Annotated in this window: 52 protein-coding genes (2 of these 52 only partly in view); 21 read left to right on the plus strand and 31 right to left on the minus strand. The window is 56.9% G+C overall.

Features of this window, described 5'->3' with window-relative positions:
* A protein-coding gene (locus tag OTG14_RS11175) for a pyridoxal phosphate-dependent decarboxylase family protein (RefSeq protein WP_024908138.1) crosses the window boundary here: on the plus strand, window positions 1-1,403 show its 3' portion. It extends 64 nt beyond the left edge of the window; 1,403 of the gene's 1,467 nt are visible here — the last part of the coding sequence; its start codon lies beyond the left edge, outside the window; the stop codon is at window positions 1,401-1,403.
* A 36-nt stretch (window positions 1,404-1,439) separates the two neighbouring features.
* Here OTG14_RS11175 and OTG14_RS11180 read toward each other — a convergent pair whose 3' ends face one another.
* Window positions 1,440-1,955, minus strand: a complete 516-nt coding sequence (locus OTG14_RS11180) for a protein disulfide oxidoreductase (protein WP_032645288.1) — start codon at window positions 1,953-1,955, stop codon at window positions 1,440-1,442.
* Window positions 1,956-2,172: 217 nt separating this feature from the next.
* Between OTG14_RS11180 and OTG14_RS11185 the strand changes: the two genes are divergently transcribed.
* Window positions 2,173-2,493, plus strand: a complete 321-nt coding sequence (locus OTG14_RS11185; RefSeq protein ID WP_024908140.1) for an RcnB family protein — start codon at window positions 2,173-2,175, stop codon at window positions 2,491-2,493.
* Window positions 2,468-2,923: a GNAT family N-acetyltransferase gene (locus OTG14_RS11190; RefSeq protein WP_024908141.1), complete on the plus strand. Its 456-nt coding sequence runs from the start codon at window positions 2,468-2,470 to the stop codon at window positions 2,921-2,923. Before OTG14_RS11185 ends, OTG14_RS11190 begins: the two co-directional genes overlap by 26 nt.
* A gap of 92 nt (window positions 2,924-3,015) precedes the next feature.
* Here OTG14_RS11190 and apbC read toward each other — a convergent pair whose 3' ends face one another.
* The gene (gene apbC, locus OTG14_RS11195) at window positions 3,016-4,125 is read right to left on the minus strand and encodes an iron-sulfur cluster carrier protein ApbC (RefSeq protein WP_267215066.1); all 1,110 of its coding nucleotides are present in this window, start codon (window positions 4,123-4,125) and stop codon (window positions 3,016-3,018) included.
* Window positions 4,126-4,262: 137 nt separating this feature from the next.
* Between apbC and metG the strand changes: the two genes are divergently transcribed.
* Entirely contained in the window at window positions 4,263-6,296 is a 2,034-nt protein-coding gene (gene metG, locus OTG14_RS11200) for a methionine--tRNA ligase (protein ID WP_267215067.1), read from the plus strand.
* Window positions 6,297-6,402: 106 nt separating this feature from the next.
* On the opposite strand, the gene OTG14_RS11205 is transcribed toward metG, so the two are convergent.
* From OTG14_RS11205 to OTG14_RS11215, 3 genes are read right to left on the minus strand one after another with little or no spacing between them, the layout of a single operon-like run.
* A complete protein-coding gene (locus OTG14_RS11205; protein ID WP_008500891.1) occupies window positions 6,403-6,873 on the minus strand; it encodes a YehS family protein in 471 nt (156 codons plus the stop codon).
* A 46-nt stretch (window positions 6,874-6,919) separates the two neighbouring features.
* Complete coding sequence (gene btsR, locus OTG14_RS11210; protein ID WP_024908144.1) at window positions 6,920-7,639, minus strand: two-component system response regulator BtsR; 720 nt, start codon at window positions 7,637-7,639, stop codon at window positions 6,920-6,922.
* A complete protein-coding gene (locus OTG14_RS11215; RefSeq protein ID WP_048992500.1) occupies window positions 7,633-9,318 on the minus strand; it encodes a sensor histidine kinase in 1,686 nt (561 codons plus the stop codon). Before OTG14_RS11215 ends, btsR begins: the two co-directional genes overlap by 7 nt.
* A gap of 217 nt (window positions 9,319-9,535) precedes the next feature.
* On the opposite strand from OTG14_RS11215, the gene mlrA reads away from it, so the two are divergent.
* A complete protein-coding gene (gene mlrA, locus OTG14_RS11220) occupies window positions 9,536-10,276 on the plus strand; it encodes an HTH-type transcriptional regulator MlrA (protein ID WP_024908146.1) in 741 nt (246 codons plus the stop codon).
* A gap of 69 nt (window positions 10,277-10,345) precedes the next feature.
* Window positions 10,346-10,459, plus strand: coding sequence for a protein YohO (locus OTG14_RS11225; protein ID WP_008500895.1), 114 nt, complete (start codon window positions 10,346-10,348; stop codon window positions 10,457-10,459).
* Here the strand turns inward: OTG14_RS11225 and OTG14_RS11230 are convergent.
* From OTG14_RS11230 to bglX, 5 genes are all read right to left on the minus strand, one after another.
* Entirely contained in the window at window positions 10,434-11,171 is a 738-nt protein-coding gene (locus OTG14_RS11230) for an ABC transporter permease (protein WP_267215068.1), read from the minus strand. The two genes, OTG14_RS11225 and OTG14_RS11230, sit on opposite strands and share 26 nt — an antisense overlap.
* Window positions 11,155-12,105 carry an ABC transporter ATP-binding protein gene (locus OTG14_RS11235; protein ID WP_048992504.1) on the minus strand — a complete coding sequence of 317 codons (951 nt, stop codon included), beginning with the start codon at window positions 12,103-12,105 and terminating at the stop codon, window positions 11,155-11,157. Before OTG14_RS11235 ends, OTG14_RS11230 begins: the two co-directional genes overlap by 17 nt.
* Window positions 12,098-13,255: an ABC transporter permease gene (locus OTG14_RS11240; RefSeq protein ID WP_267215069.1), complete on the minus strand. Its 1,158-nt coding sequence runs from the start codon at window positions 13,253-13,255 to the stop codon at window positions 12,098-12,100. The genes OTG14_RS11235 and OTG14_RS11240 overlap by 8 nt, the downstream gene beginning before the upstream one ends.
* Window positions 13,256-13,267: 12 nt before the next feature.
* Entirely contained in the window at window positions 13,268-14,185 is a 918-nt protein-coding gene (gene osmF / locus OTG14_RS11245; protein WP_267215070.1) for a glycine betaine ABC transporter substrate-binding protein OsmF, read from the minus strand.
* 148 nt (window positions 14,186-14,333) lie between these two features.
* On the minus strand, window positions 14,334-16,631 hold the full coding sequence (gene bglX / locus OTG14_RS11250) for a beta-glucosidase BglX (protein ID WP_267215071.1): 2,298 nt from the start codon (window positions 16,629-16,631) through the stop codon (window positions 14,334-14,336).
* A gap of 189 nt (window positions 16,632-16,820) precedes the next feature.
* Between bglX and dld the strand changes: the two genes are divergently transcribed.
* Entirely contained in the window at window positions 16,821-18,569 is a 1,749-nt protein-coding gene (gene dld, locus OTG14_RS11255) for a D-lactate dehydrogenase (protein WP_267215072.1), read from the plus strand.
* Between the two features lie 112 nt (window positions 18,570-18,681).
* Entirely contained in the window at window positions 18,682-19,236 is a 555-nt protein-coding gene (locus tag OTG14_RS11260) for a GNAT family N-acetyltransferase (RefSeq protein ID WP_024908153.1), read from the plus strand.
* Between the two features lie 94 nt (window positions 19,237-19,330).
* On the opposite strand, the gene pbpG is transcribed toward OTG14_RS11260, so the two are convergent.
* Both pbpG and OTG14_RS11270 read right to left on the minus strand, forming a co-directional pair.
* Window positions 19,331-20,254, minus strand: a complete 924-nt coding sequence (gene pbpG / locus OTG14_RS11265; RefSeq protein WP_024908154.1) for a D-alanyl-D-alanine endopeptidase — start codon at window positions 20,252-20,254, stop codon at window positions 19,331-19,333.
* 167 nt (window positions 20,255-20,421) lie between these two features.
* Window positions 20,422-21,009, minus strand: a complete 588-nt coding sequence (locus tag OTG14_RS11270) for a Yip1 family protein (RefSeq protein WP_023312454.1) — start codon at window positions 21,007-21,009, stop codon at window positions 20,422-20,424.
* Window positions 21,010-21,166: 157 nt separating this feature from the next.
* Here OTG14_RS11270 and OTG14_RS11275 point away from each other — a divergent pair, with 157 nt between their 5' ends.
* Window positions 21,167-21,739: a DedA family protein gene (locus tag OTG14_RS11275; protein WP_032646544.1), complete on the plus strand. Its 573-nt coding sequence runs from the start codon at window positions 21,167-21,169 to the stop codon at window positions 21,737-21,739.
* Between the two features lie 82 nt (window positions 21,740-21,821).
* On the opposite strand, the gene OTG14_RS11280 is transcribed toward OTG14_RS11275, so the two are convergent.
* The 4 genes from OTG14_RS11280 to OTG14_RS11295 form a co-directional block, all read right to left on the minus strand.
* Window positions 21,822-22,586, minus strand: a complete 765-nt coding sequence (locus tag OTG14_RS11280; RefSeq protein WP_024908156.1) for an SDR family oxidoreductase — start codon at window positions 22,584-22,586, stop codon at window positions 21,822-21,824.
* Between the two features lie 50 nt (window positions 22,587-22,636).
* Entirely contained in the window at window positions 22,637-24,055 is a 1,419-nt protein-coding gene (gene mdtQ / locus OTG14_RS11285; RefSeq protein ID WP_267215073.1) for a multidrug resistance outer membrane protein MdtQ, read from the minus strand.
* Window positions 24,056-24,183: 128 nt separating this feature from the next.
* Window positions 24,184-25,116 carry a tRNA dihydrouridine(16) synthase DusC gene (dusC, locus tag OTG14_RS11290; RefSeq protein WP_267215074.1) on the minus strand — a complete coding sequence of 311 codons (933 nt, stop codon included), beginning with the start codon at window positions 25,114-25,116 and terminating at the stop codon, window positions 24,184-24,186.
* 41 nt (window positions 25,117-25,157) lie between these two features.
* Entirely contained in the window at window positions 25,158-25,955 is a 798-nt protein-coding gene (locus tag OTG14_RS11295; RefSeq protein WP_148769715.1) for an AraC family transcriptional regulator, read from the minus strand.
* Between the two features lie 59 nt (window positions 25,956-26,014).
* Here OTG14_RS11295 and OTG14_RS11300 point away from each other — a divergent pair, with 59 nt between their 5' ends.
* The 6 genes from OTG14_RS11300 (at window position 26,015) to OTG14_RS11325 (ending at window position 31,367) form a co-directional block, all read left to right on the plus strand.
* Window positions 26,015-26,719: a type 1 glutamine amidotransferase gene (locus OTG14_RS11300; RefSeq protein WP_267215075.1), complete on the plus strand. Its 705-nt coding sequence runs from the start codon at window positions 26,015-26,017 to the stop codon at window positions 26,717-26,719.
* A 190-nt stretch (window positions 26,720-26,909) separates the two neighbouring features.
* On the plus strand, window positions 26,910-27,305 hold the full coding sequence (locus tag OTG14_RS11305; RefSeq protein ID WP_014884558.1) for a CidA/LrgA family protein: 396 nt from the start codon (window positions 26,910-26,912) through the stop codon (window positions 27,303-27,305).
* Window positions 27,302-27,997 carry a CidB/LrgB family autolysis modulator gene (locus tag OTG14_RS11310; RefSeq protein WP_024908161.1) on the plus strand — a complete coding sequence of 232 codons (696 nt, stop codon included), beginning with the start codon at window positions 27,302-27,304 and terminating at the stop codon, window positions 27,995-27,997. Before OTG14_RS11305 ends, OTG14_RS11310 begins: the two co-directional genes overlap by 4 nt.
* Window positions 27,998-28,126: 129 nt before the next feature.
* The gene (cdd, locus tag OTG14_RS11315) at window positions 28,127-29,011 is read left to right on the plus strand and encodes a cytidine deaminase (RefSeq protein WP_267215076.1); all 885 of its coding nucleotides are present in this window, start codon (window positions 28,127-28,129) and stop codon (window positions 29,009-29,011) included.
* A gap of 126 nt (window positions 29,012-29,137) precedes the next feature.
* Window positions 29,138-29,854 carry an outer membrane permeability protein SanA gene (gene sanA / locus OTG14_RS11320; protein ID WP_008500918.1) on the plus strand — a complete coding sequence of 239 codons (717 nt, stop codon included), beginning with the start codon at window positions 29,138-29,140 and terminating at the stop codon, window positions 29,852-29,854.
* A gap of 124 nt (window positions 29,855-29,978) precedes the next feature.
* The gene (locus OTG14_RS11325; protein WP_267215213.1) at window positions 29,979-31,367 is read left to right on the plus strand and encodes a glutamine synthetase family protein; all 1,389 of its coding nucleotides are present in this window, start codon (window positions 29,979-29,981) and stop codon (window positions 31,365-31,367) included.
* Between the two features lie 50 nt (window positions 31,368-31,417).
* On the opposite strand, the gene mglC is transcribed toward OTG14_RS11325, so the two are convergent.
* The 7 genes from mglC to OTG14_RS11360 form a co-directional block, all read right to left on the minus strand.
* A complete protein-coding gene (mglC, locus tag OTG14_RS11330; RefSeq protein ID WP_008500921.1) occupies window positions 31,418-32,428 on the minus strand; it encodes a galactose/methyl galactoside ABC transporter permease MglC in 1,011 nt (336 codons plus the stop codon).
* A 15-nt stretch (window positions 32,429-32,443) separates the two neighbouring features.
* A complete protein-coding gene (gene mglA, locus OTG14_RS11335; protein WP_032646557.1) occupies window positions 32,444-33,964 on the minus strand; it encodes a galactose/methyl galactoside ABC transporter ATP-binding protein MglA in 1,521 nt (506 codons plus the stop codon).
* 79 nt (window positions 33,965-34,043) lie between these two features.
* On the minus strand, window positions 34,044-35,042 hold the full coding sequence (gene mglB / locus OTG14_RS11340) for a galactose/glucose ABC transporter substrate-binding protein MglB (protein WP_024908164.1): 999 nt from the start codon (window positions 35,040-35,042) through the stop codon (window positions 34,044-34,046).
* A gap of 294 nt (window positions 35,043-35,336) precedes the next feature.
* The gene (gene galS, locus OTG14_RS11345; protein ID WP_032646558.1) at window positions 35,337-36,359 is read right to left on the minus strand and encodes an HTH-type transcriptional regulator GalS; all 1,023 of its coding nucleotides are present in this window, start codon (window positions 36,357-36,359) and stop codon (window positions 35,337-35,339) included.
* Window positions 36,360-36,514: 155 nt separating this feature from the next.
* The gene (yeiB, locus tag OTG14_RS11350; protein ID WP_267215077.1) at window positions 36,515-37,672 is read right to left on the minus strand and encodes a DUF418 domain-containing protein YeiB; all 1,158 of its coding nucleotides are present in this window, start codon (window positions 37,670-37,672) and stop codon (window positions 36,515-36,517) included.
* A 19-nt stretch (window positions 37,673-37,691) separates the two neighbouring features.
* Entirely contained in the window at window positions 37,692-38,360 is a 669-nt protein-coding gene (gene folE / locus OTG14_RS11355; protein ID WP_008500927.1) for a GTP cyclohydrolase I FolE, read from the minus strand.
* Window positions 38,361-38,462: 102 nt separating this feature from the next.
* Window positions 38,463-39,611 carry a YbfB/YjiJ family MFS transporter gene (locus tag OTG14_RS11360; protein ID WP_267215078.1) on the minus strand — a complete coding sequence of 383 codons (1,149 nt, stop codon included), beginning with the start codon at window positions 39,609-39,611 and terminating at the stop codon, window positions 38,463-38,465.
* A gap of 138 nt (window positions 39,612-39,749) precedes the next feature.
* Between OTG14_RS11360 and fghA the strand changes: the two genes are divergently transcribed.
* The gene (fghA, locus tag OTG14_RS11365; protein ID WP_267215079.1) at window positions 39,750-40,577 is read left to right on the plus strand and encodes an S-formylglutathione hydrolase; all 828 of its coding nucleotides are present in this window, start codon (window positions 39,750-39,752) and stop codon (window positions 40,575-40,577) included.
* Between the two features lie 99 nt (window positions 40,578-40,676).
* On the opposite strand, the gene cirA is transcribed toward fghA, so the two are convergent.
* The 3 genes from cirA to yieE all read right to left on the minus strand — a co-directional run bounded on the left by cirA (window position 40,677) and on the right by yieE (window position 45,376).
* The gene (cirA, locus tag OTG14_RS11370) at window positions 40,677-42,647 is read right to left on the minus strand and encodes a catecholate siderophore receptor CirA (RefSeq protein ID WP_208763090.1); all 1,971 of its coding nucleotides are present in this window, start codon (window positions 42,645-42,647) and stop codon (window positions 40,677-40,679) included.
* A gap of 224 nt (window positions 42,648-42,871) precedes the next feature.
* The gene (locus OTG14_RS11375; protein ID WP_024908170.1) at window positions 42,872-44,341 is read right to left on the minus strand and encodes an amino acid permease; all 1,470 of its coding nucleotides are present in this window, start codon (window positions 44,339-44,341) and stop codon (window positions 42,872-42,874) included.
* Window positions 44,342-44,509: 168 nt separating this feature from the next.
* Window positions 44,510-45,376 carry a DNA-binding transcriptional regulator YeiE gene (gene yieE / locus OTG14_RS11380; protein WP_024908171.1) on the minus strand — a complete coding sequence of 289 codons (867 nt, stop codon included), beginning with the start codon at window positions 45,374-45,376 and terminating at the stop codon, window positions 44,510-44,512.
* Window positions 45,377-45,473: 97 nt separating this feature from the next.
* Here yieE and OTG14_RS11385 point away from each other — a divergent pair, with 97 nt between their 5' ends.
* Window positions 45,474-46,520: a YeiH family protein gene (locus tag OTG14_RS11385; RefSeq protein ID WP_090419485.1), complete on the plus strand. Its 1,047-nt coding sequence runs from the start codon at window positions 45,474-45,476 to the stop codon at window positions 46,518-46,520.
* Window positions 46,521-46,584: 64 nt separating this feature from the next.
* Window positions 46,585-47,442, plus strand: a complete 858-nt coding sequence (gene nfo / locus OTG14_RS11390; protein WP_024908173.1) for a deoxyribonuclease IV — start codon at window positions 46,585-46,587, stop codon at window positions 47,440-47,442.
* 47 nt (window positions 47,443-47,489) lie between these two features.
* Here nfo and fruA read toward each other — a convergent pair whose 3' ends face one another.
* Genes fruA through fruB form a run of 3 tightly spaced genes read right to left on the minus strand, consistent with a single transcriptional unit; the run spans window position 47,490 to window position 51,260 of the window.
* On the minus strand, window positions 47,490-49,175 hold the full coding sequence (gene fruA, locus OTG14_RS11395; protein WP_024908174.1) for a PTS fructose transporter subunit IIBC: 1,686 nt from the start codon (window positions 49,173-49,175) through the stop codon (window positions 47,490-47,492).
* A 16-nt stretch (window positions 49,176-49,191) separates the two neighbouring features.
* Window positions 49,192-50,130 (minus strand): 1-phosphofructokinase, encoded by a 939-nt coding sequence (fruK, locus tag OTG14_RS11400; RefSeq protein ID WP_023312480.1) that lies wholly within the window; start codon window positions 50,128-50,130, stop codon window positions 49,192-49,194.
* Window positions 50,130-51,260 carry a fused PTS fructose transporter subunit IIA/HPr protein gene (gene fruB / locus OTG14_RS11405; RefSeq protein ID WP_032646567.1) on the minus strand — a complete coding sequence of 377 codons (1,131 nt, stop codon included), beginning with the start codon at window positions 51,258-51,260 and terminating at the stop codon, window positions 50,130-50,132. Before fruB ends, fruK begins: the two co-directional genes overlap by 1 nt.
* Before the next feature lie 361 nt (window positions 51,261-51,621).
* On the opposite strand from fruB, the gene setB reads away from it, so the two are divergent.
* The gene (gene setB / locus OTG14_RS11410; RefSeq protein WP_267215080.1) at window positions 51,622-52,803 is read left to right on the plus strand and encodes a sugar efflux transporter SetB; all 1,182 of its coding nucleotides are present in this window, start codon (window positions 51,622-51,624) and stop codon (window positions 52,801-52,803) included.
* On the opposite strand, the gene OTG14_RS11415 is transcribed toward setB, so the two are convergent.
* Window positions 52,800-53,054: a YkgJ family cysteine cluster protein gene (locus OTG14_RS11415; protein ID WP_032645293.1), complete on the minus strand. Its 255-nt coding sequence runs from the start codon at window positions 53,052-53,054 to the stop codon at window positions 52,800-52,802. The genes setB and OTG14_RS11415 overlap by 4 nt on opposite strands.
* Window positions 53,055-53,217: 163 nt before the next feature.
* Between OTG14_RS11415 and yeiP the strand changes: the two genes are divergently transcribed.
* Window positions 53,218-53,790: an elongation factor P-like protein YeiP gene (gene yeiP, locus OTG14_RS11420; RefSeq protein ID WP_008500940.1), complete on the plus strand. Its 573-nt coding sequence runs from the start codon at window positions 53,218-53,220 to the stop codon at window positions 53,788-53,790.
* A gap of 117 nt (window positions 53,791-53,907) precedes the next feature.
* Here yeiP and uxuA read toward each other — a convergent pair whose 3' ends face one another.
* On the minus strand, window positions 53,908-55,098 hold the full coding sequence (uxuA, locus tag OTG14_RS11425; RefSeq protein WP_267215081.1) for a mannonate dehydratase: 1,191 nt from the start codon (window positions 55,096-55,098) through the stop codon (window positions 53,908-53,910).
* Between the two features lie 205 nt (window positions 55,099-55,303).
* Here uxuA and OTG14_RS11430 point away from each other — a divergent pair, with 205 nt between their 5' ends.
* Window positions 55,304-56,653, plus strand: the 5' portion of a protein-coding gene (locus OTG14_RS11430) for a mannitol dehydrogenase family protein (protein ID WP_267215082.1). 117 nt of this gene lie beyond the right edge of the window; the window shows 1,350 of its 1,467 coding nt (coding positions 1-1,350); the start codon lies at window positions 55,304-55,306; the stop codon falls past the right edge of the window.

The raw sequence follows: 56,653 nt of genomic DNA on the forward strand, positions 1-56,653 counted from the left end.
TTGAACAAAGCACTCAGGCTGTGATGCAGTGGCTAAAACAGCCTGAGATGTACCAGGGCAAAACGGTCGCGGAACTGCGCGATCGTATTAAGCTGGATTTCAACCCGAAAGGGCTGGGCAACGAAGCGGCGATTGAACGCGCCGTGGAGTTCTTCCTGAAAGACAGCCTGTCCGTTCATCACCCGCAGTGTGTGGCGCACCTGCACTGCCCAAGCCTGGTCGTAAGTCAGGCGGCGGAAGTGCTGATCAACGCCACTAACCAGAGTATGGACTCCTGGGATCAAAGCCCGTCCGCAACCATCATTGAGATCAAACTGATCGAGTGGCTGCGTACCCGCGTGGGTTATCAGGCCGGCGACGCAGGTGTTTTCACCAGCGGCGGGACTCAGAGCAACCTGATGGGCCTGATGCTGGCTCGCGATGCGTTTTTCGCGCGTCAGGGTCATTCCGTTCAGCAGGACGGTCTGGTTGGCGATCTGCGCAAAATTCGCGTGCTGTGCTCCGAAAACGCGCACTTCTCCGTGCAGAAAAACATGGCGCTGATGGGCCTGGGCTACCAGTCCGTGGTGCAGGTGAAAACGGACGAATTCTCCCGCATGGATCTGACCGATCTGGCGGCGAAAATCGAACAGTGCAATGCGAACGGCGAGCAGATTCTGGCCATCGTCGCGACGGCAGGTACCACCGATGCCGGTGCTATCGACCCGCTGCGTGCGATTGCTGAGCTGGCCGCGAAGCAGAACATCTGGGTACACGTTGATGCGGCCTGGGGCGGCGCGCTGCTGATGTCAGAGCAGTATCGTCACTACCTGGACGGCATCGAGCTGGTGGATTCCGTCACCCTGGACTTCCACAAGCAGTTCTTCCAGACCATCAGCTGCGGCGCGTTCCTGCTGAAAGAAGCACGTCACTATGAGCTGATGCGCTATCAGGCGGCTTACCTGAACTCTGAGTTCGACGAAGAAGCCGGCGTGCCTAATCTGGTTTCCAAATCTCTGCAAACCACCCGTCGTTTTGACGCGCTGAAGCTGTGGATGAGCCTGGAAGCGCTGGGTCAGGAGCAATACGCGGCGATCATCGATCACGGCGTGACCCTGGCACAGCAGGTTGCGGCCTACGTGAAAGCGCAGCCTGCGCTGGAGCTGGTTATGCAGCCGCAGCTGGCAAGCGTTCTGTTCCGCTTCCGCGGACAGGTGCAGACGGATGAAGCGGGTATCGCCCTGCTGAACCAGAAAATTGGTGACGCGCTGCTGGAATCCGGCCGTGCAAACGTCGGTGTGACCGAGCATAACGGCGTGACCTGCCTGAAGCTGACGCTGCTGAACCCAACCGTGACGCTGGAAGATATTAAAATCCTGCTGTCTCTGGTTGAGCGCACCGCGCAGGAAGTTCTGGCTAAGTAATACAACACCCCTCTTCCGCCGGGAGAGGGGTTATTTTTATACGCCTGCCCACCACATCCTTAATTTTAATCCCCAGTAGCTCGTCCAGCCCGTCGTGGTACTGACCACGTTCCCCTTCGACACAACCACCAGCGTTGGCGTGACGCTCACCTGCCACTGCTGCGACAAAGCACCGTTTGCATCGTTAATCACCGGCATTTTTAGCTGTTTCTTATCAACCCAGCGCTCAAGCTTTGCGTTGTCACCAGAACGCATGGCGATACTCACCACGTTCCCGCCCTCTTCTGCCAGTTGATTAACCGCAGGCGTCGTGTAGCGGCAAATGCTGCACCAGGTTGCCCAGACGTAGATCAGCAGCGGACGATCCTGGCTGAGCGCCGCAATATCGTGAACGTTGCCGTCGATGCTCTGCATCGGCGTTGCACTAAAACTGGCGGGGAGCGTCGGTTTTCGGTACTGATCAACACCCCATACCACGGCCAGCGTCAGCAGAACGAGTATGATCCCTTCCCGCGCCCAGCGGCGCAGTCGACTGATTTTGCGGTTATCCATTGTGACCTCTCAATTTAACCGGAGGTCATCATAGCGGGCGAGTTTGCGTCATGCTGTAAAGAAGTGTCGTGCTCCTAGCGGAAAACGATCCCCGGGTTATGTTCAGTTTTGTTACATTTTTCCTGGAACAAGCCATAGTCTGATACATAAAATAGTCAGGTTGCCGTATTGTTGACGTGCAAAAGCAAAAAGTAAAAACAGGTTAACTGGAGAAAAAATGGCTAAGTGTAAATGGCTGCTTCTGGGTGTCGTGATGACCCTGGCAAGCGTGGCTAACGCAGCACCAGCAGCATCAGGCATCAGCGCTTACGAAGAACAAGAGTTCATCGCTGACTTCACGAAATTCAAGATTGGCGACACGGCACCGGCGCAGTATCAAACGCCGGAGTACACCATCAAACAGTACCAGCTGCGTAACCTGCCGGCGCCGGATGCCGGAACCCACTGGACCTACATGGGTGAGAACTACGTGCTGATTGGCGATGCTGATGGCAAGATATACAAAGCCTACAATGGAGATATTTTCTATCACCGCTAACGCAATCCTGATTCGCCCCTGGCAGGAAAGTGACCGCCCTTTCCTGCGCACGCTCTACCTCCACGCCCGGCGTGAAGCCTGGCCATGGCTGGAGAGTGCAGACTGGCAGCTGGAAGACTTTGACGCGGCAACCCGTGACGAAGTGATTTGGGTTGCCACGCAGAACGGTCATCGCCTGGGTTTTGCCTCCGTCTGGACGAACGATAATTTCCTGCACAACCTGTTTGTTGACCCGCAGTATCAAAGTCTCGGGGTCGGGAAGTTGCTCCTGGAGCAGGTTCAGAAGACGTTTACCAGTACGGGTTCGCTTAAGTGTCTGGTGAAGAATGCGCGGGCTATTGCGTTTTACCAGCGACACGGCTGGCACATTGAGGCGACGGGTAATTCTCCGGACGGAGAGTACTATCTGATGCATTATCGGCTTGGGTAAAGTCAGGTGGCGCTTCGCTTACCTGACCTACAAAACCGTATTTCGTAGGCCGGGTAAGGCGAAGCCGCCACCCGGCACTAAGCGAAGAGGTATTACACCGCGCGGAACGCGATTTCACCTGGGATGATTTCGCCCTGCCAGTACAGCTGCGCCGCAACGCGTCCCGCCAGCTGGCGATACATTTCTGCAAATTCGCTGTCCGGACGGCTGACCACCGTCGGCTTGCCGCTATCCAGATCTTCGCGCAGGGTAATGTGAAGCGGCATCTGTCCCAGCAGCTGGGTGTGATACTTCGCGGCCAGTTTTTCTGCGCCACCCGTGCCGAAAATAGGTTCGTGGTGGCCGCAGTTGCTGCAGATGTGCATGCTCATGTTCTCGACGATACCGAGCACCGGCACTTCCACCTTCTCGAACATCACGATGCCTTTTTTGGCGTCGATCAGCGCGATATCCTGCGGCGTGGTCACCACAACGGCTCCCGTCACCGGAATGTTCTGCGCCAGCGTCAGTTGAATGTCACCGGTGCCCGGCGGCATGTCCAGCACCAGATAATCCAGATCCGGCCACATCGTCTCCTGCAGCATCTGCAGCAGCGCCTTGCTGGCCATCGGGCCGCGCCAGACCATGGCGTTATCGTCAGTCACCAGGTAACCGATGGAGTTGGTCGCCAGACCGTGGGCCATGATTGGCGCCATGTGGGTGCCGTCCGGCGAGGTTGGGCGCTGGTTTTCCGCGCCCAGCATGTTCGGAATAGACGGACCGTAGATGTCGGCATCCAGAATACCGACCTTTGCCCCTTCCGCTGCCAGCGCGAGCGCCAGGTTAACGGCGGTAGAGGATTTCCCCACCCCGCCCTTGCCCGAGCTGACGGCAATGATGTTTTTCACGCCGTTCACGCCAGGCTGGTTTTTCACGCGCTTCAGCGTGGCGATGCTGTGGCTCAGCTTCCAGTCGATCGCCTTCGCGCCGGTCATGCGCAGCAGCTCAGAGCTGGTCTGCTCTTTCAGCGCATCAAAGGCGCTGGTCCAGACGAACGGCATCTGCAGTTCAATGTGCAGCGTGTCGTCCAGCCAGGCGACGTGGTGTAACGCTTTCAGCGTAGTGAGATTGTGCTTCAGGGTTGGATGCTGAAAGTTAGCCAGCGTCCCGGCGACCATTGCTCGTAAGGCTTCCGGTGATTTGGCCTGGGATTGAGAACTCATCCCGACTCCTTTGTTCTTGTGAATAAGACCTTAGATGAACAAGTTTACCTGAAAGGCCGTGGTTTGTGCTTACTTAATAATGCCCCTTTTGGTAATATCAAAAACCCTTTTCACAGTTAAAAGAAGTAATGCCTACTATGACTCAAGTCGCGAAGAAAATTCTGGTAACGTGCGCACTGCCGTACGCCAACGGCTCAATCCACCTCGGCCACATGCTGGAGCATATCCAGGCTGATGTCTGGGTCCGTTACCAGCGAATGCGCGGCCACGAGGTTAACTTCATCTGTGCGGACGATGCCCACGGCACGCCGATCATGCTGAAAGCGCAGCAGCTGGGGATTTCCCCGGAGCAGATGATTGCCGAAATGAGTCAGGAGCATCAGACTGATTTTGCTGGCTTTGACATCAGCTATGACAACTATCACTCCACGCACAGCGACGAAAACCGCGAGCTGTCGGAGCTGATCTACACCCGTCTGAAAGAGAACGGTTTTATTAAAAACCGCACCATCTCTCAGCTGTACGATCCGGAGAAAGGCATGTTCCTGCCGGACCGTTTCGTCAAAGGCACCTGTCCGAAATGTAAATCCCCGGACCAGTACGGCGATAACTGCGAAGTGTGCGGCGCGACCTACAGCCCGACCGAGCTTATCGAGCCGAAATCCGTGGTTTCCGGCGCCACGCCTGTGATGCGTGACTCCGAGCACTTCTTCTTCGACCTGCCGTCCTTCAGCGAAATGCTGCATGCGTGGACCCGCAGCGGCGCGCTGCAGGAGCAGGTGGCGAATAAAATGCAGGAGTGGTTCGAATCCGGCCTGCAGCAGTGGGATATCTCCCGCGATGCGCCTTACTTCGGCTTTGAAATCCCGAACGCGCCGGGCAAATACTTCTACGTCTGGCTGGACGCGCCAATCGGCTACATGGGCTCCTTCAAGAACCTGTGCGACAAGCGTGGCGACACCGTCAGCTTCGACGAATACTGGAAGAAAGATTCCACTGCCGAGCTGTACCACTTCATCGGTAAAGACATCGTTTACTTCCACAGCCTGTTCTGGCCGGCCATGCTGGAAGGCAGCAACTTCCGCAAGCCAACCAACCTGTTCGTACACGGCTACGTAACGGTGAACGGCGCGAAGATGTCCAAGTCCCGCGGGACGTTCATCAAGGCCAGCACCTGGCTGAACCACTTCGACGCGGACAGCCTGCGCTACTACTACACCGCGAAACTCTCTTCCCGCATCGACGATATCGACCTGAACCTGGAAGATTTCGTGCAACGCGTGAACGCGGACATCGTCAACAAGGTCGTCAACCTGGCGTCCCGTAACGCGGGCTTTATCGCGAAGCGTTTTGACGGCGTGCTTTCTGCCGAACTGGCCGATCCTGAGCTGTATAAAACCTTCACCGATGCCGCCGCTGCGGTTGGTGAAGCCTGGGAAAGCCGTGAATTCGGTAAAGCGATTCGTGAAATCATGGCGCTGGCCGATGTTGCCAACCGCTATGTGGACGAGCAGGCCCCGTGGGTTGTCGCGAAACAGGAAGGCCGCGACGCTGACCTGCAGGCGATCTGCACCATGGGTCTGAACATGTTCCGCGTGCTGATGACCTGGCTGAAGCCGGTTCTGCCGCAGCTGGCAGCCCGTGCTGAAGCGTTCCTGAACACCGAACTGACCTGGGATGCAATCCAGCAGCCGCTGCTCGGCCACAAGGTGAACACCTTCAAGGCGCTGTACAACCGCATCGAGATGAAGCAGGTTGAAGCTCTGGTGGAAGCGTCTAAAGAAGAGGTGAAGGCTGCTGCGGCACCGGTCACCGGCCCGCTGGCGGACGATCCGATTCAGGAAACCATTACCTTCGATGATTTCGCCAAAGTCGACCTGCGCGTGGCGCTGATTGAAAACGCGGAATTCGTGGACGGTTCTGACAAGCTGCTGCGCCTGACGCTGGATCTGGGCGGCGAGAAGCGCAACGTCTTCTCCGGCATCCGTTCTGCCTATCCGGACCCGCAGGTGCTGATCGGCCGTCAAACCGTGATGGTGGCGAACCTGGCGCCGCGCAAAATGCGCTTCGGCATCTCTGAGGGGATGGTGATGGCCGCAGGCCCTGGCGGGAAAGATATCTTCCTGTTAAGCCCTGACGAAGGCGCGAAGCCGGGTCAGCAGGTGAAATAACAAAAAAGCCGGAGATAATCTCCGGCTTTTTTATGGCATTTTGTTTTCTCCCTCTCCCTGTGGGAGAGGGTCGGGGTGAGGGCATCAGGCCACACCCATTCTGCAATCACGCCTTCGGGTGATGCACCCGGTGAGTTAACCCACGCAGGAAATTACGCAGAAACTGATCGCCGCACTCGCGGTAGTTTTTATGATCCGGCGCGCGCATCATGGCGGTCACTTCCGGCACGGATACGCGGAATTTTTGCTCAGTCATGATCGCCACGATATCGTCCGTTTTCAGCGAGAACGCGATGCGCAGTTTTTTCAGCACCGTGTTGTTGTTCACCCGACGCTCCAGCGCCAGCTCTGGCGCGGCCGGATCTTTGCCACGCTTATCGTAAATCAGGCCGTTCAGGAAACCCGACAGAATGATGTCAGGGCAGCGGACAAATCCCTCTTCGTCTTCTTTGGTCATCCACGTGTCAAAACTCGCAGACGTGGATTCCATGTCGGACAGCGCAAGAATGCGCACCATGTCGTTATTGTTCGCTTTCAGGGTGTAGCGCAGGCTACGAAGAATATCGTTACTTAGCATAGAGCCTTCGAATGTCGATGATGCAATGGCGCGCAGTGTACCAGCTTTATAGCCCAATCGCCTCTTTCAAACTCTTCAGGTAGCGACGGCTGACGGGCACCGTTTGCCCGGCACGCAGCACCAGCTCGGCCTGGCCGTTATCTTCCAGGCGGATCTCCTTAAGGTGCGCCATGTTCACCAGATACTGGCGGTGGCAACGAATCAGCGGCGTGCGGCTCTCCAGCGTGCGCAGGGTCAGCTCGGTAAACCCTTCATTCCCTTCCGCGCTGGTGACAAACACCCCGCTCAGGCGGCTGCTGACAAACGCCACATCATCCATCTGCAGAAGATAGATCCGGCTGTGCCCGGTGCAGGGGATGAACTTCAGCGGCTGCTGGTTTTCCGGCAGCAGCGTGACGTCCTGTACGGTGCGCTCCTGGCGTAAACGGGTGAGCGTTTTTTCCAGCCGCTTCTCTTCAATCGGCTTGAGCAGATAGTCAAACGCATGCTCCTCAAAGGCCTTAACGGCATATTCATCAAACGCCGTCAGAAACACGATGTAGGGACGATGTTCCGGGTCGAGCATGCCGACCATCTCCAGCCCGCTGATGCGGGGCATCTGAATATCGAGGAACAGCACGTCCGGGCGCAGTTTGTGCACCGCGCCGATGGCTTCAATGGCGTTCGCGCACTCCCCAACAATCTCAATATCAGGCTGCTCCTGCAGCAGAACGCGCAGGTTTTCCCGTGCCAGCGGCTCGTCATCCACAATCAGCACTCTTAACATGCGTTTTCCTCCAGCGGCAGTCGTACGGTAATACGGGTAAATCGGTCTGGCTCACAGGCGACGGTAATGCCACAGTCGTCGCCAAAATGGGCGCGCAGGCGTTTATCCACCAGGCTCATTCCCAAACCGCCGGAGGCGGAAGGCTGGTAAAGCCCGGCATTGTCTTCAATATCCAGCACCAGATGGTGGTTAAAACGGCTGGCGGCAATGGTTATCTCCCCCGTTCCCAGCAGCTGTGACGTGCCGTGCTTAATGGCGTTTTCCACAATCGGCTGCAGGGTAAAGGCCGGAAGATGCTGATACGCCAGCTCATCCGGCACGGAGAGCGACACCTGCAGACGCGACTGGAAACGCGCCTGCTCAATCTGCAGATAGGCATTCACGTGCTCAATCTCATCGGCGAGGGTCACGATCTCAGACGGCCGTTTCAGGTTCTTGCGGAAAAAGGTCGACAGAAACTGCACCAACTGCGCGGCCTGATCGCTGTCGCGGCGGATCACCGCTTTGAGCGTGTTGAGGGCGTTGAACAGGAAATGCGGATTGACCTGGGCATGCAGCAGCTTAATTTCGGACTGCGTCAGCAGCGCTTTCTGCCGCTCATACTGTCCGGCGAGGATTTGCGCGGACAGCAGCTGGGCGATCCCCTCCCCCAGCGTGCGGTTGATCGAGCTGAACAGACGGTTTTTCGCCTCATACAGCTTGATGGTGCCCATCACCCGCTGATTCTCGCCGCGCAGCGGAATCACCAGCGTGGAGCCCAGCTTGCACTGCGGATGCAGCGAACAGCGATAAGGCACCTCGTTACCGTCGGCGTACACCACCTCACCGGTTTCAATGGCGCGCAGCGTGTAGGCTGAGGAGATGGGTTTCCCCGGCAGATGGTGATCGTCCCCGGTGCCGGTAAAGGCCAGCAGCCGCTCGCGGTCGGTGATAGCCACCGCGCCGATATCCAGCTCCTTGTAGAGCACCTGCGCGACCTTCATGCTGTTCTCTTCGTTGAACCCCTGGCGCAGGATCCCTTCGGTCGAGGCGGCGACCTTCAGCGCCGTGGCGGAAAACGCCGAGGTGTACTTCTCAAACATGGCGCGCTTGTCGAGCAGAATGCGCATAAACAGCGCCGCACCCACGGTGTTGGTTACCATCATCGGGGCGGCAATACTGCCGACCAGGTGCAGCGCATCCTCAAACGGACGGGCAATGAGCAGAATGATCGCCATCTGCGCCATTTCGGCTACAAAGGTAATGGCACCGGCGGTGAGCGGGCTAAAGACTTTATCCGGGCGGCCGCGTTTGATCATGTAGCTGTGCACGAGCCCGCCGAGCAGACCTTCCACGATCGTGGAGATCATGCAGCTGAGCGCCGTCATCCCGCCCATGGAATAGCGATGCAGCCCCCCGGTTAAACCGACAAGGCCACCGACGACGGGACCGCCCAGCAGCCCGCCCATCACCGCGCCGATAGCGCGCGTATTGGCAATAGAGTCTTCGATATGGAGACCAAAATAAGTCCCCATGATGCAGAAAATAGAGAAGGTGACGTAGCAGAGCAGCTTATGCGGCAGACGTACGGTGACCTGCATCAGCGGGATAAACAGGCGCGTTTTGCTCATCAGCCAGGCAATGACAAGAAACACGCACATCTGCTGAAGCAACAGCAGCACCAGATTAAACTCGTACATACTCAAAACCGCACACGCTAAAAACGCGTAACATACACTGATGCGGGTTTACTTTCTTTGAAGCATTCCAAAAAAGCGCAAAATCGTGTCCGTTATCACACCTTTTTCTGAATATCGCGCATGCTTCGCATTGTTTGTTCAAAAATCAATCAATCTTTCCTGGTTCGCCAAAGTGAGTCTACAGTTAAGCTGGGGACGCGTAAGCCAGGGGGCGAATATGGCGCTTTACACAATAGGTGAAGTGGCACTCCTTTGTGATATCAATCCCGTTACCCTACGGGCGTGGCAGCGACGGTATGGATTACTCAAACCGCAGAGGACCGACGGTGGGCATCGCCTTTTCAATGAAGCCGATATCGACCGCATTCGCGAAATTAAAAGCTGGATCGACAACGGGGTGCAGGTCGGCAAGGTGAAGTCCCTGCTGAGCCACGACGACCCGGACACGCAGCACCTCTGGCGCGAACAGCAGGAAACCCTGCTGCGACTCCTGCAGGCGGGCAACCTTCAGCGCCTGCGCGCATGGATAAAAGAGCAAGGCCGCGATTACCCGGCACAGACGCTGATCAACCATCTTTTCATTCCGCTCCGTCGACGCCTGCAGTGCCAGCAGTCCACCCTGCAGGCGCTGCTCAGCATGCTCGACGGGGTGCTGATCAACTACATCGCCGTCTGCCTTGCCTCGGCAAAGAACAAAGCCGGAAAAGATGCGCTGGTGGTCGGCTGGAACGTGCACGATACCACCCGCCTGTGGCTGGAAGCGTGGATTGCCACCCAGAAGGGCTGGCGCGTGGATGTTCTGGCGCATTCGCTGGCGCAGCTTAAGCCTGAGTTTTTTGAGGGCCAGACCCTGCTGGTCTGGTGTGGTGAAGTACCGTCCGCCACGCAGCAACAGCTGCTGACGGAATGGCGTGAGAATGGTTACCCGGTTTATTCCCTTGGTCCGGATGAGCCATAACGGCATTTAATGGTTCATTAACAGCTGCGCTTCACCGTATAATTGTTCCGTTAACAACAGGAGCACATGATGAAGGCAACCAAACTGGCCATTATTACCCTTTTTGTCCTGATGGCCGTAAGCGGTATCGGCGGCGTGATGCTGGCAGGATACTCGTTTATTGTTCGCGGCGGTGTCGGCTGAGGTAGAGCGCCAGCCGCTCAAAAAGGCGATCGACGACGATTGCCGCCAGCGCGACCAGCACCGCTCCCTGCACTATATAAGCCGTATTAAACCCGCTCAGGCCGATAATAATCGGCGTTCCCAGCGTATTGGCACCAACCGTAGACGCAATGGTCGCCGTCCCGATGTTAATGATGACCGACGTGCGGATCCCGGCAATGATAACCGGTGCCGCAAGCGGCAGTTCAACCTTACGCAGCCGCTGGCCGCGACTCATCCCCACCCCTTCCGCCACGCTCAGCACGGACGCAGGTACCGCCGCGATGCCCGCCAGCGTGCCCTGCAGAACCGGCAATACGCCGTATAATATCAGCGCAATGATGGCAGGCTGTTGGCCAAAGCCCATCACCGGAACCGCTATCGCCAGCACCGCCACGGGCGGAAACGTCTGCCCGATGGCCGCAATCGTCTCCACCAGCGGACGAAACTCCCGGCCCGCAGGCCGCGTGACCGCGATGCCCGCCCCCACGCCCAGCACAACCGCAATGGCGCTTGAGAGCGCCACCAGCCAGAGATGCGCCAGGGCGAGATTAATGAAGCTCTCCTGCTGATAGACCGGCCGCGGCAGTCCGGGAAAGAGGCTGTTAAACAACGCCGCGCTGTGGGGCATCAGAAACAGTAAAGCGACAAAGAGCGCTACCAGCCAGAGGAGCGGATCACGCAGTGCCTTCACGCGTCACCTCCCCGGCCAGCAGATCGCGAAAATGTAAGGTTCCGCACGGCGCGCCCCGGGCATCCGAAACGGGCAATACCTCGCACTGGCGCGCGACAAACGCGGAGAGGGCATCCCGCAGGCTCATCTGCGCCTGCAGCGGTTCGCCGCTCACCGACACCGCATCCCGACGCATATAGTCGCTGACCGTTCGCAGGGAGAGCAGCCTGACGCCCAGTTCGCTGCGGCCAAAAAACTCGCGCACAAAGTCGTTCTTCGGCCAGGTTAATAGCTCAAGCGGCGAGCCCTGCTGCACCACTTCGCCATGATCCATCAGCACCAGATGGTCAGCCAGGCGCAGGGCTTCATCAATATCGTGCGTCACAAGTACGATCGTGCGTCCGAGAATGCGGTGAATGCGGGTCATCTCCGCCTGCAGCGCCCCGCGCGTAACCGGATCCAGCGCGCCAAAGGGTTCGTCCATCAGCAACACCTGCGGGTTGGCCGCCAGCGCGCGCGCCACGCCCACGCGCTGCTGCTGCCCGCCGGAAAGCTGGTGCGGATAGCGATCGCGCAGCGCGGGCTCTAACCCCAGCAGAGACATCAGCTCATCAACACGATCGGCGATTTTCCCCCGCGACCATTTTTCCAGCTGCAGCACGGTGGCGATGTTCTGCGCCACCGTCCAGTGCGGAAACAGGCCGATAGACTGAATGGCATAGCCCATCCGACGGCGCAGCTCCAGCACCGGCAGGCTGCGGATCTCTTCTCCGGCAAAGCGGATCAGCCCGCTGTCATGCTCCACCAGACGGTTGATCATCTTCAGGGTGGTGGATTTTCCCGAGCCTGAGGTGCCAATCAGCACGGAAAACGCCCCCTCGGCAAAGTTCAGGTTCAGGTGGCTCGCCGCCGGGCGACCGGCAAACGTTTTACTGACATCATGGAATTCAATCATTGGCTCTTCTCCTGAGCAGCGCGAGCCATAAGGCAAACAGCGCGTCGACAACAACCGCCAGCGCAATCGTCGGAACCACGCCCAATAACACCAGATCGAGCGCACTACTTAGCAGCCCCTGGAACACCAGGGCGCCAAAGCCGCCCGCGCCAATCAGCGCCGCAATCACCGCCATGCCGACGGTCTGTACCGCCACCACCCGCAGGCTGCGCAGCAGCAGGGGCAGCGCCAGCGGGAGCTGAATTTTCCAGAAACACTGCCGGGCGCTCATGCCCATCGCATGGGCGCTTTCCAGCACGTCAGGTGCGACCTGACCCAGGCCCGCGACCACGCCGCGCACCAGCGGCAACAGCGCATACAGCACCAGCGCGATAAGGGCGGGCGTTAACCCCGTTCCGGCTATGCCGAGCGTTCCCAGCACCGGAAATGACTTCACCAGCCCGGCCAGCGGCGCAATCAGCAGGCCAAACAGCGCAACGGAAGGAATGGTCTGGATCACGTTGAGCACGGCAAAGACCCCGCCCTGACGTGAAGGATGGCGGTAACACCACATGCCCAGGGGGATCCCGAGCAGCAGCGCCGGAAAGAGCGTCCCGAAGAGGATCGTCAGGTGTTGCGCCAGGGCATCATCAAACACCTCCTGACGGTTAGCGTACTCTTTTAACAGCGAGAGATTGTTCAGTTCCCCGCTGAACAGCAGGAACAAGGGAATGCACCATATCTGCGCGTTGAGCACCCAGCGCCAGACGGCGCTGGAGATGAGTCGACGAATGGCATCGCTGCTGACCAGCAGACAGAGCGCCAGCCACAGCCAGAGGCCGCTACCCACCGTGGTTCTCGTCAGCGGACTTTCTGCCGATGCCATGTGCGTCGCCGCCAGCCCGCCACTCCAGAACAGAATGATAAACAGCCCTTCAGCGAGGAGCAGCGTCAGCCACTGCGCCGTGCGCCCTTGCCAGAACGATAGCGCAACCCACGCGGCCAGCGCCGCCGCCAGCCACCCCGGCGTGAAAGACCAGACCTGCCAGAGCGCTTTGCCCTCCCCCGACATCAGACGGTTTGGGGCTACGTTGACAAACGGCAGCGCGACCGCCGCGATGGCCACGCAGGCCAGCAGCAGCAGGACGCGGTTATGACATTTTATTGGCACAGCCCTTTCCCGTTACTTCACAAGCCCTTGTTGTTTCAGGAAGTCGGCGGCCACTTTTTTGGCATCCAGCCCCTCGACGGCAATGCTGGCATTCAGCTGTTGCAGCGTTTTTTCATCCAGTTTTTCGAAGACCGGTTTGAGCCAGTCGGCAATCTCCGGATAGGCTTTCAGCACCGCCTCACGCACGACCGGGGTCGGGGCGTAAATCGGCTGTACGCCTTTAGGATCGGTCAGGGTTTGCAGGCCGAGCGCCGCCACCGGGCCGTCGGTGCCGTAGGCCATGGCCGCGTTAACGCCAGAGGTTTGCTGCGCCGCCGCTTTGATGGTCACCGCGGTATCCCCGCCCGCAAGAGAGAGCAGCTGCGCCTGGTCGAGCTTGAAGTCGTAGGCTTTTTCGAACGCCGGGAGCGCATCAGGACGCTCGATAAACTCCGCAGAGGCCGCGAGCTTGAAATCGCCCTTCTCTTTCAGGTAGCGGCTGAGATCCGCAAGCGAGGTGAGCTTGCCTTTCTCCGCCACGTCCTTGCGCACGGCGATAGTCCAGGTGTTGTTGGCGGGAGCCGGGGTCAGCCAGACCAGTTTGTTCTGTTCCGCGTCGAGCTTTTTGACTTTCTCATACCCGGCGTTAGCGTTTTTCCATGCCGGATCGTTTTCTTGTTTGAAGAAGAACGCGCCGTTGCCGGTGTATTCCGGGTAGATATCCAGCTCGCCGGAGGTGATCGCGCCGCGCACGACGGGCGTGGTGCCGAGCTGAACTTTATTGACGGTTTTCACGCCGTGGCTGTCCAGCACCTGCAAAATAATATTGCCGAGCAGCGCCCCTTCGGTATCGATCTTTGAGCCCACTTTTACCGGCTCCGCCGCCTGTAGCGGCAGACTTAGCGCCGCCAGCAGCAGCGCAGATCCCAACATCCCCTTTGCAATCGTCATTCTACTATCCTCATTTATTTTGCTGCCTTTTTCAGAGGCTTGAGAGAAAAGCGTAGCTTAAAACGGCAGAATTAACCGTCAAAATGCCTTTTTAGCATAAGGTAAGACGCCTCCCCCGCAGGACGGGGGGAGGCAAAGGAGGGACAGGTTACAGCAGTTCGAACTCGCCTTTATTCACGCGGGCGGAGTCCACGCCGATAAAGACGTTAAACTTGCCCGGTTCCGCGTCATATTTCATCTGCTGGTTCCAGAACTTCAGCGCATCCACGTCGATCGGGAAGCTGATAGTTTGGGTTTCGCCAGGCTTCAGGTTGACCTTCTCAAAGCCGCGCAGCTGCTTCACGGGACGGCTCATCGACGCGGTGACATCCTGAACGTACATCTGAATCACCGTTGCCCCTTCGCGCTTGCCGGTGTTGGTCACCTCAACGCTGGCGGTGACTTTGCCGTCACGCTTCATCGTAGGCGCTGACATTTTCACGTCAGAGACCTTGAAGGTGGTGTAGCTCAGGCCGTAACCAAACGGATACAGCGGGCCGTTAGCTTCGTCGAAGTAACGAGACGTGTACTTGTTCGGCTTGTCGGCGTTGTACGGGCGACCGGTGTTCAGGTGGCTGTAGTAGACCGGGATTTGCCCGACGGAGCGCGGGAAGGACATCGGCAGCTTGCCCGACGGGTTGTAATCGCCAAACAGAACGTCGGCGATGGCGTTACCGCCTTCGGTACCGGCGAACCAGGTTTCCAGAATGGCGTCAGCCTGCTGGTCTTCTTTCACCAGCGCCAGCGGACGACCGTTCATCAGCACCAGCACTAGCGGCTTGCCGGTGGCTTTCAGGGCGGCGATCAGATCGCGCTGGCTCTGCGGAATGGTGATATCGGTCCGGCTGGAGGCTTCGTGCGCCATACCCTGCGCTTCCCCCACGACCGCGACAACGACGTCAGACTGCTTCGCGGCGTTCACCGCCTCGTCAATCATCTCCTTCGGCGTGCGCGGATCGACCTTGACCGCTTCCTCGTACTGGTTGAGGAAAGTGACGATGTCTTTATCGTTGGTGACGTTCGCCCCTTTGGCGTAGACCACTTTGGCGTTATCACCGACGGCACTCTTGATACCGGTCAGCACGGTCACCGACTGGTCAGCCACGCCTGCGGCAGACCAGCTGCCCATCACGTCGCGCTTGCTGTCGGCCAGCGGGCCCACCACGGCAATGGTGCCAGATTTTTTCAGCGGCAGCGTGTCGAGGCGGTTTTTCAGCAGCACCAGGCTTTCGCGCGCCACGTCACGCGCTTCTTTGCGGTGCAGACGGCTTTCGGCGTTGGTATCTGCCGGGTCAGACTCTTTCGGGCCCAGGTGGCTGTACGGATCGTTAAACAGCCCCATGTCGTATTTGACGTTCAGCACGTGACGGGTGGCATCGTCCAGCTCCGCCATCGTTACCTTGCCGCTCTTCACCAGCCCCGGCAGGTATTTGCTGTAATACTCATCGCTCATGCTCATGTTGATGCCGGACTTGAGCGCCACGCGCACCGCGTCTTCCGGATCGGAGGCGGTACCGTGCTTGATCAGCTCTTTAATCGCGCCGTGGTCAGAAACGGTGATGCCTTTAAAGCCCCACTGGTCGCGCAGAACGTCTTTCAGCAGCCAGGAATCGGACGTCGCCGGCGTGCCGTTCAGGGAGTTCAGCGCCACCATCACCGCGCCGCTGCCCGCATCCAGCCCTGCCTTGTACGGCGGCATATAGTCGTTAAACAGGCGCTGCGGGCTCATGTCGACGGTGTTGTACTCTTTACCGCCTTCCACTGCGCCATAGGCTGCGAAGTGTTTGACGCTGGTCATCACCGAGTAGCGGTCCGCCGGGCTTTTGCCCTGCATCGCTTCCACCATGGTTTTGCCCATCGTGGAGGTTAAATACGTATCTTCACCAAAGCCTTCCGAGCCGCGGCCCCAGCGCGGATCGCGCGAGACGTCCACCATAGGTGCCCAGGTCATGTTCAGGCCGTCGTCCGCCGCTTCATAAGCCGACACGCGCCCGACGGTTTTCACCGCGTCGAGGTTAAAGGAAGACGCTAAGCCGAGGCTAATCGGGAAGACGGTACGCTGGCCGTGCACCACGTCATAGGCAAAGAACAGCGGAATTTTCAGGCGGCTGAGATCCATCACCTGGTCCTGCATCTTGCGGATATCCTGGCGGGTGACGGTATTAAAGATGGCCCCTACCTGCCCGTCTTTGATCATCGCCCGGATGGCCTCTTTCGGGTTATCCGGGCCGACGCTGATAAGGCGCAGCTGGCCGATTTTCTCATCGACCGTCATTTTCTTGAGCAATTCCGTGACAAACGCATCCCGTGCTTCAGGCGTGAGCGGGTGATTGCCAAACAAATCCTCTGCCAGCGCAGGTTGCAGCGCCAGGCTGACGGCGACACCTACAGAACATAGCCATTTCATGTCGTTTTACTCTCTCATCAATAACCGCCGGACGATCTCGGCCATACCGTGCGAAAAGCGCAGTGTGCCACAAACCCTCAGAACGTTGCAGGGTTATTCTCTGATTTTTCTCGTGAATACTCGACCGCTTAACAGTTAATCGCGCTATGCTTTACAGCGAGAAATTTGCCCCACCACAAGGAGTGGAAGATGTCTTCTGTTCGAACAAACGATAACACGGCTTTTATTAACGAACTGTCGCGCCTGGTTGGCTCCTCTCACCTGCTTACCGACCCGGCCAAAACCGCCCGCTACCGTAAGGGTTTCCGCTCCGGCCAGGGCGAGGCGCTGGCGGTTGTCTTCCCCGGCACGCTGCTGGAGCTGTGGCGCGTGCTGAGCGCCTGCGTCGCCGCCGACAAGATCATTTTAATGCAGGCCGCCAATACCGGCCTGACCGAAGGCTCCACGCCGAACGGCAACGATTACGATCGCGACATCGTGATTATCAGCACCCTGCGCCTCGACAAGCTGCACCTGCTGGACAAAGGCGAGCAGGTGCTCGCGTTCCCCGGCACCACGCTCTATTCCCTGGAAAAAGCGCTTAAGCCGCTGGGTCGTGAGCCGCACTCGGTGATTGGCTCCTCCTGTATTGGCGCCTCGGTGGTCGGTGGGATCTGCAACAACTCCGGCGGCTCGCTGGTGCAGCGCGGCCCGGCCTATACCGAGATGTCGCTGTTTGCCCGTATTGACGAAAATGGCAAGCTGACGCTGGTGAACCATTTGGGAATCGATCTCGGCGTGACGCCGGAGCAGATCCTCAGCAAGCTCGACGACGATCGCGTGAAGGATGAAGATGTGCAGCACGACGGCCGCCACGCGCACGATCACGACTACGTGACCCGCGTGCGGGATATCGACGCCGATACGCCAGCGCGCTACAACGCCGACCCGGACCGCCTGTTTGAATCCTCCGGCTGCGCCGGGAAGCTTGCCGTTTTTGCCGTGCGCCTGGATACCTTCCCGGCAGAGAAAAAGCAGCAGGTATTTTACATTGGTACCAATCAGCCTGAGGTTCTGACCGAGATCCGCCGTCATATTCTGGGTGAATTCACCCACCTGCCGGTGGCGGGCGAGTACATGCACCGGGACATTTACGACATCGCCGAGCGTTACGGCAAAGACACGTTCCTGATGATCGACAAGCTGGGCACCGACAAAATGCCGTTCTTCTTCACCATGAAGGGCCGCACCGACGCGATGCTGGAGAAAGTGTCGCTGTTCAAACCCCACTTCACCGACCGCTTTATGCAGAAGCTGGGCAACGTTTTCCCGGCGCATTTACCGGAGAGGATGAAAACCTGGCGCGATAAGTACGAGCATCACCTGCTGCTGAAAATGGCCGGAGACGGGATCGCCGAAGCGCAGGCCTGGCTGACCGAGTTCTTCAAAACCGCCGAAGGGGATTTCTTTGCCTGTACGCCTGAAGAGGGCAGCAAAGCGTTCCTGCACCGCTTTGCCGCCGCTGGTGCCGCCATCCGATATCAGTCGGTGCATTCCGAAGAGGTGGAAGATATTCTGGCGCTGGATATCGCTCTGCGGCGTAACGATACCGAGTGGTTTGAACACCTGCCGCCGGAAATCGACAGCAAGCTGGTGCATAAGCTCTATTACGGCCACTTTATGTGTTATGTCTTCCATCAGGATTACATCGTCAAAAAAGGGGTCGATGCACACGAACTGAAGGAGCAGATGCTCGCCCTTCTGCGTGAACGTGGCGCACAATATCCTGCGGAACATAACGTCGGACATCTTTATAAAGCCCCCGACGCACTTAAGCAGTTTTATCGCGAGAATGACCCTACAAACAGCATGAATCCCGGCATCGGTAAAACAACGCGGAAGAAATACTGGAAAGAAAGCGCGGACGCGGAGCAGCGCATAACGCAAGCGTCTGATTAATTCCTACAGCCAAATTTGAGAGATTGTTAAGCGCTCCTTAATCGTAATAGAGTAACTGTCTGACGCCGGAGAAACGTTTCTCCGGCTTTCTATAACGAGGAGCAGGCTCATCATGTCGGCTATTGATGTTTTATCCGAGACCGAACTGGAAGTGCGCGATGCCCTTCCCGATGATGTGCATGCCATCGCCGCGATCTATGCCTGGCATGTGCTTCACGGGCGCGCGTCATTTGAAGAAGTCCCCCCCACTATCGACGAAATGCGTCATCGAATGAAAAGCGTGGCTGAGAATGGTTTACCGTGGCTTATCGCGCTGTATCGCGGCATCGTGGTGGGCTACTGCTACGCCACGCCTTACCGTCCGCGACACGCCTACCGCTATACCCTGGAAGAGTCGATTTACGTGGATGCCAGCATCACCGGGCGCGGTTTTGGCACGGCGTTAATGTCTGCGCTAATTGAACGCTGCGAACAAGGTCCGTGGCGGCAGATGATTGCCGTGGTGGGAGATGGCAATAATAATGCCGGTTCGTTACGCCTGCATAAAAAGCACGGCTTCGTGATTGTCGGTCAGCTGCGCAGCGTAGGCTATAAGAAAGGCGACTGGCGGGATACGGTGATTATGCAGCGCCCGCTCAACGATGGTGACTGGACGCTGCCGGAATAAAAGCAAAACGGTAACCTGGGTTACCGTTTTTAGTGTTTTCTCCCTCTCCCTGTGGGAGAGGGTCGGGGCGAGGGCATCAGCGCGCAGAGGCGCATCAGTCGTTCTGCGCCGTCGCCATCTGCTCCGCTTTCTGCTTTTTATACGTCAATGCGGCGGCCGGAACGGGCTGCACTTTTCCTGTTTCAATCCAGGTACGCAGGCGGCTCGCATCCGCAAAGTGCGTGTATTTGCCGAAGGCATCCATCACCACCAGCGCCACCGGCTTACCGTTAAACACCGTGCGCATCACCAGACAGTGCCCTGCCGCATTGGTAAAACCGGTTTTTGTTAACTGAATATTCCAGTTATCACGGTAAACCAGATGGTTAGTATTGCGGAACGGCAGCGTATAGGCCGGGTTCGCAAAGGTCGCCATCTCTTCACGGGTGGTACTGAGCTGACCAATCAGCGGGTACTGTTTGCTGGCAATCAGCAGTTTCGTCAGATCGCGGGCCGTGGAGACGTTGCTGATCGACAGACCCGTCGGTTCAACATAATGCGTATTGTTCATCCCCAGCGATTTGGCTTTGGCGTTCATCGCGCGGATAAACGCGTCGTAGCCGCCCGGATAATGGTGCGCCAGGCTCGCCGCCGCGCGGTTTTCAGACGACATCAGCGCCAGCAGCAGCATATTTTTACGGCTGATTTCACTGTTCAGCCGCACGCGGGAGTAGATCCCTTTCATCTCCGGCGTGTGGCTGATATCCACTTTCAGCTTTTCGTCCAGCGGCAGATGGGCATCAAGCACCACCATCGCGGTCATTAATTTGGTAATCGAGGCGATCGGGCGCACCAGGTCCGGGTGGCTGGCGTAGATCACCTTATTGGTGTTGAGATCGACAATCATCGCGCTGCCTGAAGCAATTTGCGGTTGGGCAGCGGCAGCGGTCACCGCGGGCGTTTTGGCGACGGCCGGCACGGCAGCGGACGCACCCAGCAACAGCGCCAGGCTAAGTAAAGAGACTCGGAATTTCAGCATGGTGAGACTTCTGATAATTATTCACGCACGTCATGACGTACACCGCCTGTATCAACGGATAAACACAGGCTGGCTTCGGCATCATAGCCGTCAGCGGGCGTTGTCGCCAGAGGATAATCGTGAACAGATGCTGCATTGCTGGCATTTACGCCAGCAATGCAGTGAACTCAGAAGAGACGGTATCCATAACCCCAAAGGATCACCGTCAGCGCCAGTAGCGCCTCCAGCACCAGCACCCCGATAGCGAGTGTTGAACTGGAAAAACTCAGGCCTTCTTCTTTATTGATATTCAGGAAGGTTGGAACCCCCAGATACAGCAGATACCCGGTGTAAAAGAGGGCAATGGTACCGATCAGCGCGCACAGCCAGACCAGTGGATAGAGCGCAACAATACCGCTTAAGAACAGCGGGGTCGCGACATATCCGGCAAAGACCATACAGTGCGCCAGCGATGGACGTTGTGGGTAGTTACGCGCCATCCAGTGAATGACTCGCCCCATGACCGCCACACCCGCCAGCATCAGACCATAAAAGACGATGGCCAGATAGAGTCCGGTAAACCAGGAAAGCTGAACCACGGTGCCGTCACCGAAGTTCCAGCCGATTTGTGTCGTTCCGATAAAAGCGCATATTACCGGCACCGCAGCCATCAGCAGCACGTGGTGCGTGTAATGATGCGAGACCGTTTCGTTCTCACTTTTAATGACATGCATTTCACGATCGGGATGGGAGAAAAGTCCCCAGACATGGTTCATAGCGCCCCCTTGTTGTCGGCCCGTCAGCGATACCTTAAGTATAATGCAGGCTTTAGATTATTTTATGTACAGTGGGAAATTTCCGTTGATTTCCCCGCTGTTGATTCATGGGGTATATGATTAAACGAGGTACGCAGAGGGAGATAACAGTTACGTAATGGATATTAACGCACTCATTGAACAATATGGCTATGCCGCGCTGGTCATTGGTAGCGTGGCAGAAGGCGAAACCATCACCCTGTTAGGCGGCGTCGCCGCGCATCAGGGATTGCTGAAATTCCCGCTGGTCGTCGCCGCGGTTGCGCTGGGGGGGATGATTGGCGATCAGCTGCTCTACTTTCTCGGGCTGCGCTTCGGGCCAACGCTGCTTAAGCGTTTCACAAAGCATCAGAAGAAAATTCGCCGCGCTCAGCGGCTCATTCAACGCCACCCCTATCTGTTCGTCATTGGCACGCGCTTTATGTATGGCTTTCGCATTATCGGGCCGATACTCATTGGTGCCAGCCATCTGCCACCAAAAATTTTCCTGCCGCTCAATATTGTGGGTGCGATTGCCTGGGCGCTGATCTTTACGACGCTCGGTTATGTGGGGGGCGAAGTGATTGCGCCCTGGCTGCATAATCTCGACCAGCACCTCAAGCACTGGGCGTGGCTGATTCTGGTGGTCGTGGCGGTGATTGGGGTTCGACTGTGGCTGAAGCAACGGGAAAAGAGGCGGGATGAGGAGTGAGTGCGGCCTGATGCTCTCACCCTAACCCTCTCCCACAGGGAGAGGGAACTAAAAACACCCTCTCTCACAGGGAGAGGGGAACCTACCCCTCCGGCTTAAACTGCGGGTTCGCCAGCATAAAGCCCCCGTCGACGATAAACGATTGCCCCGTTGTATAGCTGGCGTCGCTGTCGCACAGCCACGCGACCAGGCTGGCAATCTCTTTGGTATGGCCCGGTCTTGCCAGCGGGATTTCCGGCATTGAACCGTCCTTCACTTCGCTGTCGTCCATGTCATTCATCGGCGTAGCAATGGCACCCGGTGCGACGGCGTTCACCAGAATATTGTGCTTAACCAGCTCCATCGCCATGGATTTGGTTAACCCGCCGAGCGCGTGTTTCGCCGCCGTATAGGCGCTGGCCTCAGGAAGCGGCGTGTGCTCATGCACCGAGGTGATGTTCACAATCCGCCCCCCTTTCCCCTGCTTCACCATCTGCCTTGCGGCAATTTGTGAACAGAGAAACGCGCCGTCCACGTCGACGGTGAAAATATTCCGCCAGTCGTCAAACGGCATCTCGAGGAACGGCGCTTTGGTCATCGCCCCTGCATTATTGACCAGCACGTCCAGCCGACCAAAACGCGCAATCAGCGTTTCAATAGCCTCAGCGCCTTCCGGCAGCGTGCTTAAATCAAGATGGATAGCCTCCGCGCGCTGCCCCTGCGCTTCAACTTCGCGGCAGGTTTCCAGCGCCCCTTTCTCATCCGAGTGCCAGGTGACGCCAATATCAAACCCGCGCTCAGCCAGCATCAGGGCCGTGGTTTTCCCAATCCCGGAATCCGATGCGGTAACAATCGCTACTCTGGTCATACTCACCTCCTGAAAAACTGCAAAGAGGTAAGTATAGATAATGGCCTTTTTTAGCCATGATGATAGCCACCGCCCAGCGCCGAGGTCAGCTGCAGGGTAGCGTCGACATATTGCCCCTTCAGCAGCACGCCTTCGAGGTGCTCTTTGAGGGCCGGTATTCTGGCTTCACTGACACGGGAGCCCGCAATAATCCCCGCGCTGAAACGCGCCTGTGCCAGCGCCACAACCCGTGCCGCATCTTTTTCAACCTGCTGCTGTTGGCCGTTCTTCGCCATCAGCGTTTCGACTTCGCTGGCGGTGCGTGCCACCTGATTGACGGCCTCCACCACCGCTTTGTTGTAGTTGGCTACCGAAAGGTTGTTCTGCGCCTGAGCGATATCCAGGCTGGCGTTCAGCCTGCCGCTGTCAAAAATTGGCAGCGTCAGCCCGGCGGTGACGCCCATCTGCTGCGCGGATGAACGGAACAGATCGCTCAGGTGGAGGGCATCCTGCTGTAAGAACGCCATCAGGTTCACGTCAGGATAGAACGCCGCTCTGGCGGCCTCTACCTCGCTCATGGAGGCTTCGATATACCAGTGCGCCTCCTGAAGATCCGGACGGCGTGCCAGCAGTTCATATCCGAGCGTCGACGGTAACGAGGCTTCCACCGTCGGCAAGGCGTGCCGCGTTAGCTTCACGGAGGAGGAGTTCGTCAGCGCGACCAGACGCGCCTCTATGGCTTTCATCTTCCCGTTGACCTCGGCCAGCTGCTCTTCGGTTTTGCTGGCGTTGATATCCGTTTCGACACCCTCCACGGAGGAGGTGATGCCGTGCTGGTACAGCTCGCGATCGGCACCGATAATATTGTCCTGCTCATGTTTGATCTGCGCGAGAACCTCCCCCACGGCGGCCTGCGTTTGCCATTCCCAGTAAAGCCGCGCCACGCTGCTGGCCAGCAGCTGACGGGTCTGCTCCAGCTCCGCTTTTTGCGCATTCACTTTGCCAATCCGGGCTTCGACCTGCGCGCGATTTTTACCCCACAGATCGAGATCCCAGCCTGCGGTCAGGCCAAAGGTGCCGTTGGTGTACCACGGCCCGGTGGTCCCTGCCGCCGGGTCGGTAATGGCAAAGGGTCCCATCAGCCCTTCGGCGGACATTTTCTGACGTTCCGCATCGGCGGAAAAATCAATTTGCGGGCCGTCGGCAGCCATAGTGGCTTTTGCCTGGGCTTCGGCAAGCGTAATCCGCTGACGGGCAATCTGCATATCCGGCGCATCGCTTAATGCTTTCGCAATAAGCCCGTTAAGCTGGGGATCGTTATACGCCTTCCACCACGCATTTTTCGGCCAGTCGGTATAATGCAATGAGGTATTCACAGACTTGGCGGCCGGTTGTGTATTTAGCGGAGAGACGGTGGAATGTTCAGGTGCGCAGGCTGCCAGAATTAATGCAAAGGGGACACTCAGAGATAAAATAAGAGAACGTTTCATTACGCCATATACTCAAAAAATAAAGGCGAAAAATACGCTTGATACTATTTATTTTTTTAGTAATGCGTGGCAATCCGTAAATTGTTATACATTTACATAATCAGAAAATTATTCACCAAATGAATAAATTACTTTGACTGAATAACCCGTGCAATATCAGAGGACGTCTGTAATGTACGAATCTCCTGAAATAACCCCAGCGCTTCATCGTACTCTTTACGTAAATAACTCAGCCACTGCTTAATTCGCGCGACGTGATACAAACCGGTGTCCCCCTGCTTTTCCAGACGACTGTATTTTTGCAGCAGCGTGACGACGTCTGCCCAGGGCATACGCGGTTCGTTATATTTCACCACCCGGCTGAGGTTCGGCACATTCAGTGCGCCGCGGCCAATCATGACCGCATCGCAGCCGGTGGCATGCAGACAGGCCTGCGCGCTCTCGTAGTCCCAGATTTCGCCGTTGGCGATCACCGGAATGGTGAGGCGTTTGCGGATCTCACCGATCGCCTGCCAGTTAATACGATCGGCTTTGTAGCCTTCTTCTTTGGTACGGCCATGCACCACCAGCTCGGTGGCCCCGGCCTGCTGCACCGCATCGGCGATTTCAAACTGCCGCGCGTCGCTGTCCCACCCCAGGCGCACCTTAACCGTCACCGGCAAATGCGACGGCACGGCCTCGCGCATGGCTTTCGCGCCGCGATAAATCAGCTCAGGATCCTTCAGCAAGGTCGCCCCGCCGCCGCTGCCGTTGACCAGCTTAGACGGGCAGCCGCAGTTGAGATCCACCCCGTAAGAGCCCAGCTCAACCGCACGGGCAGCGTTTTCCGCCAGCCATTCCGGATACTGGCCAAGCAGCTGAATACGCACCAGCGTGCCGGAAGAGGTCCGGCTCTGGTTGTGCAGCTCGGGACACAGTCGGAAGAAGGCTTTTACCGGCAACAGCATATCGACCACGCGCAGAAACTCCGTCACGCAGAGATCGTAATCGTTCACCTCGGTCAGAAGCTCGCGCACGAGGGAGTCGAGCACGCCTTCCATTGGGGCCAGTAAAACACGCATAGCAGTACCTGTGAAAAAAGACGCGCTATAGTAGCCGCTCTCTATATCGCTGGGAAGCGCTTCTGTTCAGGCAGAAAGTCACCCGGCGTTGCCCCAACAATGGCGCGAAACGCCGCCGCAAATGCCGCCGGGCCGGAAAAGCCCAGCATCCAGGCCACCTGCTTAACCGGGTATCCGTTGGCGAGCAGGTCCAGCGAGGCACAAATCCTGGCACGCTGTCGCCAGGCCCGGAAGCTAAAGCCGGTATCGTTGATAAACGCGCGTGAAAACGTGCGTTCAGACATCGCGGCCCGTTCCGCCAGCCTTTCCAGAGAAAGATCCCAGAGATTGTTGGCAATGATGTCACAGGCAATGCGATGTAAGCGCTCATCCACGGGCATCGGTAATTCGGCCGAGATTTGCTGAGCTTCACTGAGGATATCGAGCAGCAAAACGGCCATGCTGCGCTGACTGGCTGGCCGGTATTCCGCGCTGAACAGCCCGGCAATCAGCTCTTTGAACAACGCTGTGGCCATAATCACATGAACCTCGTCTTTCCGTTTAAAAGGCTCGCATTGCGCTATCAGCGCCGGGCTAAACCAGACCGCGCGCAGCTCCGTTGTGGATAACACGCTGTAGGTATGCTCCTGAAAGGGAGGGATCCACAGCGCGCGCTGTGGCGGTATGACCCAGCGTTTGCTGCCGGTTTCGACCAGCATGACCCCTTTGATGGCAAACAAAAGTTGTCCCTGCGAATGCTGGTGAGGCGGATCGACTTCGCCGCGCGTATAGCGAATCGCCCCTCTTGACCATCCGATAGCATCGTCGTGAATTGGCGTTTTATCGATAACGGTTGGCATTTCACATTCCCCCCTTCCTCTTATGATGCTGCTTGTACATGTAACCAGAGAGAGACGCAATGCACATCCATTTTATTATTCATGAACATTTCGAGGCGCCAGGCGCCTATGAAATCTGGGGGAAAAGTCGCGGCTGCAGTCTGAGCTACACCAGAGTGTATCAGGGCGATCCTGTACCCGAAACGCCAGGGCACACAGACTTGCTCATCATCATGGGAGGCCCGCAGTCACCCGCCACCACGCGTGAGGAATGCCCCTGGTTTGATGCGCAGGCGGAAAAGACGCTCATCAGCCGCGCGATAGAGGCGGGTAAAACGGTGATTGGCGTTTGTCTGGGCTCGCAGCTTATCGGCGAAGCGCTGGGCGCAGCGTTTTGTCATAGCCCGGAAAAAGAGATCGGCAAATTCCCCATCAGGCTCACAGATGCAGGCAAGGCGAACCCGCTGTTTGAGGACTTTGGCAGCGTGCTGAACGTCGGTCACTGGCATAACGACATGCCAGGGTTGACGCCGCAGGCTAAGGTTCTGGCTTACAGCGAGGGCTGTCCCCGCCAGATTGTGCAATACAGCGAACGGGTTTACGGTTTCCAGTGCCATATGGAGCTAACGCCGGAGCTGGTAGAGTTGCTGATTGAGCATTCGCAGTGTGACCTCCGCCGCGCGGGTGAATTCCGTTTTGTCGAAACGGCAGAAAAACTCCGCTCGCATGATTATTGCGAAATGAACCAGGTGCTGTTTTCTTTTCTCGATAAACTGACCGCCTGACGCTGATGCCTTCTCTGGCACGCCGTTTCGCCAGCGCAATCCCTTTCCTCTAAACTGTAGCCTGCACCGGTAAGGTGATACCGGACGTTCCATTCCGGAATGTCTGGTATGCTCAAAATTCATGATGTGATCCATGGCACATTTTTAGGTTTAATTGTATGATGAATGCGTTTCAGCAAGGACTATCACCATGAGCAAATCATTGAACATTATCTGGCAATATCTGCGCGCATTCGTCCTGATTTACGCCTGTCTGTATGCCGGGATTTTCATCGCGTCGCTGCTGCCCATCACCATCCCCGGCAGCATTATCGGCATGCTGATCCTCTTCGTTTTGCTGGCGCTGCAAATCCTGCCCGCAAAATGGGTCAACCCCGGCTGCTTCGTCCTCATTCGCTATATGGCGCTGCTTTTCGTACCTATCGGCGTCGGGGTCATGCAGTATTTTGATTTGCTCAAGGCCCAGTTCGGCCCGATCGTGGTCTCCTGCGCGGTCAGTACGCTGGTGGTTTTCCTGGTGGTGAGCTGGAGTTCACATCTGGTGCATGGCGAACGTAACGTGATTGGGGAGAAAACAAAAAAATGATGGCCAATATCTGGTGGTCCCTGCCGCTCACCCTGGCAGTGTTCTTCGCCGCGCGCAAGCTTGCCGCACGTTTCAAAATGCCGTTGCTGAACCCGCTGCTGGTGGCAATGGTGGTGATTATCCCGTTCCTGCTGCTCACCGGCATTCCTTACGAACGCTACTTTGCCGGCAGCAAAATCTTAAACGACCTGCTGCAGCCCGCCGTCGTGGCGCTCGCCTTTCCTTTATACGAGCAGCTGCACCAGATCCGCGCCCGCTGGAAATCCATCATTACCATCTGTTTTGTCGGCAGCCTGGTGGCGATGATTACCGGTACGTCGGTGGCGCTGTTGATGGGGGCCTCGCCGCAAATTGCCGCCTCTATTCTGCCAAAATCGGTGACCACGCCTATCGCGATGGCGGTTGGGGGCAGCCTCGGCGGTATTCCGGCCATCAGCGCGATGTGCGTCATTTTCGTCGGTATTCTCGGCGCGGTGTTTGGCCACACCCTGCTGAACGCGATGCGTATTCATACTAAAGCGGCACGGGGGCTGTCGATGGGCACCGCCTCGCACGCGCTGGGCACGGCCCGCTGCGCGGAGCTGGATTATCAGGAAGGAGCGTTTAGCTCCCTGGCGCTGGTGATCTGCGGGATTATTACCTCTCTGCTGGCCCCGTTCATTTTCCCGCTTATTCTGGCAGTGATGGGCTAAAATTTGCGATGCGTCGCGCAAATTTCATTTTGATTTCATAAGTTGCATACATAATGAGAAGTGGATCACATATAAAGCCCTGACGGCTCCGTAAACTACCGATCCATTAACCTTTATGAGGCAAACGCCATGCACCCACGTTTTCAAGCTGCTTTCGCCCAGCTTGCAGAGAATTTGCAGTCAGCCCTTGCTCCCGTTCTGGCAGATGCGCACTTCCCCGCCCTGCTGACCGCGGAGCAGGTCACGATGCTGAAACAGGCAACGGGACTGGACGAAGACGCGCTGGCTTTCGCACTGCTTCCTCTGGCTGCCGCCTGCGCGCGGGCCGATCTCTCCCACTTCAACGTCGGGGCCATTGCGCGCGGCGTCAGCGGCACCTGGTACTTCGGCGGCAACATGGAGTTCCTGGGCGCAACCATGCAGCAGACCGTTCACGCCGAGCAGAGCGCCATCAGCCACGCCTGGCTGCGCGGTGAAAAAGCCCTGAGCGCCATTACCGTTAACTACACTCCGTGCGGCCACTGCCGTCAGTTTATGAACGAGCTGAACAGCGGGCTGCAGCTGCGCATCAATCTGCCAGGCCGCGCGCCGCACACGCTGGGGGATTATCTGCCTGACGCGTTTGGCCCGAAAGATCTGGAGATCAAAACCCTGCTGATGGACGATCAGAACCACGGTTTCGCCCTGTCCGGCGATGACCTGAGCCAGGCGGCGATTACCGCCGCCAACAAGAGCCACACGCCGTACAGCAAGTCCCCGAGCGGCGTGGCGCTGCAGTGCCGCGATGGCCGAATTTTCACCGGCAGCTATGCGGAAAACGCCGCGTTTAACCCAACGCTGCCGCCGCTGCAGGGCGCACTTAACCTGCTGAGCCTGAACGGCTATGACTATCCGGACATTCAGCGCGCCATTCTGGCCGAGATTGCCGATGCGCCGCTGATCCAGTGGGATGCCACTGCCGCAACGCTCAAAGCATTAGGCTGTACGACAATTGACCGCGTACTGCTGGCGTGATCCTTCCGGCGGGCAGAAATGCCCGCCAGTTTGCTGAAAAACCCCTCAGTTGAGTCGCTGTTTCTTGCGCTAACCAGGCGGGTAAAGTAGCCTGAGTTAAATTTCATCCACGCACGAGCCATCTGCATGTTAAAGCGCGTTTTTTACAGCCTGTCTGTCCTGGTCGGCATACTGCTGTTGATCGTGCTCGGTCTCGACCGCTGGATGAGCTGGAAAACCGCCCCCTACATCTTTGACGACCTGCAGGACCTGCCCTATCGTCAGGTTGGCGTGGTGCTCGGCACCGCCAAGTATTACCGCACCGGCGTCATCAACCAGTATTACCGTTACCGCATTCAGGGCGCGCTGAACGCCTACAACAGCGGCAAGGTGAACTACCTGCTGCTGAGCGGGGATAACGCCCTGCAAAGCTACAATGAACCGGTGACGATGCGTAAGGACCTGATTGCCGCGGGCGTGGATCCTGCCGATATCGTGCTCGACTACGCCGGGTTCCGCACCCTGGACTCCATCGTGCGCACGCGCAAAGTCTTCGACACCAACGACTTCATCATCATCACCCAACGCTTCCACTGCGAACGCGCGCTGTTTATCGCGCTGCACATGGGCATTCAGGCACAGTGCTATGCGGTGCCGTCGCCAAAAGATATGCTGAGCGTGCGCGTCCGCGAGTTCGGTGCCCGCTTTGGTGCCCTGGCCGATCTGTATATCTTCAAACGCGAACCGCGCTTTTTAGGCCCGCTGGTGCCGATTCCGGCGATGCATGAAGTGCCGGAAGACGCGCAGGGTTACCCGGCCGTCACGCCCGAGCAGCTGCTCGATATGCAGAAAAAAGAGAAATAACAGCACCGCCTTTATACTTTCTTTACGCCGGGCCTGACGCTTTTTATCTCCCCTTTACGTCGGCTCTTTTAAGCTGAGTTCACTGCCGCTACGGCTTCATTGAAGAATGACTATGAACTCGATAATGAATGCGTTTTTCCTCAAAAGTCTCCGTCCGTATTTTAACCTTCCCGGTTTATCACTTCCTGGCGCACTCAATTCCGGTCTCTGGCTTGATGAAAAAATTGACGCCCTGCAGCACAACATTTCAGTGGAAGTAGCCGATTACCTGGAACGTTACCCGCAGACGAAACATGTAGACGTTTACCTGAACGATATCAACGGTACGATGCGTGGCAAGCGTCTGTCGGTGGAGAGCATGCTGAGTCTGGAAAAAGGCTGTTACTTTCCCCTTTCGGTCTACTCGATGGATCAGAAGGGAAAAATCGCCGCCCCGCTTTATGATGAACCGGACCGGCTGTGCGTTCCGGTCGCCGGCTCCCTGCGTCCCTGTCCACAAGATCCGCAGCACAACGCGCAGATCCTGCTGACGATGAAAGACAGCGACGATAGTCCCTGCCCGCTTGAGCCGCGCGTGATACTGCAGAACGTACTGGCCCGCTTCCACCGGCACGGCCTTTTCCCGGTGATTGCCCCGGAAATCGAGTTCTATCTGACGGGACATGACGATCGGGATCCGCAAAATCAGGGCTGTTTTCATATGGATACCTCGTCGGCGCATGCCGCGCTGTTTGACGAGCTGGAGCAGCTGGCGCACCTGCAGCACATCCCGCTGTCAGGGGTCGTAGCGGAGGCCGAGTCCGGTCAGTACGAATTAAACCTGAAGCACAGCCATCGCGTCGTTGAGGTCTGCGATAACGTGCTGGCGCTGCGTCGCCTGACCCGATACGTTGCCGAAAAGCACGGCCTGCAGGCCAACTTTATGGCCAAGCCCTTCAGCGAACTTTCCGGCAGCGGCTTGCACTTCCATTTCAGCCTCAACGACAGCCGCGGCGAAAACGTCTTTGCTTCCCCGGTTAACGCGCTGAACAGCATGGTGCGTTTGTGCATCGCGGGCCAGCTGGCGCTGATGCCCGCCTCTATCGCCATTCTTGCGCCGGGCGTCAACGCGTTTCGTCGCCTGCGTAAAAACCTGACGGAACCCGTATTTAACTCCTGGGGCTATAACACCCGCTCCGCCGCCTTGCGTATTCCCTGCTCGGATGACCACAACCGTCGTATCGAGTACCGGCTGGCCGGGGCTGACGCCAATCCGTATCTGGTGGCTGCTACTATCCTGACCGGCATGCTATACGGGCTGGAAAATATCGACGAGGAGGAGTTGCCCGAACCGCAGCACGATCAACCTGAACTGCCGCTGTTTCAGCAGGAGGCGATTGAGACTTTTGCCCGCTGTCAGTACCTCACCGACACCCTGGGCGACGCCTTTTCCGAACAGTGGATCGCCTGCAAGCTCTCTGAACTGGACTGGTTTGAACGCATTGTGACCCGAGAAGAGTCACAGCTGGCATAAGGCATAAAAAAAGCCCGCTCGGTGAGCGGGCCGGGTATCGCGAGAGACGGTTACTTCTTACGCGCGTACTTCAGTGAATCCAGCGCAACCGCGAAGATAATGATGGCGCCTTTGATGATGTACTGCCAGTACGGGTTCACGCCGATATAGGTCAACCCGTAGTTGATGACGGTGAAGATGATCACACCGGTCACCACGCCCAGTACGGTACCCACACCGCCGCTGAAGGAGACGCCGCCCACCACACAGGCTGCGATCGCATCCAGCTCGTACATGAAGCCAAGGTTGTTGGTTGCAGAGCCGATACGGCCCGCTTCCAGCATCCCGCCGAAGGCATAGAACACGCCGGACAGGGCATAGATAATGAGCAGGTTCAGGGCAACGTTTACGCCAGACACTTTCGCCGCTTCCGGGTTACCGCCGATGGCGAAGATGTTTTTGCCAAAGCGCGTTTTGTTCCACAGGATCCAGACGAAGGCGACCGCAATCAGCGCATAGAAGGTGATATACGACAGGCGGAAGCTGCCCAGCGCAATAAACCCTTGCGTAAAGGTCGAGAAGCCGCTGTCAAAGCCCGAGATGGGTGAAGCACCGACAAAGTCGTAATACAGGGAGTTGATACCGTAAACGATGATCATCGTACCCAGGGTGGTGATAAATGGCGTCACGTTCAGGTAGGCGATGATAATACCGTTGATCAGACCAATCACCGCACCGATGGCGCAGACAATCAGGATCACCACGAAAATCGGCATAGTGGCCATTTCCGGGAAGACCTTGTTGGCGTTTTCCATCGACTGCAGCAGGGTTGCCGCGATAACCGCCGCCAGACCCACCTGACGACCGGCAGAAAGGTCCGTCCCCTGGGTCACGATCAGGCCCGCCACGCCCAGCGCAATGATAATACGCACGGAGGACTGGGTCAGAATGTTACTCAGGTTCAGCAGGCTTAAGAACGTAGGGTCCTGGAAAATAATGATGGCCAGCAGTACTAAAAGAACAACGTAAATACCGCCTTCTTTCAGGTAAGTGAGAAAACTTTTTTTATTTAACGCACTCATGAGGAGCCCCTGATCTTAAAGGTGCAAAGACGCAAGACGCAAAATTTCGTTTTGCGTTGTCGTTTTGGTGTCAACAATACCGGCGACGAGACCATTGCTCATAACCAGAATACGGTCTGTGATCCCTAACAATTCCGGCATTTCGGAAGAAATAATAATGATCCCTTTATTCTTTTTCGCCAGCTCGGCAATCAGCTGATAAATTTCAAACTTCGCGCCGACGTCAATACCGCGGGTCGGTTCATCCAGCATTAGAATTTCTGGCTGGGTTAATAACCAGCGGCCGATAATAACTTTCTGCTGGTTACCGCCTGACAGCGAACCAATTTGGGTGCGGTGGCCTGGCGTTTTCACGCGCATGGAGTCAATCACCCATTGGGTATCGCTCTTCATGCGAGAGTTATCCAGCAGTCCGACTTTGTTTTTGTAATTGCGAATGTTAGAAATTAACGAGTTAAAGTTAATATCCAGATAGGCATAAATACCGGTCGAACGACGCTCTTCCGTCACCAGCGCAAAACCATTATTAATGGCTTCGTTGGCGTTGTGGTTATTGATTTTCTTACCGTGCAGCGTAATGGTGCCTTCGGCTTTCTCACGAATGCCAAACAGGGTTTCCACGATATCGGTACGCTTTGCCCCCACCAGCCCGGCAATCCCCAGGATCTCTCCCTTGTGCAGGTCGAAGGAGACATCGCGGATAGACGGCTGACGTAACGAGGTCAGGTTGCGCACTTCCAGAATCACTTCACCCGGCTTGTTTTCTTTGTCCGGGAAGCGCTGGTTCAGGGAGCGGCCGACCATCATGGCGATGATCTTGTCCATGTCCAGCCCTTCCAGCGGCTGCGTGGCAATCCACTGGCCGTCGCGCAGGATGGTGATCTCATCGCACAGCTGGAAGATCTCTTCCATTTTGTGAGAGATATACACAATGCCGCAGCCGCGTTCTTTCAGCTTGCGAATAATGGTAAAAAGGTGATTAACCTCTTTTTCCGTTAATGACGATGTCGGTTCGTCCATGATGACGATTTTCGCATCATAGGAGAACGCTTTGGCGATTTCGATCATCTGCATCTGGGAGACGGATAATGTTCCCACGCGGGCGCGCGGATCGATATCAATATCCAGCTCGTCGAAAATCGCTTTGGTGTCGCGATACATTTTGTCCTGATCGACAAAGACACCTTTGGTGGGATAACGCCCCAACCACATGTTATCCATGACTGAACGCTGCAGCACCAGGTTTAATTCCTGGTGAACCATCGAGATACCGTTTTCCAGTGCTTCTTTCGCTGAATGGAAATCGATCTCTTTCCCCTGAAAAAGAATGCTGCCAGAATCTTTTTGATAGATCCCAAAAAGACATTTTAATAATGTTGATTTACCCGCACCGTTCTCACCCATTAAGGCGTGAATAGAGTGAGGACGAACTTTTAAATTAACATTATCGAGTGCCTTAACGCCGGGAAATGACTTGTTGATACCGCTCATTTCCAACAGGTATTCACCGGATGACTGAGTAGTTGTGCTGACCATAATTATACCTTGTTGGCCTCGCATATCGCGTTATAAAAGGGCGCAACGAATTGCGCCCAGTGGAGACAGTACCGCTAACTTATTTACCGATAAACTCAGCCAGGTTGGACTGGTCTACGCCCACGTAAGGTACGCGAACGATTTTGTTTTCAATTTTCCAGTTGGTGCCGTCTGCCGCACCTTTGCCATCGGCCAGGTTTTTCGCCAGATCGAAGGTCGCTTTCGCCTGGTTGTTGGCATCGTTCAGAACGGTACCGGCCATCGCACCGGATTTAACCAGCGCCAGCGCTTCTGGCAGCGCATCCACACCGAATACCGGGATGGACGATTTGTTGTGCGCTTTCAGCGCTTCTACCGCACCCATTGCCATCGCATCGTTGTTGGCGATAACCACTTCGATTTTGTTCGCGTTAGGGCCGGACAGCCACGCGTCCATCTTATCTTTCGCCTGAGCGGTATCCCACATCGCGGTATCTAACGCCAACTGCTGGGTTTTCAGACCCTTGTCGTTCAGCTCTTTGATAACGTAAGTGGTACGCGCTTCAGCATCCGGGTGGCCTGGTTCGCCTTTCAGCAGCACGAACTGAATCTGACCGTCTTTGTTCAGGTCCCAGTTCGGGTTCGCCGCCCAGTGTTTGGCGATCAGATCGCCCTGAATAATACCGGACTCTTTGGAGTCGGTACCGACGTAATACGCTTTATCGTAGCTATCCAGCGCCTTACGGGAAGGTTCTTTGTTGAAGAAGACGATCGGCACGTTCTGGCCGCGCGCTTTTTCAATAACCGTGCCTGCTGCAGCCGGGTCAACCAGGTTGATGGCCAGGGCTTTCACGCCTTTCGCCAGCAGAACGTCGATCTGATCGTTCTGTTTGGACTGGTCGTTCTGGGAGTCGTTCATCAGCAGCTGAACGTCTGGCGCTGCTTTCGCATCTTTCTCAATCGCTTTACGCACAACAGACATGAAGTTGTCGTCGTATTTATAGATGGTCACACCAATACGGGTATCCGCAGCGTGCGCTGCTGCACCAAAAAGCATGCTTGCCATTACAGCAGACAGGGTCAACACCTTCTTATTCATGGTATCTCCGGTTTTTTTATGCAGGGTAGTTCTTGTGAATAACGATCGGCGGGCAGGTGTTAATAAAACGTTACTGACAGCCGAAGTTCACTTATAAAATTTCTATCTTCCGTGTTCGGTAACGCTCCAGAAATGCGTTTTATTCGTTGTTTGCGGCACGTTGGCTATAGTGAAAGTGAATAATCACCGTTACATAGCGTTTCAGCTCCTAAAACGCTGACATCATAGTCAGCGCCTTGTTAAGATACTGTGAATTTACTCACAGATTGAAAACGGTTACATCACCTCATGTAATCAGTTAGTGATCGGAACCACAGTTTGCCTGGCCGCGACGGAGTGGCGGCGCACTAAAGTCGGCATGAAACAGTGCGTTGCGCCCGGATCCAGCAGCCCTGCCGCCCCCTGTAACGCCAGCTCAGTCGCCAGTTTCGCCATAGAGGCAATGGGGTAGCGCACCGTTGTCAGCTGCGGGTCGGTGTAACGGGCAATCGGAATATCATCAAAGCCAATGAGTGATAAATGCTGTGGCACCGCAATGCCGTTGTCTTTCAGCGCCGTCAGGGCCCCTGCCGCCATGCTGTCGTTATAGGCAAACACCGCAGACAGCTGCAGGTTGCGGCCCAGCAGTTCCACCATCGCCGCTTCACCGCCCTGCATGTCCGGCGTACCGGTTCCCACCCAGCTTTCGGATGGCATCATGCCGTGCTCTTTCAGGGCGTTTTGCCATCCCTCGCGCCGCAGGTCGTCATCTTCAATCTGATGGCTGGAGGCCAGATAGCCAATCCGCTGATGCCCGTTGTTAATGAGCATTTTCGTGGCCATCATGGCGCCGCTGACGTTATCCAGCCCGACGCAGCGATGGGCATAGCCGGGGACGATACGGTTAATCAGCACCATGCCCGGGATCTGATCCATAAAGCCGGTTAGCTCTTCATCGCTCAAGGCTTTTGAGTGGACAATCAAGGCGTTACAGCGCTGGCGAATCAGCACTTCGATGGCATGGCGCTCTTTTTCCGCCTCATGATAGCTGTTGCCGATCAGGACGTATTTCTGATGCTGCTGGGCGACCACGTCGACCGCTTTCACCAGCGCGCCGAAAAAGGCATCTGATACATCCATCACCACCACGCCGATGGTGTCGCTGACCTGCGTCGCAAGCGCCTGCGCATTGGCATTTGGCCGGTACCCGAGCTGGGTCACGGCTTTCATTACGGTTTCACGGGTTTCAGGGCTGACCAGCGCGCTGTTGTTCAGCACGCGCGAGACGGTGGCCACAGAAACGCCCGCCTGACGGGCGACGTCACGAATGGTGATCATATTCACCATCCTTCAAAGGATTGCAGCAACTCACAGACACCCCCTGTGTTTAGCAAGGTGGCTATTTTGGCAGCGAGAGAAAGGGGACTACGTGAAGAAGCTCACACTCATGAAAACGCTTACATCCGTTTTGTTAATGATTGTGATCCAGATCGTTATCTGGATGTGTTTTTCAATGATACCCCTGAAGCATGTGCGGTTAACTGACGCCACACCCACTCCAGCGGTCCCTGGCGGAAATAACGTAGCCAGAGAACAGAAAACGCCAGGTTAACCACCCAGACCGGGATAACAAACGCCAGCAGCGTGAGGCGGTCGAATTTCATAAACAGGCCAAAGCGATAGAAAAGCGTGGTGCAGAGAAGCGTTTGCAGGAGGTAGTTGCTCAACGCCATACGGCCCACGCAGGCGATAGCGCTGACGATCCACAGGCGGGAAAGCGTTGGCCAGAAGCCATAGATCAGCGCCGCGTAGCCGATGGTCTGGAACGGTGCGCTCAGTTCGCGCGGCACCTGGAGCAGGAACGCGCACCAGCGGTAATCCCAGTGGATGTGCCACTGCGTAATGACCGCCGGGAGGTTAATCAGCACGCCCAGCAGCACCAGCCCCACACCCGTTCGCCGATAGTGACGCAGGCTGAATTCGCCTTTCAGCCAGCCGGTGCGCATCAGTGACGCGCCCATCAGCATCATGCCCGCCAGCTGCCAGCCGTATTGCGCCCCCAGAGCAAGGAGGTTGTCCCCCAGCATATCCGCGCGGTTGCTTATCGCTTCCGTACCGCCTTTCAGCTTCCAGAACTGCTCGTACTGCAGGTTAGCGGCATCCGGGATCCAGGCACGGTTTGTCGTCTCGCCGGAGATCATCCCCAGCAGCAACAGCACTCCAAGCCCCATGACATAGAGCATCACCCCGGTGTTGAACAGGCTTTTAACGCTGTGCGCATCGCGAATGAGGCGCCAGCAAATGAGCCCGACTAACCCATAGGCAAGAAGAATATCGCCGTCCCAGAAGAACAGGCCGTGAATAAAGCCGAGGATAACCAGCAGCGTCAGGCGCGACTGGATCCAGCGCGTACCGCGTTTGAGGAGAAGCTGCAGGCCTGCGCCAAACAGCAGGGCAAAGAGCGTGAGGAATTTGACCTGCGCAAAGAGATCGAGGACCGCCCACGTCCAGGCATCACTGCGGGTGATGTCGCCATACCATGCAGGATTCAGATAAGCCGCCTTCGGCAAACCGAAGGCGGTGATATTAAGCAGCAGGATACCGAGAATGGCGACGCCGCGAACAAAATCGAGCGTGACGTTTCGCTCCATGGTCCCTGCCCTGTAAGACTTAGTTGTGGTGACGTACGGCGCGCAGGAACTCCTGGCGGGTATTCTGGCTCGATTTAAACAGACCGCCCAGCGAGGTTGTGGTGGTCGCACTGGTGGCATCGCGCACGCCGCGCGCTTTCACGCAGTAGTGAACCGCGTCGATAGAGACGGCCACGTTATTGGTGCCCAGCAGCGTTTGCAGCGCGGTCAGGATCTGCTGGGTCAGGCGCTCCTGCACCTGCGGACGCTGAGCAAAGAACTGCACGATGCGGTTGATCTTCGACAGGCCAATCACCGTATCTTTGGGGATATACGCCACGGTCGCTTTACCGTCGATGGTCACGAAATGGTGTTCGCAGGTGCTGGTCAGCGTGATATCGCGGACCGTCACCATCTCATCCACTTTCATCTTGTTTTCAATGACGGTGATTTTCGGGAAGTTGGCGTAATCCAGACCCGAGAAAATTTCGTCGACGTACATTTTCGCGATGCGGTGCGGCGTCTCCATCAGACTGTCGTCACTCAGATCGAGATTCAGCAGCTCCATGATATCGGTCATATGACCGGCAATCAGACGCTTGCGGGTTTCATTGTCCAAATCCTGTACGGGCGGACGCAGTGGCGTTTCAAGACCGCGCGCAACCAGGGCTTCGTGGACCAGGGCAGCTTCTTTACTGAGTGATGACATTTTGTTCTCCTGCAGGTGTGGCGTCTTTTGCCCTCGTTGTGGCAAAAGTATGCGTTCATTGTGCGTGAGGCGGCGCACATAATCCAGTATTCACGACGATAATTATTGCAATTGCTGTTGCCTTTCAGCGTGACGATTCCAGACCAGGGCTCCGCCGACGAACAGCGCCACGCCCGCCAGCCCCAGCGCGGGCTCCAGCCGGTGGGTAAGCCAGGTTGATAACGCCGAGGTCATCGGGCCAATCAATTGCCCTATCGCATACCCGGTGGTGAGCAGGCCGGCCATATAGCGCGTGTGGTTTGGCGCCAGCTCGCGACCGTATAAAAGAGAGAGCTGCACGGCACACAAAAAGCCGCCTCCCACCAGCAGCCCGCCCGTCAGCAAACCGCCAATCCCCGGCAGCAGCCAGGCCGCCAGCACGCCCGCCCCCTGTAACCACAGCACGATAGCCAGCCTGCGGTTAGCCGTTGAGGTATGGCGTAACAGAATACTGAGCGCAATCCCCACCACGGCGGCGAGACCAAAAATCGGCCAGGCAAACTGGGCAAACAGGCTGCCGGGAAAACGCACCGCCGCCATTTGCGACAGGAAGGTCGCCGGGAGGATATAGCCAAACCCGGCCAGGCTGTAGCTCCAGACCAGGCGCTTTAAATCCGCCGTCAGAACCAGCGGCTCTGGCGCGGTGCCGGGTCGATGGAGCTGCCCGGATCGCGGCAGGTAGCGCGCCACCAGGGCAATCAGCACCAGCGCCAGCACGCCGTAGATTTGCCATGCCGCCCCGGCCGACAGGGACTTCGCCTGGATATAGACGGCGAGCAGCCCGCTCAGGGCGATGCCCGCCCCCGGTCCGGCAAACACCGCAGCGCTCAGGCCCGGTTTACCGAGCTGCCCCAGCCGTTCGTTGGTCCAGGCGGCAATGAGTACCATAGACCAGCCGCTCATGCAGCCGATGACAAAACGCAGCAGGCCGTGCACGACGGCATTATCCGCCGCCGCGGAGAGCAGCGTCAGCGCCACCGCGCCGGTGATGCCAAGCCAGAGGCGCGTTTCAACGAAGCGGTGCGCACGCATCGCATCCCACGCGCCCACCAGATAGCCCAGATAATTCATCGCCGCCACCAGACCCGCGCTGGTCAGCGTAAGCTGTCCGGCAGCAATCATCAGCGGCACCTGGGGCGTAAAGGCAAAGCGCCCTATCCCCATCGCCACCACCAGCACGACAAACCCACTGAGCGCAATACGCAGCGCCATGACCGCTCCAAATGTTAAAGAAAAGTAAATTTATGATGCAGCATCTCGCCCTCTGGCGAAAGTGAAAGTTACTCACAGGTCAATGAAAAGGCTGTATTATGGTTTTTATGAATACGCATTCTCATTAAGGAGCCCTGCATGGAACTGCTCGAAGAGCACCGTTGTTTTGAAGGTCGACAGCAGCGCTGGCGGCATGACTCCACCGTCCTGAACTGTGCGATGACGTTCAGCATTTTCCTGCCCCCGACGGAAAATCCACCGGTTCTGTTCTGGCTTTCCGGCCTGACCTGCAACGACGAAAACTTCACCACCAAAGCGGGCGCGCAGCGTATTGCCGCCGAGCTGGGCATTGCGCTGGTGATGCCTGACACCAGCCCGCGTGGCGATGATGTGGCCGACGATGCCGGATACGACCTGGGCAAAGGCGCCGGGTTTTATCTCAATGCGACCGAGCAGCCCTGGGCGCGCCACTACCGCATGTATGATTACCTTCGCGATGAACTTCCTGCGCTGGTGCAGTCGCAGTTTGCGGTCGGCGAGCGCTGCGCAATCAGCGGCCACTCAATGGGCGGACACGGGGCGCTCATCATGGCGCTGAAAAATCCGGGGAAATACGTCAGCGTGTCGGCATTTGCACCGATTGTGAACCCAACACAGGTGCCGTGGGGGCAGAAAGCCTTCACACACTATCTGGGTGAGGATGCAGAAAAATGGCAGGCATGGGACAGCTGTGCGCTGATGCTGGCCGGCAGCTCAGCAAATGCGATCCCGATGCTTATCGATCAGGGCGATGCGGATCAGTTCCTCGCCGGACAGCTACAGCCTGCGGTGCTGGCAGAAGCGGCACGCCAGAAGGACTGGCCGCTGACGCTGCGCATTCAGCCGGGATACGATCACAGCTATTACTTCATTGCGTCCTTTATTGAGGATCATCTCCGCTTCCATGCGGAGCATTTGTTCGGGTAAGTGCGGGTGATTGCCGGGTGGCGGCTTCGCCTTACCCGGCCTACATTCGCGGATTTTGTAGGCCCGGTAAGCGAAGCGCCACCGGGCATAAAGGTTACATCAGAACTTATAATCCACGCCGACAAAGTAGCGACGGCCATCTTCCGTGTAGCTGTAATCGTCGCGGCTCAGATCTTTGTCCAGCAGGTTCTGCACGCCCGCGCGCAGCTTCACGCTTTTCGTCGCCTGCCACGCGGCGCCGGTATTCCAGATAACATAGCCACCCGGCGTTGGGTCGCTGCTGGTCAGCGCGCGTTTCTCACCGGTGTAGTTGCCCTGAACATAGAACGACCAGTCCTGCGTCGCCTTCCAGTCAACTGTACCGTTGGCGGTATGGAACGGCAGATCCGACAGCGGCTTGTTGCCGCCGTTGCTGATATCACGACCGTCGTTGTACGTGTAGTTCAGCGTCACTTTCCAGTCGTCCGCCAGCGGGAATTTCAGCTCGGTCTCCACCCCGCGGATGCGCGCCTTGTTAACGTTGTAGTAGCGGAAAATCGGTTCACCGTCCGCATTCAGGCCAACGTAGTTAGGGTAGCTCTGCGCCTGCTTCGCATTGGCCGTACGGCTAATGCTGATGCGGTCATCGACGTTATTCTGGAAGGTGGTGACGCTGGCCTGCACGCCCTCTAACCAGCCCTCTTCCCCGCTGTAGTAAAGACCGAACTCGAAGCTCTCGCTGGTCTCCGGTTTCAGATCCGGGTTACCGACAATCTCACAGGCACCGCGACACGAGCCGGTGACCCAGTCCGGGCTCAGCTGCAGCAGCGACGGCGCTTTAAACGCGGTCGCCCAGCCCCCTTTCACCGTTACGGTATCGGTCGCGTTGTAGACCAGATAGGCGCGCGGGCTCCAGTGGTCGCCGTAGGTATCATGGTCGTCCATACGGATACCGGTGGTCAGCGCCAGAGGTTCAAAGAGACGCCACTCATCTTCAAGGAACAGGGCATACTGGCTTGTCGACGTACTGCTGCTGGAACCGCCCGTCAGGTTGACCGGATCCTTCAGCTTATCGTGACGCCATTCGCCGCCGAAGGTCATCATCTGGTTGATTTCGCCCAGCGGCAGCACGTATTTTCCGTCCACCGCGTTGCTCTCGGAGGTGATCGGATTGCTGTTGCCCGGGTTTTTGTTATCTACCTTTTCGCCGTAAACCTTCAGCTCGCTGTTGCCGACGCCCCAGCGGCCGTTGTGGCTGAGAGAGTAGTTCTGACGTTCAAGGCGGTTTTTGTCGAGGGAATCCGAGTCACGGTCCTGACGGTCGAAACCGTAGCCCGCCGTAAAGTCATGATTTTCAGACGGCGTCCAGGCGAACTCCACATTCGCATCGCGGCTGGTGAAGCCCTCAATGCGCGGCGTTTCACCGCTCGCCGTGGTAGAGGACTTCTGCTGACCGTCTTTCTCACGCTTCGCGAGGCTACCGTAGGCTTTCAGCCCCAGCAGGCCGTCCACCAGCGGCCCGCTGGTATAGAACTGACCGTTATAGGTATCTCCACGGTCGCGATGTTCCTGAACCGTGGAATCGGCGCTCAGTGTACCCGTCCATTTCTGACCGATTTTCTTGGTGATAATGTTCACCACGCCGCCCAGCGCATCGGAGCCGTAAAGAGAAGACATCGGTCCGCGCACCACTTCGATGCGTTCGATGGCGTCAACCGGCACCCAGTTGAGGTCGAAATCATTATGGCGGAACACTGCGTTACGGGAATTGACGCGCTTGCCGTCGATCAGGATCAGCGTATAGCTGCTGTCCAGTCCACGAATACTTACCCCTTTACGGTTGTCCCCTTCGCTCGTGAGCTGCACGCCCGGCACCTCCCGTAACACATCTTTCAGATTCTGAACGGGTTTGCGCTGCAAATCTTCCTGGGTGATGACGCTGATGCTTGCCGGTGCGTCTTTCAGGTTTTGCTCGGTCGCGGAGGCCGTGACAACCATTGTGTCGCCGGATTCCGCTGCGATAACAGGCAGGGCCAGGGACATTGCGGACGCGCAAAGTCCTCCCCTGACGAAGGGATTCAACCTAAACATTCCATATCTCCATGAGGTAAATACAACTCAATCAAATCATCATTGCTCACAGCGTCTTCCCTGCCGCCCACATCTCCGGTGGGTCGGTAGCACGCTTATTTTTGATAACGATAAAGCAAACGATAATTATTATCAATTGAATTGTTAAGAAATATATCTTTGTTTCAGGATGCGGCAATAAAAAAGCCCGCTCAAACGAGCGGGCTAATAGAGAGGAAGTGCGGTTATTGTTTAAATCGTTCCGGGAATTCCATTTCACTGTAGCGAACGAATTTTGTTCCTTTCGTCAGCTTGTAACCAAACCAGATGACGAGGAACAGCGGAATACCAATGTAGGTCGCCGTGACAGCGCCCCAGTCAATGGTGTCCGCCAGGAACGCTTCATAGTTCTGTCCAAGCGTAATGATCAGGCACAGAATGAAGGCGAAAATGGGACCCAGCGGGAAGAAGCCGGAGCGATACGGCAGCGAGTTAATATCGTGACCCTGTTTGACGAAGCCACGGCGGAAACGGTAGTGGCTAATGGCAATCCCCAGCCAGGCAATAAAGCCCGTCATTCCGGACGTGTTAAGCAGCCACAGGTACACCGTCTGGTTGCCAAACATAGAGGTCAGGAAGCACAGACCGGCAATCACCGTGGTGGCATACAGCGCGTTACGCGGTACCCCGCCACGGGACAGCTTCGCGAAGATACGCGGGGCTTTACCGTCGCATGCCAGCGTGTAGAGCATACGGGTGGACGCGTACATCCCGGAGTTACCGGCTGAAAGCACAGCGGTCAGGATAACGGCGTTCATCACTGCCGCAGCAGAAAGCAGACCGGCGTGCTGGAAGACCAGCGTGAACGGACTGACGCTAATATCTTTAACGTCATTACGCAGCAGGCTTGGATCGGTGTACGGAATGATCAGGCTGATAATGAGGATCGCGAACACGTAGAACAGCAGGATACGCCAGAAGACCTGACGAACCGCGCGCGGAATATTTTTCTCAGGGTTCTCTGACTCACCGGCAGCGATACCAATCAGCTCGGTCCCCTGGAAGGAGAAACCGACAATCATCGCCACGCCAATCATCGCCGACAGTCCACCGGCAAACGGCGCATCGCCTGTTGTCCAGTTACTCCAGCCCGCAGGTTCTGCGCCTTTGAAAATACCAACGATCATCGCCACACCGACGACGATAAAGATGATGACGGTTGCCACTTTGATCAAAGAGAACCAGTATTCCGCTTCGCCAAAACCGCGCACGGAGATGTAGTTCAGCAGGAAGATGACGGCCAGGAACAGGGCGCTCCAGATCCAGCCCGGCGTATCCGGGAACCACCAGTTCATTACCAGTTGCGCGGCGACGAGGTCAACGGCGATAGTGACCGCCCAGTTGTACCAGTAGTTCCAGCCCAGCGCGAAGCCAAAGCCTTCTTCAACGTATTTTTGACCGTAGGTCGAAAACGAACCGGATACCGGCATGTACGCGGCCAGTTCGCCGAGACTGGTCATCAGGAAGTACACCATCAGGCCAATCAGGATATAAGAGAAAAGTGCCCCACCCGGGCCGGCTGCCGAAATCGTTGCGCCAGAGGCAACGAAAAGACCTGTACCGATTGAGCCTCCAATGGCGATCATCGTCAGGTGACGCGCCTTGAGTTCACGACGTAGCGTGGGCGCTTCTGTGGTTTTAATTTCTGAAACCATATGAAAATGCTGTCCATTTAATAAATGAGGCGCGATTGTAGCAGACGATCCGCGTTCCTTCCGGCAGAAATACTCAGTTATAAGAGAGCTTCATGACTCGGCCAGGATTATAAGTAAAGCATAATTTTTCCCTCTCCCCTTTGGGGAGAGGGCAGGATGAGGGGAAGATTACATCTCGCAATAGCGCAGAAAACGCTGCAGCGAGCTGGAAAGGTGTTTCTGACGATGATGAATGCACCACAGCGTACGCACCAGCTTCGGCAATGGAACCGGGATTTCAACCAGCGACCCCGTTTCAAGCTGTTCGGCAATGACGCGCCGGGAAAGACAGCTGATCCCCAGGCCATGACGCACCGCGTGCTTGATGGCCTCAGAGTTCCCCAGCTCCATCCCTAACTGGAAATGCGGCAGATGGGAAAGCAGCAGATAATCGACAATTTCACGCGTGCCGGAGCCCTGTTCGCGCAGGATCCACTGCGCCTGCGCCAGGCGCTCCAGCGTCACCTCGCCCTGCAATAACGACGAGGCCGGGGACGCAAACACCACCAGCTCATCTTCCAGCCAGGGCTCGGCAATGATATCGACGTTATGGCAGGGTCCTTCGATGAGACCAATATCCACGCGGAAATCGATCACCGCGTTGATGACGTCCTGGCTATTGCCCACGCTCATCTCCAGCGGCAGGGTGGGGAAATCCCGGCGGTAGCGGGCAATCACTTCCGGCAGGATGTAGTTCCCGATGGTGCTGCTGGCATAGACGCGGATCGCACCGTTGTCTTCGCGGAACAGCTGCTCGATTTCGATAGCCTGCTCCAGCAGCGCCAGCGCGCGCGGATAAAGAAGACGGCCGTGCTCGTTCACCACAAGCCGCTTCCCTACCCTGTCGAAAAGCTGAACGCCCAGCTGTCCTTCAAGATCGGTCAACGCCGCGCTGACCGCAGACTGCGAGAGCGCCAGCATTTGTGACGCCTGGGTCGTCGAGCCGCTTTTCAGCACCTCGGCAAACACTTCCAGCTGACGCAATGTAATGTGCATGGTTGCTTACCACTTATATAGATTGATTATAAGTATATAATCAATTTTATTTTTAAGCCAGAGCGCCGTAACCTTTAGCCAGACAAAGGAGAAGGTTATGTCAGAAATCACCTTACAACATCATCGTACAGTGTGGCACTTCGTGCCGGGTCTTGCGCTCAGCGCCGCAGTGACCGCCGTCGCGCTTTGGGGCGGCAGCATCCCGGCTATCGCAGGCGCAGGATTCAGCGCGCTGACGCTCGCCATTTTGCTCGGCATGGTCGTGGGTAACACCGTTTACCCACATATCTGGAAATCCTGCGACGGCGGCGTGATCTTTGCCAAACAGCACCTGCTGCGTCTCGGGATCATCCTTTACGGCTTCCGCCTCACCTTTTCGCAGATTGCGGATGTGGGCGTGAGCGGAATCGCCATCGACGTCCTGACCCTGACCAGCACCTTTTTGCTGGCCTGCTTTATCGGCCAGAAAGTCTTTGGCCTGGATAAGCAAACCAGCTGGCTGATCGGTGCCGGGAGCAGTATCTGTGGAGCCGCGGCGGTGCTGGCAACGGAGCCCGTCGTTAAAGCCGAAGCCAGCAAGGTAACCGTGGCGGTGGCGACAGTGGTGATCTTCGGTACGCTGGCGATCTTCCTCTATCCGGCCATGTATCCGCTGGTGGCGCACTGGTTTAGCCCGGAAACCTACGGCATCTATATCGGTTCGACCATGCACGAAGTGGCCCAGGTGGTGGCGGCAGGACATGCCATTAACCCGGAAGCGGAAAACGCGGCGGTCATCGCCAAAATGCTGCGCGTGATGATGCTGGCCCCGTTCCTGCTTTTCCTCGCGGCGAGGGTTAAACAGCTTGCTCCGGCAGGCGGCAGCGAGAAAAGCAAAATCACCATTCCGTGGTTTGCGATCCTGTTCATCGTGGTCGCTGTCTTCAACTCTTTCCACCTGCTGCCAAAAGCGATGGTGGATATGCTGGTGACGCTGGATACGGTCCTGCTGGCGATGGCGATGGCGGCGCTGGGCGTCACCACACACGTCAGCGCGCTGAAAAAAGCCGGCGCGAAACCGCTGCTGATGGCGCTGGTGCTCTTCATCTGGCTGATTGTCGGCGGCGGTGCCATTAACCTCGCGGTGCACAGCCTGATGGCATAAACCATCTCGTCCTTCTCCTGCTAACCCGCTATCATAAGCGTTTCGGGTTAGCAGGAGTTTTTATATGAAATATGTTGGAGCGCACGTCAGCGCTGCAGGTGGCCTTGCGAATGCCGCCATTCGCGCCGCCGAAATCGAGGCGACCGCTTTCGCCCTGTTCACCAAAAACCAGCGCCAGTGGCGCGCCGCAGCGCTCACCGCTGAAGTGATTGATGATTTCAAAGCTGCCTGTGAGAAGTACCACTACGGGCCAGGCCAAATCCTTCCCCACGACAGCTACCTGATCAACCTCGGTCACCCGGTTGAAGAGGCGCTGGAAAAATCCCGCGAGGCGTTTCTTGATGAAGTACAGCGCTGCGAACAGCTGGGGCTGACGCTGCTGAACTTCCATCCGGGCAGCCATCTGATGCAGATCGACGAAGATGCCTGCCTGGCGCGCATTGCCGAGTCCATCAACATCACCCTGGACAAGACCAAAGGCGTCACCGCGGTGATTGAGAATACCGCCGGTCAGGGCAGCAACCTCGGCTTCAGGTTCGAACATCTGGCGGCGATTATCGACGGCGTGGAGGATAAATCCCGCGTTGGCGTGTGCATTGATACCTGCCACGCGTTCGCCGCCGGCTATGACCTGCGCACAACCGAGGCAACGAAAAACACGTTTGATGAGTTCGAGCGCATTGTGGGCTTTAAGTACCTGCGCGGCATGCACTTAAACGATGCGAAAAGCGCCTTTGGCAGCCGCGTTGACCGCCACCACAGCCTCGGCGAAGGCAACATCGGCCACGATGCGTTTCGCTTTATTATGCAGGACGCCCGCTTCGACGGTATTCCGATGGTGCTGGAAACCATCAATCCGGATATCTGGGCAGAAGAGATTGCCTGGCTGAAGGCACAGCAAACCGCTGAACAGGCGGCATAAAAAAAGCCGGGTGCGTAATGCAACCCGGCTTTTTTGTTGTTTATCGCTTACGCTGCTTTTGCCACGACTTCCGCTTCCGGACGTTTCAGCACTGCGTAAGAGAGACCCGCCACCAGCGTACCGGCAACAATCGCCAGCAGGTAGCCCAGCACCGGCGTGATAGCGCCAGGGATCAGCAGCACGAACAGACCGCCGTGTGGTGCCATCAGCTTCGCACCAATCGCCATGGAGATTGCCCCCGTTACCGCGCCACCCGCGATACAGCAAGGCAGTACACGCATTGGGTCACGGGCCGCGAACGGAATTGCCCCTTCGGTGATGAAGCACAGACCCAGCACCAGCGCCGCTTTGCCGCCTTCCTGCTGCGCTTTATCGAACTTACGACGGGCAATAATCGTCGCCAGGCCGAGCGCCAGAGGAGGCACCATACCTGCCGCCATGATGGCTGCCATTGGCGCGTAGGTCTGGGTACTCAGCAGGCCAACACCAAAGGCGTACGCCGCTTTGTTCACCGGACCACCCATGTCGGTACACATCATGCCGCCGAGGATTGCACCCAGCAGAACCGCGTTCGCGGTACCCATGGTTTGCAGCCAGTGGGTCAGACCCGCCAGGATGCCCGCAACCGGCTTACCAATCAGGTAAATCATCGCCAGACCGACCACCAGGCTGGAAATCAGCGGGATGATCAGGATCGGTTTCAGCGCTTCCATACTCTGCGGCAGCTTGAGCTTCGAGCTGATGAGCTTCGCGACGTAACCGGCCAGGAAGCCCGCGATAATCCCGCCGATAAAGCCGGAACCGGTACTCACGGCCAGCATACCGCCGATAAGGCCCGGCGTCAGGCCAGGACGGTCAGCGATGGAGAAGGCAATAAAGCCCGCCAGTACCGGCACCATCAGAGCGAAGGCTGAACCACCGCCGATCTGCATCAGCGCAGCGGCCAGCGTGCCTTGCTCTTTAAACGCGGTAATACCAAACGCGAACGAGAGGGCAATACACAGACCACCCGCCACCACCATCGGCAGCATGTATGACACGCCGGTCAGCAGATGGCGATAGGCGCCCGCAGACTCTTTCTTACCTTCTGTCGCGGTTTGACGCGCGCCGGTTGCCTGATACGGCTTCGCTTCTACCAGCGCTTTATCAAACTCCTGCGCGGTCTTTTTCAGCGCCAGGCCGGTAGATGTACGGTACATTGGCTTACCGGCAAATTTCGCCAGGTCCACTTCGATATCCGCCGCCACGATCACCAGATCGGCCTCAGCCACTTCTTCTGGGGTGATAGCGTTGCCGGCACCGACGGAGCCACGCGTTTCAACTTTTACCCACCAGCCGCGTTTTTTCGCTTCGGTTTCAATAGCTTCAGCAGCCATAAAGGTGTGAGCCACCCCCGTCGGGCAGGCCGTCACCGCAACAATGCGTTTCGGACCCGTGGCCGCAGCCGGTGCCGCTGCGACAGGCGCGCTGTAGACAGACGCGTGACCTTTCGCTTCGCTAAGGAAGAGTTCCGGGTGTGCCACCGCGCGATTAATATCGCCCAGCCACACTTTTTTGCCGTTCAGCGCACTGTCAGCCGGGATTTTGTCGCCCAGTACAATGGCCAGTTCTGCATCGCCTGGATTATCGATAATCTCCAGATGTGCTTTTTGTGCCGCCGCGCCCAGCAAGGTCTTCGCCATATAGGCGCGAGCCTGTCCGAGACCGGAGTCAATGATCAGCAGCGTTTTCATTATTCCTCTCCTGCTGTTAGTTAAAAGGTTTTAAGTCAACGCGCGCCATCATCGCGGCTAACTGGGTACGATCGGTAATACCGACGTTGCTCTGGCTGACGGCCAGGGCAGCAACGGCAGTGGCAAGACGTAAAGTATGTTCACTGGATTCACGCATCAGCAGACCATAAATCAGGCCGCCAACCATGGAATCCCCTGCGCCAACGGTACTCACAACTTCCATTGACGGCGGTTTGGCGATCCATTCGCCAGACGCGTTAACCCACAACGCGCCTTCTGCACCAAGCGAGATCACCACGTGAGCGATACCCTGCTCGCGCAGCGCATGGGCAGCGTCAATCACATCTTTTAATTCTGGCAGCTTACGACCCGCCCAGATCTCCAGCTCGCGGCGATTCGGCTTCACCAGCCACGGCGAGGCTTTCAGGCCCGCAACCAGCGCATCGCGGCTGCTGTCAAAAATGATGCACGGGCACTGGCTGCGCAGGCGCGTCATCCAGTCGGTAAACGCTTCCGGGCTCACGCCGGACGGAAGGCTGCCGCTGACGCAGACCATGTCAAACTGACCGAGCCAGGTCAGAGAATCGTTAACAAAACGCTCCCAGTCTGACGGCGTCACTTCGAAGCCCGAGAAGTTCAGGTCGGTTACTTCACCGTCTTTCTCCGTAAGCTTCACGTTGATGCGGGTACGGCCCTGAACAATCTGAAAACGGTTGGCAATGCCCAGCTCGCTGAACAGCTGCTGGAAACCATCCTGGTTATCTTTACCGAGGAATCCACCTACGGTGACGTCGATACCGAGATCCTTGAGCACTTTCGCGACGTTAATCCCTTTACCCGCAGCATGCAGGCCAGTGGTACGCACGAGGTTGACTTCGCCGCGCTCAATTTCCGGGCAAAATCCTACCAGGTCATAAGCCGGGTTCAGCGTAATAGTCGCAACACGTCTGCTCATTATGCGCCCTCCCCCAGACCCGCCGCGATGGCATCGCCAATCGCTTTCAGCGCCTGTTCAGCATCAGCACCCTGTGCGGTGAAACGCAGACGGTGCCCTTTCTTCACGCCCAGCGCGACAACTTTCATCAGACTACGGCCGTTGGCCGGTTTGCCCGTGCCATCAAGATTCGCCACGGTGATCTCACTCTCGAATTGTTTAATGGTATTCACCAGCATGGTGCCCGGACGGGCATGCAGGCCGTGCTCGTTACGTACCACGAACTCAGCGGTCTGCACGTCTTCAGTCGGCGCATCATCACTGGTCAGCAGCGCCAGCACGGTGGAGGCATCAGCGTTCAGCAGTTTTTCAGCTTTGTTGTTCAGCAGCAGATCGCCCAGACGCTTCAGCACGGAAACCGGCTGTTCATCGTTCATCGCCACGGTCACCAGCATGGCTGCAGGCTCGCCTTCTACGTCAAACGCATTGGCCGCGCGGCTCACGGCGATAGCGCTGCGCAGGTTGCCTTCAGCACTGTCGTTCAGCCAGATACCCTGACCCAGATTCAACGGCTTATCGTTAATCACGCGCGTCACAAACGTGGCATCCGCCGCGCCGGCTTCTTTCAGACGGCCCGCGTTCAGCGCCTGCAGCGTCACCAGATCGGAGGCAACCACATCCAGCGTCAGCGTTTCATTATCCAGTTTCAGCGCTTCGCTCTGTTTTTCGCCCATCAGCAACGCACGCAGCTCTTCAGCTGTGGTTGCGGACTTAAGCTGTTCAGCCACATCGTCATCGCTCAGGACATGCGTCAACTGACGCAGCAGACCTAAGTGTTCGTCGCTGCTGGCCGCGATACCGATGGCCACATAGGCCACCTGACCGTCGCCCCAGAGCACGCCCTGCGGGAACTGATAAACCTTAACGCCGGTTTTCAACACCTGATCGCGGGTATCGGTGGTGCCGTGCGGAATGGCAATGCCATTGCCGAGGAAGGTTGAGGTCTGCTGCTCGCGCGCCAGCATGCCGTTGACATAGCCGTCCGCGACGTTACCCGCCTGCACAAGCGCAGCGGCAACCTGGCGAATAGCCTCTTCTTTATCCCCGGCCTGAGCGCCCGGGTGGATATCCTGAACAGATAACTGGAACATGGTTCTCCACTCCTGCTGAACTTGAATCGTTTCAGCTTTAATGAGAAAAAATGCGCTAGCCTGCTCCGTTTGTTAAAACAAGATAGCGCTGAAACGTTTCAAAAAGTCTTGCGCTTTCTGCAATGTCTTGCAAGTAAACTCGTATTTCCGATCTCAGAATTTAGAGATACAGCACATTTCTTCTTCGTTCAGCTGAATTTTGCTGAAGTTCAGCAAGCCAGTTTCAGCTAAGGTCAGCCGGGTGAGAGGTAAGTTGAAATGCCATTTTGATTTTTCGTGGCATCATTGACCGCACCCACTGTTTATTTTTTAGCTGACGGCGTAAACTCCGCCCCTCTCTGCTACTCGCTAATTATAAAACATGCATAACACCCCTGCGGCGGTCTCGCCGAAGCCCTTTGATTTGACCTCTGCGGCATTCCTCGTTGTTGCCTTCTTCACGGGCATTGCCGGCGCGTTACAGACGCCGACATTGAGCTTATTCCTGACAAACGAGGTTCACGTCCGCCCGGCAATGGTCGGCTTCTTTTTTACCGGAAGCGCCATCATCGGCATCCTGGTCAGCCAGTTTCTGGCGGGGCGATCCGACAGAAAAGGCGATCGTAAAAGCCTGATCGTTTTCTGCTGCCTGCTGGGGGTCATGGCCTGCGTTCTGTTTGCCTGGAACCGCAACTATTTCATTCTGCTCTTCGTCGGGGTATTTCTGAGCAGCTTTGGCTCAACGGCAAACCCTCAGCTGTTCGCCCTTGCCCGCGAACACGCGGACCATACCGGACGTGAAGCGGTGATGTTCAGCTCTGTCCTGCGTGCGCAGGTATCGCTGGCATGGGTGATTGGTCCGCCGCTGGCCTACGCGCTGGCGATGGGTTTTGGTTTTACGGTGATGTACCTGAGTGCGGCCGTTGCGTTTGTGGCGTGCGGCGCGCTGGTGTGGTTCTTCCTGCCGTCCATGCGCAAAGAGCCCAAAGTGGCAACGGGCGTAGTGGAAGCGCCGCGCCGTAACCGCCGCGATGCCCTGCTCCTGTTTGTTATCTGCACTATGATGTGGGGCACCAACAGCCTGTATATCATCAATATGCCGCTGTTTATTATTAATGAACTGCACCTGTCGGAGAAGCTGGCGGGCATCATGATGGGCACCGCGGCCGGGCTTGAGATCCCGACGATGCTCATCGCGGGCTATTACGCTAAGCGCTTCGGAAAGCGGTTTTTAATGCGCATCGCCGCTGTCGCCGGTCTGCTGTTTTATATCGGTATGCTGACGGTACATACGCCTGGGCTGTTGCTGGCGTTACAGCTGCTGAACGCCATCTATATTGGCATTCTCGCCGGGATAGGCATGCTCTATTTCCAGGATCTGATGCCGGGTCAGGCAGGCTCAGCCACCACCCTTTATACTAATACCACCCGCGTGGGCTGGATTATCGCGGGCTCAATGGCCGGCGTCGTGGCCGAAATCTGGAACTATCACACGGTGTTCTGGATTGCGCTGGTGATGTGTACGCTGACGATGGCCTGCCTGGCGAGAATTAAAGATGTTTAAGGCGCAGTGAGCGTTTCAAGTTCAAGAAGGTACGTCATCGCCTGCTCTCGCGTGCTGCCGCACATTTCGGCAGCGGGCTGAAGCCCGGAGCAGACTTTCGGGCGCAACGGTGAGCCAAAGATCATGCACAGGTTGGTTTCCGAGAGCTGAACGCAGCGGGTATTGGCAGGCTTGCCCTCGGGCATTCCTGGAATGGGGCTTGAAATGGACGGTGCAGTACAGCACGCGCCACAATCGGGACGGCAATCCATAAATGCTCTCTTTCGCTGACGATCGCCCGCGAGTCGGGCATCGCGCGCACAGTAACACCTTTTGCGTATTGATAGCAAAAGCCACGAATTCCTCTTGCCTGAAAGGCCGCGCGCGAGTAATTTGGCGCGATATTTTTTACCTCCCGTAAACAGGATTACTGCAATGCCAAGAGCGAACGAAATTAAGAAAGGTATGGTGCTGAATTACAACGGCAAACTGCTGATTGTGAAAGATATCGACATTCAGGCCCCGAGCGCCCGTGGTGCAGCAACGCTGTACAAAATGCGTTTCGCCGATGTGCGTACCGGCCTGAAAGTGGAAGAGCGCTTTAAAGGTGACGATATCGTCGATACCGTGACCCTGACCCGTCGCTATGTTGATTTCTCCTACATCGACGGCAACGAATATGTGTTCATGGATAAAGAAGATTACACCCCGTACATCTTCACCAAAGATCAGATTGAAGAAGAGCTGCTGTTTATCCCTGAAGGCGGCATGCCTGACATGCAGGTTCTGACCTGGGACGGCGTGCTGCTGGCGCTGGAACTGCCTCAGACCGTCGATCTGGAAATCGTTGAAACGGCGCCTGGCATCAAAGGCGCGTCCGCAAGTGCGCGCAACAAACCGGCTACCCTGACGACCGGCCTGGTTGTGCAGGTACCGGAATACCTCTCTGCTGGCGAGAAGATCCGCATCCATATCGAAGAAAAACGCTATATGGGTCGCGCTGACTGATTGCGGCGTTTGTCGGGTGGCGCTACGCTTACCCGACCCACGAAAAAACCGGCCCTGAAGCCGGTTTTTGTGTTTTTGTAGGCCGGGTAAGGCGAAGCCGCCACCCGGCAATTTCGGTTACAGGAGCTCCGGATACTTCGTCATCTTCAGCGCCAGCTCAACGCCGCGCACTTCCGCCATGCCTTTAAGACGGCCAATCGCCGAATAGCCCGGGTTGGTTTTCTTACGCAGATCGTCCAGCATCTGGTGACCGTGATCCGGACGGAACGGGATAGGACGCACATCGCCCGCCTGCTTACGACGCGCCTCTTCCGCCAGAATGGCGTCTACCACCGCCACCATATTCACATCGCCGCCCAGGTGCGCCGCCTCGTGGAAGGTTTTTGGATTCTCTTCACGGCAGGTCGCGCGCAGATGCGTGAAGTGGATACGATCGCCGAAGGCTTCAATCATCCGCACCAGGTCGTTATCCGCACGCACGCCGTAGGAGCCGGTACACATGGTAAAACCGTTGTAAATGCTGTTTACCGTCTCTTTCAGCCATTGCATATCTTCAATCGTAGACACGATACGCGGCAGGCCGAGGATAGGACGCGGTGGATCGTCCGGATGCACGGCCAGGCGAACCCCTACCTCTTCCGCAACCGGCACGATAGCGCGCAGGAAATACGCCATGTTTTCACGCAGTTGCTGCTTATCAATATCGCCGTATTCCGCCAGGCGCGCGCGGAACTGATCCAGCGTATACCCTTCTTCAGCCCCGGGCAGGCCCGCAATAATATTACGGGTCAGCTTTTCGATGTCCGCGTCACTGGCAGCGTTAAACCACGCGCGCGCCTGCTGCTGCTCTTCCGCGGTGTAATCCGCTTCGGCGCCAGGACGTTTCAGAATGTGCAGTTCGAATGCCGCAAAGGCAATCTGATCGAAACGCAGCGCTTTCGAGCCGTCCGGCATCTGATATTCAAGGTCGGTTCGCGTCCAGTCGAGGATAGGCATGAAGTTATAGCAGACCGTATCAATGCCGCAGGTCGCCAGGTTGCGAATGCTCTGCTGATAGTTAGCAATCCAGGTCTGGTACTCCCCTGAATGGGTTTTAATGTCTTCATGAACCGGGATGCTTTCCACCACAGACCAGGTTAACCCCTTCTCCGCCAGCAGCGCCTGACGCTGTTGAATTTCCTCTACCGGCCAGACCTGACCGTTTGGAATATGATGCAGCGCCGTGACGACACCCGTTGCGCCAGCCTGGCGCACATCATCAAGAGAAACCGGATCGTTCGGCCCGTACCAACGCCAGGTTTGTTCCATTGCCTCACCCTCTTAAGTTGTTATACCAATATGTGCTACTGCAATGACGACTACCATACATGTTTGCCGTGAAGGGTCAATACACCGCCACACATTGATTGATCAAACTCACATAACGGGGATATTTACGGCTTACCAATTTTATTTGCTGTCATATAACTTTACACTGGCATTGTTAATTAATGGTTAATCAGGTGTGTACCTCATGAAGACAATTGCCTCCACCGCCCTTCCTGCCCGGGTTCAGCAACCGCGCTACGATCGCCAGTTATTACGCTCCCGCATCGTCCACTTTGGCTTTGGCGCGTTTCACCGTGCGCACCAGGCATTGTTAACAGATCGGGTGCTGAATGAAAAAGGCGGCGACTGGGGGATTTGTGAGATTAGCCTTTTCAGCGGCGATGTGCTGATGAGCCAGCTGCGCGCGCAGGATCATCTGTTCACCGTGCTGGAAAAAGGGGCTGAAGGAAATGAGGCCATTATCGTCGGTGCCGTCCATGAATGCCTGAACGCAAAGCTGGACTCCCTGCCCGCCATTATTGAGAAATTTTGCGAGCCTCAGGTTGCGATTGTCTCGCTCACCATCACGGAAAAAGGCTATTGCATCGATCCCGCGACCGGAAAACTCGATCTGAATAACCCCCGGATCGTCCACGACCTTGAAAACCCCTCCGAGCCACATTCGGCCCCAGGGATCCTGGTCGAAGCCCTCCACCGCCGCCGCGAGCGCGGCTTGTCTGCGTTTACCGTGCTGTCCTGCGACAATATCCCTGACAACGGGCACGTGGTGAAAAACGCGGTGCTGGGCATGGCGCAAAAACGTTCCGCAGGGTTATCTGAATGGATTGATAGCCACGTGAGTTTCCCGGGGACGATGGTCGACAGGATTGTGCCCGCCGCAACGGAGGCCTCGCTGGCGGAAATCACCGACGCGCTCGGCGTGGAAGATCCGTGCGCCATCAGCTGCGAGCCGTTCATTCAGTGGGTCGTAGAAGATAATTTTGTCGCCGGGCGTCCCGAGTGGGAAGTGGCGGGTGTCCAGATGGTGCAGGATGTGCTGCCGTGGGAGCAGATGAAATTACGCATGCTCAACGGCAGCCACTCTTTCCTGGCGTATCTGGGGTACCTCGCGGGCTACGCCCATATAAATGAATGCATGGAGGACGCGGCGTTCCGTGAAGCAGCCCGTCGGCTGATGCTGGACGAGCAGGCCCCCACGTTGCGCATCAAGGATGTCGACCTCACGGCATACGCCGATAGCCTGATCGAGCGCTTTGCCAACCCGGCCCTCCAGCATCGGACCTGGCAAATCGCGATGGACGGTAGCCAGAAACTGCCCCAGAGAATGCTGGACGGGATCCGCGTTCATCTTGAGCGAAATACGCCGTGGTCGCTGCTGGCCCTGGGCGTGGCCGGCTGGATACGCTACGTCAGCGGTACCGACGAACGCGGAAACGCGATTGACGTACGCGATCCCCTTAGCGATAAAATCCGCAAGATTGTTAACGCCAGCAGCGACGCTGACCGCGTTAACGCCCTGCTGGGGCTGAGCGAG

It is taken from the genome of Enterobacter pseudoroggenkampii, assembly GCF_026420145.1.
GTDB classification, from domain to species: domain Bacteria; phylum Pseudomonadota; class Gammaproteobacteria; order Enterobacterales; family Enterobacteriaceae; genus Enterobacter; species Enterobacter pseudoroggenkampii.

Excerpts from the sequence above, each read along its gene's own strand:
- OTG14_RS11180 (WP_032645288.1), bottom strand. The coding sequence starts at position 1,955 with ATGGATAACCGCAAAATCAGTCGACTGCGCCGCTGGGCGCGGGAAGGG.
- OTG14_RS11185 (WP_024908140.1), top strand. The coding sequence starts at position 2,173 with ATGGCTAAGTGTAAATGGCTGCTTCTGGGTGTCGTGATGACCCTGGCA.
- OTG14_RS11190 (WP_024908141.1), top strand. The coding sequence starts at position 2,468 with ATGGAGATATTTTCTATCACCGCTAACGCAATCCTGATTCGCCCCTGG.
- apbC (WP_267215066.1), bottom strand. The coding sequence starts at position 4,125 with ATGAGTTCTCAATCCCAGGCCAAATCACCGGAAGCCTTACGAGCAATG.
- metG (WP_267215067.1), top strand. The coding sequence starts at position 4,263 with ATGACTCAAGTCGCGAAGAAAATTCTGGTAACGTGCGCACTGCCGTAC.
- OTG14_RS11205 (WP_008500891.1), bottom strand. The coding sequence starts at position 6,873 with ATGCTAAGTAACGATATTCTTCGTAGCCTGCGCTACACCCTGAAAGCG.
- btsR (WP_024908144.1), bottom strand. The coding sequence starts at position 7,639 with ATGTTAAGAGTGCTGATTGTGGATGACGAGCCGCTGGCACGGGAAAAC.
- OTG14_RS11215 (WP_048992500.1), bottom strand. The coding sequence starts at position 9,318 with ATGTACGAGTTTAATCTGGTGCTGCTGTTGCTTCAGCAGATGTGCGTG.
- mlrA (WP_024908146.1), top strand. The coding sequence starts at position 9,536 with ATGGCGCTTTACACAATAGGTGAAGTGGCACTCCTTTGTGATATCAAT.
- OTG14_RS11225 (WP_008500895.1), top strand. The coding sequence starts at position 10,346 with ATGAAGGCAACCAAACTGGCCATTATTACCCTTTTTGTCCTGATGGCC.
- OTG14_RS11235 (WP_048992504.1), bottom strand. The coding sequence starts at position 12,105 with ATGATTGAATTCCATGATGTCAGTAAAACGTTTGCCGGTCGCCCGGCG.
- osmF (WP_267215070.1), bottom strand. The coding sequence starts at position 14,185 with ATGACGATTGCAAAGGGGATGTTGGGATCTGCGCTGCTGCTGGCGGCG.
- bglX (WP_267215071.1), bottom strand. The coding sequence starts at position 16,631 with ATGAAATGGCTATGTTCTGTAGGTGTCGCCGTCAGCCTGGCGCTGCAA.
- dld (WP_267215072.1), top strand. The coding sequence starts at position 16,821 with ATGTCTTCTGTTCGAACAAACGATAACACGGCTTTTATTAACGAACTG.
- OTG14_RS11260 (WP_024908153.1), top strand. The coding sequence starts at position 18,682 with ATGTCGGCTATTGATGTTTTATCCGAGACCGAACTGGAAGTGCGCGAT.
- pbpG (WP_024908154.1), bottom strand. The coding sequence starts at position 20,254 with ATGCTGAAATTCCGAGTCTCTTTACTTAGCCTGGCGCTGTTGCTGGGT.
- OTG14_RS11270 (WP_023312454.1), bottom strand. The coding sequence starts at position 21,009 with ATGAACCATGTCTGGGGACTTTTCTCCCATCCCGATCGTGAAATGCAT.
- OTG14_RS11275 (WP_032646544.1), top strand. The coding sequence starts at position 21,167 with ATGGATATTAACGCACTCATTGAACAATATGGCTATGCCGCGCTGGTC.
- OTG14_RS11280 (WP_024908156.1), bottom strand. The coding sequence starts at position 22,586 with ATGACCAGAGTAGCGATTGTTACCGCATCGGATTCCGGGATTGGGAAA.
- mdtQ (WP_267215073.1), bottom strand. The coding sequence starts at position 24,055 with ATGAAACGTTCTCTTATTTTATCTCTGAGTGTCCCCTTTGCATTAATT.
- dusC (WP_267215074.1), bottom strand. The coding sequence starts at position 25,116 with ATGCGTGTTTTACTGGCCCCAATGGAAGGCGTGCTCGACTCCCTCGTG.
- OTG14_RS11295 (WP_148769715.1), bottom strand. The coding sequence starts at position 25,955 with ATGCCAACCGTTATCGATAAAACGCCAATTCACGACGATGCTATCGGA.
- OTG14_RS11300 (WP_267215075.1), top strand. The coding sequence starts at position 26,015 with ATGCACATCCATTTTATTATTCATGAACATTTCGAGGCGCCAGGCGCC.
- OTG14_RS11305 (WP_014884558.1), top strand. The coding sequence starts at position 26,910 with ATGAGCAAATCATTGAACATTATCTGGCAATATCTGCGCGCATTCGTC.
- OTG14_RS11310 (WP_024908161.1), top strand. The coding sequence starts at position 27,302 with ATGATGGCCAATATCTGGTGGTCCCTGCCGCTCACCCTGGCAGTGTTC.
- cdd (WP_267215076.1), top strand. The coding sequence starts at position 28,127 with ATGCACCCACGTTTTCAAGCTGCTTTCGCCCAGCTTGCAGAGAATTTG.
- sanA (WP_008500918.1), top strand. The coding sequence starts at position 29,138 with ATGTTAAAGCGCGTTTTTTACAGCCTGTCTGTCCTGGTCGGCATACTG.
- OTG14_RS11325 (WP_267215213.1), top strand. The coding sequence starts at position 29,979 with ATGAATGCGTTTTTCCTCAAAAGTCTCCGTCCGTATTTTAACCTTCCC.
- mglC (WP_008500921.1), bottom strand. The coding sequence starts at position 32,428 with ATGAGTGCGTTAAATAAAAAAAGTTTTCTCACTTACCTGAAAGAAGGC.
- mglA (WP_032646557.1), bottom strand. The coding sequence starts at position 33,964 with ATGGTCAGCACAACTACTCAGTCATCCGGTGAATACCTGTTGGAAATG.
- mglB (WP_024908164.1), bottom strand. The coding sequence starts at position 35,042 with ATGAATAAGAAGGTGTTGACCCTGTCTGCTGTAATGGCAAGCATGCTT.
- galS (WP_032646558.1), bottom strand. The coding sequence starts at position 36,359 with ATGATCACCATTCGTGACGTCGCCCGTCAGGCGGGCGTTTCTGTGGCC.
- yeiB (WP_267215077.1), bottom strand. The coding sequence starts at position 37,672 with ATGGAGCGAAACGTCACGCTCGATTTTGTTCGCGGCGTCGCCATTCTC.
- folE (WP_008500927.1), bottom strand. The coding sequence starts at position 38,360 with ATGTCATCACTCAGTAAAGAAGCTGCCCTGGTCCACGAAGCCCTGGTT.
- OTG14_RS11360 (WP_267215078.1), bottom strand. The coding sequence starts at position 39,611 with ATGGCGCTGCGTATTGCGCTCAGTGGGTTTGTCGTGCTGGTGGTGGCG.
- fghA (WP_267215079.1), top strand. The coding sequence starts at position 39,750 with ATGGAACTGCTCGAAGAGCACCGTTGTTTTGAAGGTCGACAGCAGCGC.
- cirA (WP_208763090.1), bottom strand. The coding sequence starts at position 42,647 with ATGTTTAGGTTGAATCCCTTCGTCAGGGGAGGACTTTGCGCGTCCGCA.
- OTG14_RS11375 (WP_024908170.1), bottom strand. The coding sequence starts at position 44,341 with ATGGTTTCAGAAATTAAAACCACAGAAGCGCCCACGCTACGTCGTGAA.
- yieE (WP_024908171.1), bottom strand. The coding sequence starts at position 45,376 with ATGCACATTACATTGCGTCAGCTGGAAGTGTTTGCCGAGGTGCTGAAA.
- OTG14_RS11385 (WP_090419485.1), top strand. The coding sequence starts at position 45,474 with ATGTCAGAAATCACCTTACAACATCATCGTACAGTGTGGCACTTCGTG.
- nfo (WP_024908173.1), top strand. The coding sequence starts at position 46,585 with ATGAAATATGTTGGAGCGCACGTCAGCGCTGCAGGTGGCCTTGCGAAT.
- fruA (WP_024908174.1), bottom strand. The coding sequence starts at position 49,175 with ATGAAAACGCTGCTGATCATTGACTCCGGTCTCGGACAGGCTCGCGCC.
- fruK (WP_023312480.1), bottom strand. The coding sequence starts at position 50,130 with ATGAGCAGACGTGTTGCGACTATTACGCTGAACCCGGCTTATGACCTG.
- fruB (WP_032646567.1), bottom strand. The coding sequence starts at position 51,260 with ATGTTCCAGTTATCTGTTCAGGATATCCACCCGGGCGCTCAGGCCGGG.
- setB (WP_267215080.1), top strand. The coding sequence starts at position 51,622 with ATGCATAACACCCCTGCGGCGGTCTCGCCGAAGCCCTTTGATTTGACC.
- OTG14_RS11415 (WP_032645293.1), bottom strand. The coding sequence starts at position 53,054 with ATGGATTGCCGTCCCGATTGTGGCGCGTGCTGTACTGCACCGTCCATT.
- yeiP (WP_008500940.1), top strand. The coding sequence starts at position 53,218 with ATGCCAAGAGCGAACGAAATTAAGAAAGGTATGGTGCTGAATTACAAC.
- uxuA (WP_267215081.1), bottom strand. The coding sequence starts at position 55,098 with ATGGAACAAACCTGGCGTTGGTACGGGCCGAACGATCCGGTTTCTCTT.